Origin of the sequence: Corynebacterium sp. H127, assembly GCF_037482665.1 — a bacterium.
GTDB lineage: Bacteria > Actinomycetota > Actinomycetes > Mycobacteriales > Mycobacteriaceae > Corynebacterium.
Map to the genome: position 1 here is coordinate 1 of NZ_JBBHKY010000009.1, position 57671 is coordinate 57671.

Sequence of the window (57671 nt, forward strand, 5' to 3'; positions counted from 1 at the left end):
AAAGTGATGACCGACAATCCGACGAGGAAAAACCCGCCACCACAAAAAGTTGAGTATTAAATGCTTACACAGACCCCTCCGGGCCTGCCGGCACCAACACACAACCAAAAAATCAAAAGATACAAAAAGTATCAAAATAAGTACTTGGCACACTATTGAGTTCTCAAACAACACACGCACACTGAACATCACTCCCAATGGAGCTTCGTATCAGCGACTGAAGATCAACGTTAACAAGAAGTTAATCTATTTGTCAATCTTGGTTTTCTTTGCCACCGGCCGAGCCCCTGGGGCTGCGGTCTCGCTGACTTGCAATAAGTTACGCAATTCTAACCAGCAAGACAAATCAGCACGTCAGAGGCACAATTTCGACCGGGACAATTGAACAATTTAGGAAAGCCGGGCGCCCGCAAAGTTCTTTTTGCCCTTGCGCAGCACGAGCCAGCTGCCATGCAGCAGATCCTCGGCACGAGGTTCCCACTCTTCAGCCTCAATGCGCTCGTTGTTCACGTAGGCGCCGCCCTCCTTGATCGTGCGGCGTGCTGCCCCCTTCGAATCAGCGAGGCCAGCCCCCACCAAGAGATCGATGATGGTGCGGGGCTCCCCTGCGGGCACGTCAAACACCGTGGTTTCAGACAGTGCGCCCGCCAGGGTCTTCTCATCCAGATCAGCGAGCGAAGCACGCCCGAATAGTGCCTGTGCCGCGAGCTCAACTGCGACGGTGGCGTCGTGCCCATGTACGAGGTCCGTCATTTCTTGGGCAAGCCGTCGCTGAGCCTCGCGCTTGAACGGCCGCTCCGCGACTTCAACTTCAAGAGCTGCGATTTCTTCCTGAGTGAGGAAGGTAAACCAACGCAGGTAGTCAATGACTACGGAGTCGCCGGCATTGAGGAAGTACTGGTACCAGGAATAGGCAGAGGTCTTTTCTGGGTCGAGCCAGAGCTTGCCACCGCCAGTGGACTTGCCGAACTTCTGGCCGGAGGCATCCGTAACCAGTGGAACCGTGAGCGCGTGCGTCTTCTCGCCGTCGATACGGCGGTTGAGGTCCACACCGGAGACAATGTTGCCCCACTGATCGCCGCCACCGATCTGCAGAATGCAATCATGCGAGCGACGCAACTGGACGAAGTCATTGGCCTGCAGCAGCATGTAGGAAAACTCGGTGTAGGAGATGCCGTCACTCTCCAGTCGGCGCTTGACAGTATCGCGATCCAGCATCGTATTAAGAGAGAAGTTCTTACCAACGTCACGCAGGAAGTCGATGACGGACATGTTCATTGTCCAGTCGGCGTTATTCACCATGATGGCGTGGTTATCGCCGTCGAAACGCACGAAGGCACGCAGCTGGTCTTTGATGGATTCCAGGTTGTGTTCGATCGCATCCTGGGTGAGCATGGAGCGCTCCCCGACGTCACGCGGGTCGCCGATGAAACCGGTGGCACCACCGGCGAGCGTGATGGGACGGTGTCCGAATTCCTGGAAACGGCGGAGCATGATCATCGGCACGAGGTGGCCGGCATGTAGCGAATCGCCCGTTGGGTCGAAGCCACAGTACAGCGTGATTGGGTTTTCGCAGGCTTCGCGGAGGGCGTCAATGTCGGTGGACTGGTTAATCAGGCCACGCCATTGCAGTTCGTCAATAATGTTCACAACTAGATCCTTTAATTTGCTGGTGGCCAGGCGACGGCTTCGTCGGCAAGCATGACTGGAATCCCATCATCGATGCGATAGGCAATGCCCATGCGCTCGTTGACGAGTTTCTGCTCGTCGTCGAGATAGACCAGAGGCCCCTTATCTTGCGGACATACCAGCACTTCCAGCAGTTTTGGATCAATACTCATGGTTGGAATTGTACCTTCACAGCCCCTTAGGGAGTTGTTGAACCCCCGTCCAAGTAGAGCTGAACCCCGGTGAACTTCTCTTCGAGCAGTGCGCGCTGATCCCCCAGCCCCTTGAACTTCTGCTCCACAATGGCAGTCAGAATCTTCGCGGCCTCAGTATTGAGCAGGTCGAGCGAGGAATCTAGCTCCGCTACGGCTTCTTTGCGGGCAATGTCTGGTACCTCAGCGAAAGCGGCCTCCAGTGTCGGTAAGTGCGAATAGGCGATTTCAGAGACGGTTTGCAGGAGGATTGGCTGCGCAGAAAGCTCATCCAGGTGTTTTTCCAACTCCCGGATTGTCCATTTCAATTCGCCGAGCTGGCGCAGCGAGGAACCATGCGCGCCAAGGATTCGGAAACGTTGCTCAGAGCTTTGCACTGCTTCCGCGAAGGTTTCCCCCGGGGAAATCGCGGGCGCTGCTGGCCCGCCCGGAGTTAGCACCACACCGAGTCCCCACGCGGCGATGGCGATCACCGGCCAGAAGGTACCTAGGCCAATGAGGATATGCGTCAGCACGGCTGCGATCGCAAAGACCATCCCCACCACATTTTTGCGGGAGGCAAACCAGCTATTGGTACCCACGGATCTCCTTAAACGCGCTGCCCAGATCACCCTTGGTGGCATCGAAAGTCTTTCCCTCGGTCAGATCAGCGAGCGATTCCATTTCGGCGTTATTGGATTCGCCGTAGAGGATGATGAACACCGGGATTCGGCGCCGCTCCGGGCTGAGCGAGGCATGGAACTTCTTAAAGTCCTCGAAGGTCGCGCCGGTATTTGTGGCACCGTCGGACATCAACACGATCGATGGGATCGACCCTTCCGAGTTGGGAAACTGCTGGTAGGCACTTTGCAGAGCGTCGTAGACTGCGGTTTGACCGCCGGGAACCAATCCCGCTATAGCGTCCCGCAGCGGCTGATTTTGCCGCTGGTTGTTCGTGGAATAGGTGCCGCTAATCGGCCGCGAGACCTCGCTGTCGAAGGCGATAATGGAGACTTCCTCACGATTGCGCAGTCCTACCGGGCCGGTAGCGGTGTGGGCTCGGCCGTCGACAAGCTCGGTGAGGATCGTGTGCAGGCTCTGCATTCGATCCCCCTGCATAGAGCCGGATTGGTCCAGCACAAACACCGTCTTTGCCGGGCGCCGGAGGTCATTGGCGAAGGCGAAGACGAGCTCATCTGCGACGTCCTGCCGCGCAGGGAATGGCAGTTCGATGACGGGGTTGCGCTGATGCTCCGCCAGCGGGCGGGCGTTGGGATCTGCTGGACGTCTCCCAGTATCATCCACGATCTGCTGGCTGTGCTGCTGGAGCCATTCGCCCAGCTTGGTCACCTGCGCGGTGGCTTGATCGTTGCTCGGCTCGGCCAGCGCCGCGAGCGGATAGTCGGCGGTGACGACGCCATCTGCGGGTACGACGACCTCAATGTCCATGCGACTCTTCATGTCCAGCAGCACGGATTCATAGTTGACAATGGCGTCGGTACGCTGCGGATCGGCGCTAAACGCCTCCTCCAGCCAGCCGGAAGAACCAGAGGTGAGGTTCTGTCCCGCGAAGAAGTCGCGTAGTGGACCGTTGACCTTCTCCATGTCGCTCATCTGCAGGGCCGCTCCGGTATCCGCGTGTGCCGTCGCCACTGATACCAGCGCCGAAAAGCCCGAATTACTGCGTGCGGGATCAGTCATTCCGTAGCTAAATTTCTTATCTTTCACGGCCTGGCTCACTTCCAGCCAGGTCGGCTGTTTATCGTTCCACCCCAGCTCGCGTGCCTTGTCTGCGCGCACCCCGAAGGCGATGGGCGAGGTGGCAATGCTTGTCGACGCCTGTAGCTTGTCCCCTGCCCCATAAAGGTCTACGTACTTGTTCGTGGCAAACCAGGTGGCATCGTACTGCCGATCAAAGTCGCCATTCTTCAGCGCTAGCGAATTGGCGATGGTGCCGTCGGGATAGCTGAGTTCGATGTCGAACCCCAGTTCCTCGCTTGCCTGCGCAATGATCGGTTCCATGTCCTTGAGCTCGGTTGCGGTGACAATCTTCAGGCTGTCCCCCGAGCTCAATGGGTTTTCGATCCCGCAGGCCACCAAACCCACGGCAGCGATCAGCGCGACTATTACTCTTTTCATTGCTCCGGTGCTCCTTCAGGTGGCGCGGTGCTGTTGTACTGGGCGGCAACACCCTCGATGAGCTGCTCCAGGCGTTCAAAATCTGGCGGGTTGACCGTCGGCAAGAACTCCGGTGGCGGTGTCACACCAGCCTGCTGCAGTTCCTGGTTGAAAATTCCCGGAGTGTTTGGGCGAAAGCCGTGGCGTGCAGCGAGCTTCTGCAACTCGGGGTCGTGCTGCAGGGCGTCGCCAAGCGCACTGCCCTCGTCCGTATAGCTCAGTACGGTGTGCTGCGAGGACATGGTGGGGTCCAGGTAGGCCAGCATGTCGGTCGGATTCGGTGCCTCCAGCTGTTGGCCGATGAACTGCGCTTCATAGATCATGACCATTGGGCGGGCTCCCATCCCCTGGGAAAGGTACTCGGCGAAGGGGCCCGCAGAGCTGCCACCGGTATAGCCCTGGTGGGTAAACAGCGGGCTGACCTCCTGCACTACTTTCTCAACCTCAGCGTCGGTGGCTGGGACGTTTCCGCCGTTGGCCACCCATGCGGCGATCGATAGATACATAGCGGCCGAGTTGGAGCTTCGGATATCCGTGGACGAGATCTGCACCGCTAGCGGAGATGGAAAGTCTGGAGCGATGTCACGCCAACGCTTCCCGCTCTTGGCGAGCTCCAAATACTTCTCCACATTGATGTACCAAACGCCATCCTTTTGCTGCGCAACTTGCTCCCGCTCCAGCGCGCTCAGGATGGGCTCGAAGGTGGCAATGGCCATCGGCGAGTGAAAAGGTGTGTAGGTGCCTTGCGGTTGTGTCTCCCGAGCGATCTTCTCGGCCGCGGTTGCCGACGAAGGGAACGCAGCATCGAAGTTCTTCAAGTCAGCCCGGGTGGCAATTTTGCGGGAACCGCTTGGGGTGGCTTCTACTTTTAGGCCGAGTTCATCGAGGCGGTTGATCACCGCTGGATCCGAAAAATACGGCAGCTTCTCTGAGCCCATGACCACTTTGACTGTCTTCGCCCCTCCGGCCAGTGGTGCGTCCCCACCGCCGCGCCCCAGGATCACAGCTGCCACGATTACCCCAATGAGCACTACTGCGATAAGCACTGCTCCGACGCCTAGGCCGGACCTTTTTGAGCCTCCAGAACTAGTCTCCATAATCCGATCTTATTGCTGATTAGTTCATACCGCAGCGTAAGTGGATAAACAATTAGCTACTGTGTTCGTTTACTAACAATATTACGACTGTTACTCAACCGCTATTAGCTCTTGCGTTCTAACATGATGGTGCTATAATAGGACTTAAGAACTACGGGGGTGGGGATATGATCGCGGAACTGATAGCAACGCTGAAACACGCACGTGCCAGCGTTAGTTTCGAGGACATCGGCCAATTGCAAGCGCTCAAAGAAGAAATCGCCCGCCTGGAGACCGAACTCGCCCACGGCAAGCAGCACTACGAACTCACTGATGCCGGCCTCTCCCGCCGTGCCGCGAAACTGCTCGAACGACGCGCAAGCTACTACTGGGCCGACTCCGTCCCAGTTGAAACACAGGATCTGATTCTCAACGCCCTGGAAAAGCACTCTGGTAGCAGCAAGCGCCGCCAGGAAATCTACGACCTTGCCGCCGCCACGGCGCATCGCTCCTCCCCAGAGGCGACCTTCGCCTACACCAAACGACTAGTGCGTGAGGAAAATGAGCGCCTGACCGGAGACGTCACGGCAGCCCATCGCGCGCGTCGCTTCACTATACGACGCCCAGATGCCCGCGGGGGCTGCAGCTTCTATGGCTACGCTCCCGCCGCGACCGCAGCGCTGATGGCCTCGCTACTCGACCAAGCTTTCCGCGCCGATTCCCCAAAGCAGGAGGATCCCCGCACGATCACTCAACGCAACTTCGACGCCTTTGAACACATGGTGCGCTGGGCCTCGAGTAATCGGCGGGCAGCAACCGGGCACTGTTCCCTCGTTGTCTCTGTTACTGATGGCGATGGCTTTGATTGGCGAGGAAAATTCGCCACCAACGTCGGCATCGATCTCAACTTGTTCGACATTGATTATCTCGGATCCGATCGCGTCACCGATTACATCGTGGTCCACGATCATAAGGGGGCAGTCAAGCACCTCGTGACCGGGCAACGCTGCGCCAACTGGTCGCAGCGCATATCGCTGATGGCCCGGGACCTGGTGTGCCAGCATCCCGGGTGTGATGTCCCGGCTAGTCGCTGCGACGCCCACCATGTGCGGGCCTGGTCGCGGGGCGGTTGGACCGACATCGCTAATCTCGGCCTACTATGTCGCCGCCATCATCGCCGCAATGACGACAGCGGGATTCGGCGTCATCTTCAGCTTCGGGAGGGAATCCCCTGGTGGGTTGATGATGCCGGTTACGCCAGACGCAACCGCAGCCCGGCTGCTCACCGCGCAGGCAGCAACCGGGTAATGACTAACCGCGAACCGGGTGCTCCGCCCACTTCTTAAACTCAGCGGCCGTATCCGTAACGCGAGTGCGCTGCTCTGCCACACGCACCCCAGCGGTACCACCGCGGGTCGCGCGAGAAGCCACTGCGCCTTCGACGGTGAGAACCGAACGCACGGCGGGAGTTAGCCGTGCGTCAACAGCAGCAAGCTCCTCATCCGTTAATTCATCCAGGCCCACTCCCCTGGCCTCGGCCAAGCGCACGCACGCGCCCGAGGCCTCATGAGCTTCCCGGAACGGCACACCTTCCCGCACCATCCATTCCGCGAGATCCGTGGCAAGTGTGAATCCAGCAGGCGCCAATTCCAGCGTCCGATCCTCATGGAACGTCAGCGTGGCTACCAACCCTGTGAGAGCAGGCAGCAGCAGGTTCAGCTGGGCGAAGGAGTCCACAATAGGCTCCTTGTCTTCCTGCAGGTCGCGGTTATACGCCAGCGGCTGCGCTTTCAACGTAGCCAATAAACCAGTCAAATTGCCGATCAATCGACCCGTCTTGCCGCGGGTCAATTCGGCCACATCCGGATTCTTCTTCTGCGGCATAATCGAGGATCCAGTGGACCACGCATCAGACAGCGTGACGTATCCGTATTCCGGGGTACACCAGTAGATGATCTCCTCAGCCAACCGGGACATATCCACCGCGATCTGCGCCAGCACAAAAGCCGTCTCCGAGGCGAAGTCTCGGGAGGAAGTACCGTCGATCGAGTTATCGCAGGAGGAATCAAAGCCCAGCTCGGCGGCAATTGCCTCCGGGTCCAAAGACAGTGAAGAACCTGCGAGTGCGCCGGAGCCATAAGGCGACACGGCGAGTCGCTTATCCAAATCTTGGATACGAGCAACATCGCGCAACAGCGGCTGCGCATGCGCCAACAACTGATGTGCAAGCAGCACTGGCTGCGCCGCCTGGGAGTGCGTCTTGCCCGGCATGATCGCGCTAGGGTGCGCGGCTGCCTGGGTAACGAGCGCTTCCACCAACTCCACCACCTGCACCGCCACAGAACGCACTGCGTCGCGCACCCACATGCGGAACAGGGTTGCTACTTGGTCGTTACGGGAGCGCCCTGCACGCAAGCGGCCACCGACCTCGGGACCAACGATGTCAATCAGACCGCGCTCCATGGCGCCGTGCACATCTTCGTCGGTTGGCAATGGCTTGAACGAACCCGAAGCCACGGCGGCACCAAGCTCATCTAAGCCGGACAGCATTGTGTCCAGGTCAGCGTCGGAAAGCAGGCCGGCCTTGTGCAACACGCGGGCGTGTGCCTTAGAAGCCAGCACATCATAAGGAGCCAGTACCCAGTCGAAATGAGTGGACACTGAAAGGGCGAACATCGCCTCCGCAGGGCCGCCGGCGAAGCGGCCGCCCCAGAGAGCACCTTCGTTAGTTCCGGACATTTAGGCCTCGCGGTCGCGCTTGTTGGCGATCTCCGTGGACAGCCCGTGCAGCTGCACGAAGCCCTTCGCCGCGGTCTGGTCGAAGGTGTCACCGGTGTCGTAGGTAGCCAGGTTGAAGTCGTACAGGGAGTGGTTGGAACGGCGGCCATTGATGATGATGGCACCGGCGTGCAGCACGATGCGGATATCGCCAGTGACATGCTCCTGGGTGCTATCGATGAACGCCTCCAGGGAGCGCTTGAGTGGGCCGAACCACAGGCCGTCATAGACTTCCTCGGACCAGCGGGAATCAATCAGGCGCTTGTAGCGGCCGAGCTCGCGCTCGACGGTGACGTCTTCCAGAGCTTCGTGCGCCTTGATTAGCACCATCGCGCCCGGTGCCTCGTAGATCTCGCGGGACTTAATGCCCACGAGGCGGTCCTCCACCATATCCAGGCGACCAACGCCCTGTGCACCGCCACGACGGTTGAGCTCTTCGATGGCCTCGAGGACGCTCACTGGACGGCCGTCGATAGCCACTGGCTTGCCACCCTCGAAGGAGATGATCAGCTCGTCTGGGGCGTTACCGAGGGCTGGGTCCTCGGTGTAGGCGTAGAGATCCTTGGTTGGTGGGTTCCACAGGTCCTCCAGGAAGCCGGTCTCGATGGCGCGACCCCACACGTTCTGGTCGATGGAGAACGGGGACTTCTTGGACTGCTCGATAGGCAGGTTGATTTCCTCGGCAAAGGCAATGGCCTTGTCGCGGGTCCAGGCGTAGTCGCGGGCTGGGGCGATGATCTCCAGGGAAGGATCCAGTGCACGGAAGCCGACCTCAAAGCGAACTTGGTCATTACCCTTACCGGTGCAACCGTGGGAGACGTGCGTGCCGCCATGCTCCTGGGCTGCCTTGATCAGATGCTTGACGATGAGCGGGCGGGAAATCGCGGAGACCAGCGGGTACTGCTTCATGTACATGCCGTTAGCCTTGATGGTTGGCAGGCAGTACTCGTTAGCAAACTCATCCTTCGCGTCAATAACGATGGATTCCACGGCGCCACAGTCCAGGGCACGCTGGCGGACGGACTCTATGTCCTCGCCGCCCTGGCCGAGGTCGAGGGAAACGGCGATGACTTCGCCGCCGGTCATTTTAGCCAGGTAAGGGATGGCAACGGAGGTGTCGAGGCCGCCGGAATACGCGAGAACAACGCGATTAGACATGAAATGTTTCTCCTAGGTTGATTGAAAAGCTAATAAAAAGATTATGACCGGCGGCTAAATAGCTCGCCAAGTTCCTTGCCTGACATTGGCTCTCGTGCCAGCACGAAAACGGTATCATCGCCTGCAATAGTGCCCACTACCTCGTTCATGCCCACCCGATCGATGAAGCTAGCAAGGTACTGGGCGGCACCCGGTGGTGTGCGCAGCACCGCAATGTTTCCGGTGTGGTCTACGGACACCAGCAGATCGTCGAGCATGCGACGCAGTTTTTCCTGCGGGCCGCGCGGCTGCTCGATCCGCTGGCCGTCGACAAGCCCCACGGCGTAGAACGCACGCCCGCCATCGGGGCGCACCTTCTTCGCCCCCAACTCGTCGAGATCGCGCGACAGGGTTGCCTGGGTGATGTCAATGCCCTCATCGAGGAGCAGTTCAGAAAGCTGCACCTGGCTGGAGACGCGGTAGCGTTCGAGTATCTCCAGAATGCGGGCCTGGCGCGCAGTGCGAGTTACGGGACTAGTCATTTTGATGCTCCATCAGCCATACCAACAGGGCCTTTTGCGCGTGGAGCCGATTCTCGGCCTCATCAAACACACGCGACTGCGGTCCATCAATGACGTCCGCAGTGACCTCGTTGCCACGATACGCCGGCAAGCAGTGCAGGAACACTGCCCCCGCTGCCGCACGCGCCATGACGTCACTATTGACCTGATACGGCAGGAAAGGTGTCCGCCGATCGAGGCCGTCATTTTCCATCCCCATAGACACCCACGTGTCAGTGATCACGACATCGGCGCCATCGACCACGTCCGGAGAATCACTCACGGTCACCTTCGCTCCGGTTTCCGCAGCACGAGCCTCCGCGCGCTCGCAAAAGCGTGGCTGCGGTTGGAACTCTTTCGGCGCGCAAATAGCGATGTCCATGCCCGCCGTCGCAAAGCCGATCAGGTAAGAGTTCGCCATGTTGTTATCCCCGTCGCCCAGGTACACGGCCTTCTTCCCCCGCAAACCCGCTGGCCCTTCCTCCGGGCACAGGTTCTCAACACAGGTCTGCAGGTCCGCCAGGATCTGGCAGGGGTGCAGGTCATCAGATAGCGCGTTCACGATCGGCACTGTGGCCGTCTCCGCCATCTGCTCCAGATTGCTGTGCGCGTAGGTGCGCCACACGATGGCTTCGACGAACCGCGACAGCACCGCTCCGGTGTCCTGGAAAGTTTCTCCCTTCCCCATCTGCGACTTCCCGGAATCAACAACAATCGCGTGCCCGCCGAGCTGCGCGATACCGGCGTCAAAGGAAAAGCGCGTACGGGTAGAGGTCTTATCAAAAAGCACCGCCACAGATAGTGGCCCCTCAAACGGGCGCCGAGACAGTGGCGCCGCTTTCAGCTCCGCCGCGAGCTGCAGCACCTCGGCTTGTTCCGCCGGGGTGAGGTCATCATCGGCGAGAAAATGACGAACCATTTAGGACTCCTTCTGGATGTCAGCAAGCAGCTCAGCAAGGCGCTGCGCCGCGGTGTTCAGCTCGGCTGCGGTGATCACGAGGGGTGGCGTCAGACGCAACACGCTTGCCGACGGCGCGTTCAAAATCAGCCCATACTCGGGGCCCTTCGCCACGGCTTGTTTCGCCCACTCCCCCTTGAGTACCACGCCCAGCATCAGACCACGGCCTCGGACATAGTCTACCTGCTCGATCCTGCTCAGCTGCGCAGCGAAGGCGGTGCCTTTTCGATCCACCTCCGCAACAAAGTTGTCGTCGATGATGTCCAGCACCGCATTGCCGGCCGCGCAGGCAACCGGGTTGCCACCAAAAGTGGTGCCGTGGGTGCCAGGGGTAAACAGTTTCGCCGCCGCGCCGTGCGCCAAGCACGCCCCGATCGGTAGGCCACCGCCGAGTCCCTTCGCCATGGTCACTACATCTGGGATGACCCCATCATGTTGGTGCGCAAAGAAGTCACAGGTACGACCGATCCCGGTCTGTACCTCATCGACCACGAACAAAATCCCATGCTCATCACACAGTTGACGCACCTGGTACAGGAAACCTTCTGGAGCCGGGATCACACCGGTTTCCCCCTGAATTGGTTCCATGATGATGGCTGCCACGTCGCTTGGGTTCATCTCGACTAGTCTGCGCAGATAATCGATGTCCCCGAAGGGGTAGAACTCTACGCCAGCAGGCAGTGGCTCGAAGGCCTTGCGCTTATCTGGTTGACCAGTCATCGCGAGCGAGCCCATCGTGCGGCCGTGGAAGCCGTGCTCGGCCGCGAGGATACGACGCTTTCCGGTGAGACGTGCCAGCTTGAAGGCCGCTTCATTAGCCTCCGCACCCGAGTTGCAGAAGAACACGCGCGTTTGGGCAGCCAGCTCGGTGTCCTCGGCGGCAAAACGTTGGATGAGCTTAGCCCCCAGTTCCAGGACGGGATCGGTCTGGAAGAGATTCGAGGTGTGCGCAAAGTTGGCCACCTGCTCCGAGACTGCCTTGACCACTGCGGGGTGGCCGTAGCCGAGGGAGTTCACCGCAATTCCGGCTAGCAAATCCAGGTGCGTGCGCCCTTCAGAATCGCTCAGGGTGGAACCCGCAGCGCTCACGATCTTCAGCGCCGGGGTGCCGTAGTTGTCCATCAGCGTGCTTGACCATTGCGTCATTTACTTGTCCTTCCTGAACACGGTGCCATCCGGGTAGTTTTCGCGGTCGTAGCCATCCGGCAGCACCATCGTTCCGATGCCACCCATAGTCAGCAGCTCAAGCAGGACCGAGTGCGCAATGCGCCCGTCAATGACGTGCGATGCCGCCACGCCCTTATCGACGGCGGCCAAACACGACTCCATCTTAGGGATCATGCCGGAATCCAACCCCGGCAAAATCTCCCGCAGCTTGGAGGACTTGATCGCACTGACCAGTGAATCCTTGTTCGGCCAGTTGGTGTACAGGCCTTCCACATTGGTCAGGATCACGAGGCGTTCCGCCCCGAGGGCGCCGGCGAGAGCTCCTGCTGCGGTATCGGCATTGATGTTGTACACCTCGCCGTCATCACCTGGTGCCACAGTGGAGACCACGGGGATCCTGCCGGCGTCGATGATGTCCATGATCGTGTTGGCGTTGACTTCGGTGATGTTGCCGACGAGTCCGATGTCGGTGGCAACGCCGTTGACGTCGACAAGCCGCTTTTCGGCGCGGAACAGCCCGCCGTCCTCACCGGACGTGCCGACTGCGTAGGGGCCATGCGAGTTGATCAGGTTGACCAGATCCCGGCCTACCTGGCCAAAGAGCACCATGCGGACCACTTCCATGACCTCCGGAGTGGTCACACGGAAACCGCCCTTGAATTCGCCGTCCAGGTCGAGCCTTCGCAACATCGCGGAGATCTGGGGGCCACCGCCGTGCACCACCACCGGTTTTACCCCAACGGTGCGCAGGAATACCATGTCAGCTGCAAACGCAGCCTTGAGGTTGTCATCCACCATGGCGTTGCCGCCGTATTTCACCACCACGATCTTGTCGCGGTAGTGCTGCAGCCAGGGCAATGCCTCGGCGAGGACGTGCGCCCGCTCAGCAGGGTTGAGATCGGTAGTCATGACTAGCTCCTAGCTGGAGTATGCCGAGTTGATCTCGACATACTCATGGGAAAGGTCAGTGGTGCGCACGGTGGCGGTTCCCGGTCCTGCGGTGCCGAGATCAACGCGGACGTCGATGTCGGAGCCCGAGAGATCTACCTCGCGCGCACTTGGGGTACCGGTGGTCCGCTCGCAGACGGCGTGACCGTTGAAGAACACGGAGATGTTCTCCGGGTCCATGTCTGCATCCGCCATGCCGACGGCCGCCAACACGCGCCCCCAGTTCGGATCGGAGCCAAACATCGCGCATTTGAAGAGGTTGTCCCGGCCAAGAGTGCGTGCGGCCGCAAGAGCTTGCTCGTTCGTGCTGGTGCCCTGGACAGTGATCTTGACCCGCTTGGTCACGCCCTCGGCATCACCTTGCAGCTGGTCGGCGAGGTCGGAGCATGCCTGCAATACGGCCGCTTCAAACTCCGCAACAGTCGGGGTCACACCGGACGCGCCGTTTGCCATCAGAATGACGGTGTCATTGGTTGAGGTAGAACCATCGATATCCAAAGTGTTGAATGTGAGGTTGCAGGCCTTCACGAGGGCTTCCTGGGCCACCTGTTGCGATACAGCCGCGTCGGTGGTCAGGCAGACCAGCATTGTGGCCAGGGATGGCGCCATCATGCCAACGCCTTTACCCATGCCACCGAGCTGCCAGCCCTCCCCCGCGACCAACACTTCTTTCTGCACCGTGTCAGTGGTCATGATGGCCCGCGCGGCCGCAGCACCATGATCACCGAGGTTATCCGCAAGCGTTGCGACGCCAGCGAGCACCTTCACCATGGGCATGGGCTCTCCGATGATGCCGGTAGAACAGGCCGCGACATCGCCTGGCGCAACGCCAAGTGCCGCAGCTACCGCAGCGATACTCTCCTGGGCATCTTTCTCACCTTGGATACCATTGCAGGCATTGGCGTTTCCAGAGTTGTACAGGATGGCGCGCAATTGGCCGTCGGCAAGCGCCTGCTTCGACAGCTTTACCGGCGCAGCGAAGACCCGGTTGCGGGTGAAAACGCCGGCCGCCGTGAATTCCGGGCCCTCGTTCACAACGAGCGCCATATCGGGGTTTCCAGATGGTTTGATTCCGGCGGTCGTGGCGGCGGCCAAGAATCCCTGTGGCGTGGTGATTGACATTAGTCCTCCTTTAAGGAGCCAGGCCGCTAAGAGGCAGACCAGCGGTTTCGTGGTATCCGACAGCCAGATTCATGCACTGCACGGCGGCACCGGCGGTGCCCTTGGTCAGGTTGTCGATAGCGCTGGTTACCAGCAGCACGCCAGCATCCTTGTTCGCCTCGACTTGGATGTGGACTGAGTTAGAACCAACCACGTTCTTCGTCTGTGGCTGCTCACCTTCCGGTAGCACGTGGATGAACGGCTCGTCTTGGTAGAACTGCGAGTAGATCGCGTGCGGATCTTCCTCGCTGAGCAGCGGCGCGGTGATGGTGGTGAGGATTCCACGTGGCATCGGTGCGAGCACCGGCGTGAAGCTCACACTCACCTGTTTGTCCGTCACCTCGGCCAAATTCTGCGTGATCTCGGGGGTGTGCCGGTGCTTACCAGCAGTGTTATAGGCCTTGACATTGCCCATGGTTTCCGCGCCGAGCATGGCAACGCTGGCCTTCTTGCCCGCACCGGACACGCCGGTGATAGACACCACGTTCAGGGTGGGCTCCACCAGCTGCTTTGCGACGGCAGGAAGCGCCGCGAGCGTAGCCCCCGTGGGGAAACACCCGGGGACCGCTACCCGCTTCGCGCCGCGGATTTGTTCCCGGTGTCCCGGCATCTCCGGAATACCATATGCCCAGGTGCCTGCATGCTCGGTGCCGTAGAACTTTTCCCAATCCGCAGCGTTGTGCAGCCGGAAGTCGGCGGCGCAGTCAATCACAATGACCTCTGGGCCAAGCTGCCGGGCGATCTCCGCAGAGAATCCATGCGGCAAGCCCAGGAACACCACGTCGTGGCCTGCAAGGGTATCTTTGTTGGTATCAACCAGACGTCGTTGACGCAGTTGTGGCAGGTGTGGCATCAAGTCGCCGAGTAGCTGGCCAGCATTGGAGCTGCCAGTCAGGGCGCCGATGGTCAGTTCCCCAGAAGCATACGCCGGATGATTGAGTAGCAGGCGGAGAATCTCCCCGCCTGCGTATCCCGAAGCACCAGCGATGGCCACATTAATAGTCATGCCGACCAGGCTAGCATACTATGCATAGTTTTGGAAAGTATGCAGTGAGTGTTGTGCCCCCCTATGCGTGATGGACGCGCTCACGATGCCAGTAGGCCATACCTAGCGCGATGATCGAACCACCAATGAGATTGCCGATGGTCACCGGCACCAGGTTATGAATCAGGTAGCTAGAAATGGTCAGACCGCTGATATCGGTGCCCGCCATCGCTTCCATTACCGCCGGATCCGCCTGCCCCTTGAGCAACAGGGCCAGCGGGATCATGAACATGTTAGCCACAGAGTGCTCAAAGCCGGTCGCCACGAAGGCACCGATCGGCAGGGTCAGGGCCAAGACTTTATCGGAGACGGTCTTACCAGCGTAGGCAAGCCATACCGCCAAACACACGAAGATATTACACATGATGCCAAGGCAGACAGACTCACTAAAAGAGTGACTGGTCTTGGATAGCGCGGTGTTGATCACCACTGCGCCCCAGCCACCGTGTCCTTGATGCGCAGTGCCACCGAAGAAGATGAACAGCACGATGAGGAAGGCCCCCAGCATGTTGCCCAGGTACACCACCACCCAGTGCAGCACCATTTCCACCGGGCTGATCAGTTTGTCCTTCAGCAGGATCGGGGTCATCGAGGTGGAGGTGAACAGGTCAGCACCGGTGATCACCACTAGGCCGAGGCCTACGGAGAACACAATGCCGCCAACGACCTTTGCTAGCCCGTAGGGCATGCCCGCCGAACCGTTCTGGGAGGTGACATAGAAAACAAAGCCGAGCGCGATCATCGCGCCAGCAAACATCGCCGACGTCACCTTTGTAGCCAGCGGGGCTTTCGCCTTGTGTAGCAAGGCATCCTTGGCTACATCAACGATCTCGGCGGGGGTATTACTAATTGTGGTTGACATTTATGCTCGCAGTCTTGCGTTGAACTTGGCCTCAGCGGCCTTTACAGCGGCCATTCTGGCCTCGGAACATTCATCGTCCGTCAGCGTGCGATCCGTGGCGCGGAACACCAGGGAGAACGCCAAGGACTTTTTGTCCGCACCGAGTTGCTCGGAGCGGTAGACGTCGAAAAGCTCGACCTTTTCCAGCAGGTCACCGGCAGCCGCTTCGACTACGGCGCGTACGGCCTCAGCCGGGGTATCTTCAGTGACCACCAGGGCAACGTCCTGCAACAGCGCAGGGAACGCGGACAGCGTTGGTGCCGGGAAAGATGGCTCGAACGGCAGCGCGGAGATATTCAGCTCCATGGCGCAGGTGCGGGCCGGCAGCCCGGCACGCTCGAGAACCTGCGGGTGCAGCTCGCCGGCGTAGCCCACGACTTCACCATTCACCGACAGCTCGGCGCACCGGCCCGGGTGCCACGGCAGCATCTCTGCATTGGCGACCTCGAGCTGCACGTCGGCGGCACGCGCCACCATGCGGGCGGATTCGATGGCATCGGCGTAGGTGTAGGCGCGCCCCTCACCCCATGGCCCCTCCGGGACAATCGCGCCCGCACCGACCGTCGCCACGTGCAGCGGTTGGTACGGCAGGGACTCAATCAGCTCAGCGATGGTTTCCTCCGCAGGCCGCTCGCTAACCGACGGCATCGGTGATACACCGGTGCCCCGAGCGAAGCTCACCTGCTCCACGCCGTAGAGCGTCATATCGCTCTGGCCGCGGGCGACGTTGCGTTTAACAGCATCCAGCATCGAAGGCAGCAAGGTGGTACCGAGGATCGCATGATCTGATTCCAGCGGATTCTGCACTTTCACCACGCTGCGACGCGGATCATCCGCGTTGAGTCCCCACACCTCGAAGGTGTCATTGGCGATGAATGGGCTCGGTAGGATTTCCAGGTATCCGCTGTATGCGAGGGCGTGGGTGATCGCACGACGGCGGCGCTGCGCCGGGGTCAATCCCTGGCCAGCTGGTGCAGTCGGAACGAGGGAAGGAATAGCCTCCAGGCCTTCGAGCCGCAGCACCTCTTCAACGAGGGATTCCTTGAAGGTCAGGTCCGGGCGCCATGTCGGTGGAGTCACCTGCAAAACTTCCTCGCCGCTCACTTCGCAGCCGACCTCGGATAGGCGGCGTACCACGGTGTCACGGTTGTATTCGACGCCCGCGATCTTGCTTGGGAAGTCAGCCGGCAGCTCCACAGCGGTGGCTGCGGGGACGTCGCCAAGCATGGTGCGACCAGCGGCGACTTGGCCGCCACCGTACTGGACCAGCAAGGATGCAGCGATATCAAGAGCTACTTCACACAGTGTTGGATCGACACCGCGCTCGAAGCGGCGTGATGCTTCAGAGGAAAGCTTGTGCCGGCGGCACGTGCGGGCCACGGTGATGGGATCCCAAATGGCAGCTTCGAAGTACACCTCAGTGGTGCCCTCGCCGATCTCGGAGGTGGAGCCGCCCATGACGCCTGCCAGGGACTGGATGCCCTTTTCATCGCAGATCACCACATCTTCGGGATCCAGGTCGCGGTCCACATGATCCAGGGTGCTGAGCTTCTCCCCTGCCTGAGCGTTGCGGATGCGCAAGGATCCCTCGATGCGGGCAGCATCAAAAGCATGCATCGGCTGGCCGAGCAGGATCATCACATAGTTGGTGATGTCGGTTGGGAGGTTGACCAAACGCTGGCCGGAGAGCATCAGCTCGCGCTCCATCCAGAATGGGGTCTTAGCATTTGGGTCGATGCCAGTGACCTTGCGCAAACCGAAGCGAACCGTCTTGGTCGCCGGGTCAATCTCCACCGGCAGCGCCGCGCCGGCGACGGCAGGCACGTTCACGTTAATGCCGGCTACGGAGGGATCCAACGCTGGGTCGGTGTATGCCAGGTCAAATGCGGAAGCAATCTCGCGGGTGAGGCCGCGGGCGGACAGCGCGTAGCCACGATCCGGGGTGACGTTGACATCAAAGACAGTGTCGTTCAGGCCGAGGACAGCGCGGGCGTCATCGCCTGGCTTGCCTGCGGAGGCAGGTAGCGTGATGATGCCCTTGGTCTGCTTGCTGGCCAAGCCCAGCTCTGCAGCGGAGCAGATCATGCCCTCGGAGACATGGTCATAGGTTTCACGGGCGGCAATCTTGAAGCCTCCGGGCAGCTCTGCACCTGGCAGGGAGACAACCACGGTGTCGCCTACTGCGAAATTGCGAGCGCCACAGACGATGCCCTGCGGTTCCGGGTTACCCACGTTGACCTTGCAGAAGCGGATCGGCTTCTTAAAACCAGTCAGTTCTTCAATATTCTCTACTACGCCGAGCACCAGGGGTCCGGTGGTCTCTTCGATCGGCGCGTAACCCTCGGTCTCGAAGCCGACGCGGACATAACCGGCATCTAGCTCTTCTGCAGTGACAGACCAGCCCTCGTTTCGAGCGCCAAGCAGTGAAGTAACCCAGTTTTGGGATAGCAGCATTTCAAAATCTCCTTTAAGCTTGCACGCCGAATGGCAGGGTGAAACGGACATCGCCTTCGACCATGTCACGCATATCCGACAGGCCGTTGCGGAACTGCAGGGTGCGCTCAAGGCCCATGCCGAAGGCAAAGCCGGTGTACACCTCAGGGTCAATGCCCGCCGCACGCAGTACGTTCGGGTTGACCATGCCGCATCCGCCCCATTCGATCCAGCCTGCGCCACCCTTCTTATTCGGGAACCACACGTCTACCTCAGCCGATGGCTCCGTGAACGGGAAGAAGTTGGTACGCATCCGGGTGCGGGTTTCCGGGCCGAATAGGGTCTTGGCCAGGTGGTCCAGGGTGCCGCGCAGGTGCGCCATAGTAAGGCCCTTATCGACGGCCAATCCTTCAATCTGATGGAACACCGGAGTATGGGTGGCATCCAACTCGTCAGTGCGGAACACCCGTCCCGGGCAGGCAATGTATACCGGCACGTCCCGGGACAACAAGGTGCGCACCTGAACTGGAGAGGTATGCGTACGCAGCACCTGCTTGGAACCTTCCACAGATACATGGAAGGTGTCTTGCAGGGTGCGTGCCGGGTGGTCCGGCAGGAAGTTCAGGGCATCGAAGTTGAAGTATTCCGCCTCCACCTCGGGGCCTTCGGCGATCTCCCAGCCCATGCCGATGAAGATGTCGGCGATGTTCTCGGAGAGCTGCGTGATCGGGTGCATAGCACCTTGACGGCGGGTAGTAGGAACCGTCACGTCGACGCGCTCTTCCACCAATACCTCGGCGTTTCGCTTCTCCTCAAGCACAACCTTGACCTCGGCGAAGGCTTTCTCAGCGCGGCCACGAGCCATGTTCACAAAGCGGCCGGCATCCTTGCGCTGATCCTTAGGGATCGTTCCCAATGCGCGACGCGCCAGGGAAATCGGGGCATCATCTGCCAGGTGAGCCTTGCGAGCCTCCGCCAGCTCATCGAGGTTCTGCGCCTGATTAAACGCAGCGACAGCCGCATCCGCTAAGGCATTGAGGTTAGCTTCGGTCAACTCGATGTCGCTCACCAGTACTTATCCTTTTGGTTCGAAGGGAGACGTTCTAACCCATGTACTATACCGCGCGGGTTAGCAGTCTACTTTCCTGGCCGTGCTCAAACAGCAGAAGACTACTGAGCGATCCGCCGCACCGCTTCAGCTAGTATCTCGTCCTTCTTAGCGAAGGCGAAGCGGACTTTGGTCCGCCACTGTTCCGGATGGTCTGTGAATACCTGCAGTGGGATTGCAGCCACGCCGCTGCGAGCTGGCAGATTCATACAAAAATCGAGGCCATCTTGTCCTACGTCAGCAACGAGGTAGTAGGTACCTGCGGTGTCATGGACGTGGAAACCCGCACGCTTCAGGCCGTCGGCAAGCAAGGCTCGCTTCAGGTTTAGCCCGGCAACCATGTCAGCAACCCACGGCATCTCCTCGCGCAGCGCGTAGGCTACTGCGGGCTGGAAGGGCGTGGCACCGACATAAGTCATGAACTGCTTGGCCTTGACCACGCCTTCCAACAGGTCTGGAGGCGCAATCGCCCAGCCGGTCTTCCATCCGGTGCAGTTGAACGTCTTTGCGGCGGAGGAGACAGTGATGGTGCGCTCCCACATGCCCGGCAATTCCGCGATGCGGGTGTGCGCATGACCGGCGAAAACAAGGTGTTCGTAGACTTCATCAGACAACACGAGCAGGTCGTGTTGCACAGCCAACTCGGCGAGTCCACGCACATTGAGGACAGCGCCGGTCGGGTTATGCGGAGAATTCACGATGATCATCGCCGTCTTAGTGGTGATGGCGGCTTCGATCGCGGCGACATCGACACCCCAGGTGTTGCCCTGTGCGACCAGCGGAACGGCCACGCGCGTCGCTCCGGCCAGCGCGATCGCGGCCGCATACGCGTCATAGTAGGGCTCGAGGACGATGACCTCGGCACCCGGCTCAACCAAGCCAAGCACGCTCGCAGTGATAGCCTCCGTTGCGCCGACGGTGATCAGCACATCATCGGATGACACACCCCTGACCGCGGCCACGGACTCGCGCAATTCCGGCATTCCCATGCCAGGTGCGTACTGGTTGTTGCCGGCCTGGATCTGCTCCGTCGCAATCTCGAGCATCCGCGCCGGCCCGTCCGAATCTGGGAACCCTTGCCCCAGGTTAATCGCGCCGTGTTTGACTGCCTCCGCAGTCATGGTGGCAAAGATCGTCTCGGCGAAAGGCTGCAAGCGCGCAACTGTCATGAATTTTGTGCCTTGGCAGACTCGTACATGCAGATCGATGCCGCGGTGGCTAGGTTCAGCGATTCCGCGCGACCACGGATCGGGATGCGAATGCGGGCATCGGCTTTAGCCATCAGTTCTTTGCTGAGCCCGTGCGCCTCATTGCCAAACAGCCAAGCGGTAGGCTTCTTCAGTAGCTCGCCGGCCTCATCGAGGCTGACCTCGCCGTCGGCGGCAGTGGCCAGAATCTGCAAGTTGCGAGCCTTCAGGGTGTCAAAGACAGCCTGAAAATTCGTTTCTCGGATCACGGGAATATGGAACACCGAGCCCGCCGAGGCGCGCACGGCCTTCGGCGACTGCGGGTCCACGGTCTCCCCCGCGAACAACACGGCGTCCGCACCGACGGCATCAGCGACGCGGATCAAGGTGCCGGCATTACCTGGCTCCGAGGTCTCCACCGGCACGGCCACCAAGTTCGGCTTGCCCCGCATGACATCCTTCAGCGGCCACAGCACTGGCTCACATACGGCATAGATACCCGTGGAAGTGACCGTGTCCGCCAAGGACTTTGCGGCCCGGTCCGTGATGGGGTGTACATAGGCATTCATATGTCCTGCCGCGGTGAGCAATTCGGAAAAACGCTCAGCTGCTTTCTCCGTGACGAAGACGTCCCGGGCAGCGCCGGTGGTGATGGCGGCTTCAACGGCGTTCTCCCCCTCGGCCAAGAACACACCCGCTTTGCGACGCCCCGCAGTCTTCAACAGTTTGGACGCGTTTACCACACGTGGCGTTCGCTCGGTAAATGCCTGTTCAAAGTCGAGGTTCATGCCGTTAAATCTAGCAGGCTTCAGCGGGCAGTAGTGTCACCCAGCCCGCACGTTGTTGACCTGTCTCCGTTATGATCGCTAACTTCGAAACTGCTCAACAATCAGCCTCGCCGTCTTGGGCGCACTCGTGATCTACGCCGGAATGTTCACCCACGGTTTTGTCAGCGAACAGCTCGAACTAGAGAAAATCACCATGCCCGCCGGCGAGGCGATATCGTCACTGCCAAACCAGGAGTCCCGGGACGGCCGATGTCCACCGGCCCGCAGGCTAAGACCAACGGTGCCGCCGAAGCTGAGGTGCAGCAGCTCAGCGATACCCGCGACACCCTTGTCCAAGGCAACACCCTCCGTGGCATCCTCCTCAGCGCCTATGGCTGGTGGCTGGTCGGATTCACCGTCCTGCGGGAGAAGAAGTAACGTTATAGCGTTCCGCTGCCTCGTTGGCTAAGACAATGATGGGCACCTCCGCGATCACGGCACCAGCCAATACAAGTAACAAAAATGATTGCTCCGGATGCCCCACAAATATATAGACACAGGCCAAGAGGAGCCCGATACCAATCATCGTGTGGAATGGGGCTACCTTCCGGTGCGCAGCTTGCCACGCTCCCAGGGACGCATTGGTCGTCGGGGTATTCACGCCCGGCATCGCGCGATAGCTGAGGCCGAGAAACTTCCCCTTAGGAGAAATTAGTCCCATAAAGAGGTAGAGGAAGCCCAGGAGCACGAATAGCAAAGCGAGAAACCACACGGCTTTCAAGATAACAAAAAGCCCGCCTGAGTTGTTTAACTCAGTCGGGCTTTTCGAATCAAGCTTTACGCAGCTGCTGGGGCGTTAACGTCCTCAGGCAGTGCAGCCTTAGCGGCATCGCAGATTGCGGAGAATGCAGCGAAGTCGTTCACTGCGAGCTCAGCGAGCATCTTGCGGTCAACCTCGATCTCAGCAAGGCGCAGGCCCTGGATGAGACGGTTGTAGGTGATGTCGTTCATACGGGCTGCAGCGTTGATGCGGGTGATCCACAGGCGACGGAACTCGGACTTGCGCTTACGGCGATCGCGGTAAGCGTAGGTCATGGAGTGGAGCCACTGCTCCTTGGCCTTACGGTAGAGACGGGAGCGCTGACCACGGTAGCCCTTGGCGGACTTCAGGATCTCGCGGCGCTTCTTCTTGGCGTTCATTGACCGCTTGACACGTGCCATTGAAATACTTCCTTAACTGTCTAAAAAGTTTATGGGGTGAAAAGTGGTTATTAGGCCAGGCCCAAGAGGCGCTTCATGCGCTTCTCGTCAGACTTTGCAACATCCGTGGAGCCCTTGAGGCGACGGGTGCGGGTGGATGGCTTACCTTCGAGCAGGTGCCGGCGGTTAGCCTTCTCGCGACGCAGCTTGCCAGAACCGGACAGCTTGATGCGCTTAGCGGCACCCTTGTGGGTCTTGTTCTTCATTTTTATAAGTCCTTATGAAAGAGTCGGTTACTTCTTGCCTTTACGCAACGGCCCAATGACCATGGTCATGTTGCGACCGTCTTGCTTCGCCCGTGCTTCGATGGTGCCGAATTCGGCCACATCGCCGGCAAGGCGCTCCAGGAGGCGGTATCCAAGCTCCGGGCGAGATTGCTCACGACCGCGGAACATGATGGTCACTTTGACCTTGGATCCCTTCTCCAGGAATCGGATCACATTATTCTTCTTCGTCTCGTAATCGTGATCGTCGATCTTGGGACGAAGCTTCTGCTCCTTGACCACGGTCTGCTGCTGGTTCTTGCGAGCTTCGCGGGCCTTCTGGTCCTGCTCATACTTGAACTTGCCGAAGTCCATGATCTTCACTACTGGTGGCTTCGCGTTAGGTGCAACCTCGACGAGGTCGAGATCTGCATCGTAAGCAAGCTTGCGCGCGTCCTCAATGCGGACGACGCCGACCTGTTCTCCGTTTGGACCTACAAGACGTACCTCGGGAACCCGGATACGTTCATTGATGCGAACTTCAGCGCTGATGTGTACTCCTCAAGTAGCAGTAAATAATGTGGTACCGCATGGCTTGAAGTGTCGATTCCCCCGAGCTGTCACGACAAAAACCCGTACGACGTTATTCGTCGCACGGGAGATCCGTGAGCAAAGCTCTTCTTTGACCATTATCCAACCCTAGCGGGCGGCTTCTGGTGGGAGGGACCTCCACTTGCGGCCTGTGGTTTCATCAGATAATTCAACCACTAGGCGGTAGCTTGGCAAGAATAACATGTGCGCAGTACAGATTCAAAATCATTAGACTGCAAGTTATGAAAATAAGTCGCGCCGAACAGGAGACCCTAGAAAGGGTCGCACAGCGGTTAAATACTGCGGAGTCCCTGCTCAAGGAAGTGCGGGAATCCTTGTTCGAGTTGTACGAACAGTCAGAGCGCTCCGAGGCACCAGTACAGCAGCCTGCGGCCCCAGTCGCGGCCCCGGTCGTCGAGAAGCGCCCAACACCGCCACCAAAGCCACGCCTTTCGCGGGAGAAGCAGATCATTCGCGCGGTGGCAGTCGGCGGTGTACTGATCACCTTGGCGGGCGTCAGTCTCCTCATCGCATTGGCTATCCAATCTGGCTGGCTCGGCCCACTCGGCCGCGTCATCGGCGCCTGGGTTGTTGCCGCATTACTGCTCGGCGGCGCTTTCCTTGTCAAAGCCCGCGGTCTAGCTAAGGAGGGATTCCTCGCGCTGACCACCGCCTCACTGCTCACCAGCATCCTGACGGTGATGGCAACGGTCAGTGTGCTGCACTGGTGGCCCCCGATCTTCGGTGCGGTGGCCTTACTGACCCTCCTGGCGCTGTTCTCGGGGCTTGCTCGCTGGTGGGACGACGAGCTGATGCTGAACATCACCATCGTCTCCAGCTTCGTGTTGTTCTACCTCTACATCATGTCGGGCGACTTCTTCGCCTTCCCGGTAATCGCAACGGGTCTGTTCATGGCAGTGACGTCGATGCAGAAGCGCTGGTTCACCTCCCGCAGCATCGCTTCAGTCATCGGGCCACTGGCGATGCTCGCCGCGCTTATCGACGACCCCAGCATCGTCGTCAACAGCTTCCCCATCTCCTTGACGGTCGTCATCGGCGTTGCCGTCTTCTTGGCGGTCGCGCTCCTGGATGAATGGCAACACAAATCCGATCAGCATCTTGGGTTCTACGCCCCTATGGCAATGCTCGCCATCGGTGCGCTGGGGGCTAACTCCTTTAGTGAACTGACCATCATGTTCGCGGTAATCATCGGCTTCGTGGCGCTGTCGCTCCAGTTCCACGGCGAGCTTGCCGCTTGGCCGCTGGCAGTTATCCCCTTGATGTACGTGCAGTGGTGGTCTCAGGCTCCCGCGCTGGGCTCCGGCTCCTGGTTCGAGCGCCCTTATCTTGTCGCACTGTTCTTCGTGGCCTTCGGCGGTTTCGCCTGGTGGCTGTCCCGCAATAACCGCTTCACCGGGCTGCCGTGGGCAACGATGATCATCGCCGCGATCCTCCTCAGCGGTGAGCTCGCTAAGGCTGTCCTGCTCAAGAAGCCACTGTGGCTGACGGACAACATCGCGCTCCTGCAGGTCCTGACGATCCTGGGGTTCATGGTGGTGCTGTACCTAGTTCGAAATGCCTTCCGTGGCTTCGAACTGTCGGCGCAGATATTGATCGGTCTGGCTGCATTGCACCTGAGTGCCATGGTCTTGGTCACCGCCACCACGTATTTGTTTGGGTTGGGTGGTGAAACCGGCATGTGGCTGGGCTACCTCGTCGGCCATGCTTTGGTCTCCATCTCCTGGATGCTGGTCGCTGCCTACATCCTGGTGATCTCGAAGGCCTTCACTGCGTCGACGTCGCTGACGATCGGGCTAGTGCTGGCGGTTGCAGCCGTCGTCAAGCTGGTGTTCTTTGACCTGGGGACGCTGGAAGGCATGCCGCGAGTCCTCGCCTTCCTGATCTCCGGTGGCGCTTTGCTGCTGATCGCATCGCTGCGCTCGAAGAAGGCAAACCAGCTCTAAAGCAGCTGCTTGAGGAAGCCACCGGTGTAAGAACCTGCGGTGGCGGCAACCTCCTCCGGGGTGCCTTCCGCGACCACGAGGCCTCCGCCGGAACCACCTTCTGGTCCCATGTCGATCACCCAGTCAGCCGCCTTGATCACATCAAGGTTGTGCTCAATGACGATCACCGAGTTCCCTTTGTCCACCAGCCCCTGGATGACCTGCATCAGCTTGCGAATGTCCTCGAAGTGTAGACCAGTTGTTGGTTCGTCCAAAATGTAGATGGTGCGTCCCTTGGATCGCTTCTGCAGTTCGGAGGCGAGCTTCACGCGCTGCGCCTCACCGCCAGAAAGCGTCGTCGCTGCCTGGCCGAGGCGAACATAGCCAAGACCCACTTCCACCAGTGTGTTCAGGTAGCGGTGGATGGTGGTGATCGGCTCGAAGAAGGTGGCTGCTTCCGAGATCGGCATGTCCAACACCTCTGCGATGTTCTTCCCCTTGTAATGCACTTCTAGGGTCTCGCGGTTATACCGCGCCCCCTCGCACACCTCGCAGGGGACATAGACGTCCGGGAGGAAGTTCATCTCAATTTTCAAGGTGCCATCGCCGTGGCAGGATTCGCAGCGGCCGCCCTTGGTGTTGAAAGAGAAGCGACCAGGTTTGTAGCCACGCACTTTCGCCTCGGAGGTTTCTGCGAACAGCGTGCGGATCTTGTCGAATACACCCGTGTAGGTTGCCGGGTTGGAGCGCGGGGTGCGACCAATAGGGCTCTGATCCACCTGGACGAGTTTGTCCAGCTGCTCCATGCCTTCGACTCGCTTGGCGCGTCCGGGCACCTGGCGGGCACCATTGAGTTCATTGGCCAAGGTCTTAGCCAAAATCCGGTTGATCAGCGTGGATTTTCCGGAGCCAGACACTCCCGTGATACAGGTCAATACGCCGAGCGGGATCTCCACATCGATGTCATTGAGGTTATTCTCACGTGCTCCGATTATCTTCAAGGTGCGGTCGAGATCGATCTGCCGGCGTTGCTCAGGCACTCCCAGCACGCGACGACCAGAGAGATAGGCGCCCGTCAGCGACTCCTCCGCCTTGAGGATGCCCGCAGGCTCCCCCTGGTAGACCACTTCACCACCGTATTCGCCGGCGCGTGGCCCGATATCTACTAGCCAGTCGGCGGCATTGATGGTGTCTTCGTCATGCTCGACCACGATCAGCGTGTTGCCGATATCCCGCAAGCGCTGCAGAGTGGCGATTAGTCGCTGGTTATCGCGCTGGTGTAAGCCAATCGACGGCTCATCCAGCACGTACAGCACGCCGGCTAGGCCGGAACCGATTTGGGTAGCCAAGCGGATGCGCTGCGCCTCGCCACCGGACAGCGTTCCTGCCGACCGGGACAGCGTCAGATATTCCAGGCCAACGTCAAGTAGGAACTGCAGCCGAGCGTTGATTTCCTTCAGCACCGCGCCGGCAATCATCGTGTCGCGCTTGCTCAGTTCCAGAGTGTCCAGGAATTTCGCGGCCTCGCCAATAGAAAGCTCTGTCAGTCCCGCGATGGACTTCTCCCCCATCGCTGAAGCAATGCGCACCGACAGAATCTCCGGTTTCAGCCGGGCGCCACCGCAAGCATCGCAGGGCACCTCCCGCATGTAACTCTGGTAGCGATCCTTCGACCACGCGCTTTCCGTCTCATCGGACTTGCGGTGCAGGAATGGGATCACGCCTTCGAAAGGCGCCGACCAATTCCGTACCCGCCCATAGCGATTCTTATAGCGCACTGACACAACTTCCGAGGAGCCGTGCAGTACCTTCTTCTGCTGTGCCTTGGTTAAAGAAGAATAAGGAGTGCTCGGATCCACGCCAATAGACTCGGCGAAGCCAGAAATCAGCTTGTCAAAGTACTTGTTGTTGGGACTGGAGGTCCAGGGTTGAATCGCAGCGTTGAGGGGCGCGTCTGGATCAGGAATGATCAGGTCAACGTCCACTTCCTGCCGAGTTCCTAGCCCATCGCAGGTAGGGCACGCACCATAAGGCGAGTTGAAGGAAAAGGCCCGCGGCTCCAGTTCATCCACGGTGAGGGTATGTCCGTTGGGGCAGGACATCTTTTCCGAGAACCGGCGGATCTCGCCAGAATCGATGAATTCCATGGCCACGACACCATCAGCCAGTTTCAGCGCGGTTTCCACCGAATCGGTCAGGCGCTGCTTTTGAGAGGACTTCACCTGTAGGCGGTCCACCACCACGTCGATGTCGTGTTTGATCTGCTTTTCCAATTTCGGCGGGCTGGAGAGTTGATGCACCTCGCCGTCGACACGCACGCGGGAATAGCCTTGCGCCGCTAAGTCGGCGAACAGGTCCACAAACTCACCCTTGCGGGTACGCACCACTGGCGCGAGGACCTGGAATTTCAGCCCCTGTTCCATCTCGAGCACTTGGTCCACGATCTGCTGGGGTGTCTGCCGCTCAATGCGGGCGTCGCACTCCGGGCAATGCGCAGTGCCAGCGCGAGCAAATAGCAGGCGGAGGTAGTCATAGACTTCGGTGATGGTGCCAACGGTGGAACGCGGGTTGCGATTGGTGGATTTCTGATCGATCGAGACCGCGGGTGAGAGCCCATCGATGAAATCGACATCGGGCTTGTCCATCTGCCCCAGGAACATCCGCGCATAAGAGGAGAGGGACTCGACATAACGTCGCTGCCCCTCCGCGAAAATCGTGTCGAAGGCAAGCGAGGACTTGCCCGAGCCCGAAAGCCCCGTGAAAACGATCATCTTGTCGCGCGGGAGATCAAGGTCAACACCTTTCAGGTTGTGTTCCCGTGCCCCGCGAACAATAAGGCGATCTGCCACCGTGGATACCCTTCATCCGTTGACCAGTACTCAAACAACAGTACCCTTTTGGTATGAACCTCATTTTGGACACCGTCTCTGTTTCCGACATGGACAATAACTGTTACCTGCTCGTCGCCGGCAATGAGGCGCTGCTAATCGACGCCGCGGACAACGCCCCCGCCCTGCTCGCACTCGCCGAAAAGCACAAAGCTCGCATCACACACGTCGTGACCACCCATCGTCACTCCGATCACGTGCGCGCGCTGCCCGAAGTCCTCGCGGCCACCGACGCTACTCATATCGCGTCTTTCTTGGACTCCCCGGCGCTGCCTGCCCCAGCGGACATCGAGCTGAACCACGGCGACACCTTCGAGTTTGCCGGTCACACCTTTAGCGCCATCATTTTGCGGGGGCACACCCCCGGTGGCCTCGCCTTCGCAGCCACCATCGATGGGCAAACGCATCTTTTCGTGGGCGATAGCCTCTTCCCTGGTGGGCTCGGCAAGACCAACAACGAGAACGAGTTTTGTCGCCTTTTCAAAGATGTAACCGAACGGTTATTTGAAGTTTTCCCAGATACCGCGATTGTGCACCCTGGCCACGGAAAACCCACCACCCTCGGTGCCGAGCGTCCGAGCCTTTTGCAGTGGCAGGAGCGGGGCTGGTAACGCCCTGCAAGTAGCACAGCTGACAAGCCAGGTTGAAAATCTCGCTATGCTGGAACCTACAGCTTTAGCCTAGAAAGAAGGAGTTACTTAATGATTCGCAAGATCGCTCGCCCAATGCTCGCCTCTGCTTTCGTCGCCTCCGGCGCAGATATGGTGATGAATACCGAGCAGCACCGCGAGGGCACCAAGGAGATGCTCGCGAAGCTCCGCGCCGTCATTCCGAACGAGTACGCACAGTACATTCCGAAGGATCCTGACACCGTCACCAAGGCTCTCGGTGGCACCCAGGCAGCCTCGGCTTCCCTGCTGGCGCTGGGCAAGGCACCGCGCCTGACCTCCGCAGCACTTGCCGCAATTACCATTCCTTCGATGCTGTCTCGCTACGCCTTCTGGGAGACCCAGGACGCCAAGGAAAAGCAGGAGCGCCGTAATGGCCTGATCACCAACACTGCCCTTCTGGGCGGCCTGATGATCGCCTCTGCAGATACCCAGGGCAAGCCGGGTCTGGCTTGGCGCGCGGAGCACGCTTCCAAGACCGCCAATAAGAAGATCCAGGCGGCGCTGCCAACCAAGTCCGAGCAGGAGAAGCTGGCAGATAAGTTCTCCGGCTATGTCGACGATGCCACCAAGTACGTCGATGACAACAAGGATGACTGGCTGGAGCGTGCGCAGCAGAACTCCAAGGCCGCTAAGTCCAAGTTCGTGAAGGTTGCCTCCGCGGCGCAGGATAAGGCGCAGCAGCTGCAGGAGCGGGCCGCTGAAGAGGCTGGTCGCGCGCAGAAGAAGGCCGCAAAGAACGCTAAGGTTTATCAGAAGAAGGCCGACAAGGCCACCAGCAAGGCGCAGAAGAAGCTGAAGAAGTACGACATCTAATTGTCAGTTTCCTCGCTAGCCGTCGCGCCTCCCGGGTGCGGCGGCTTTTGAGATCTAAGAAAGAACAATGGATAAAATCGCCGCCGAACAGGCTTATGTAGACGAGCTGTTTCGACGCATCGATGACGACGTCACGCAGTCAAACGCCAAGCTCAAAGCAGTCATGCTCCGGGTGGACAAGGATGTGGAAGACGCCGAAGCCCTCGTAGAACGTGAGACGGAATACCATGCGCTGAACGCGAAACTGGATAAGCTCACTCTCGCTCAGCTCGGATTGGTTTTTGGCCGCATCGACATCGCGACGGCAGATCCGGAGAACCCGGTCCCCGGCCGCCCCGATTTGGAACGCCGCTACATCGGCCGCATGGGAATCGACGCCCGGGAAGACAACTACCGAACCTTGTTGTTGGACTGGCGCGCTCCCATGGCACGCCCGTTCTACTTGGCTACCACTGCGCAACCTGAGGGCGTCGAAACGCGGCGGCACATTCGCACCAAAGGCCGCACCGTGGTTGCCGTGGATGATGAGCACCTCACCGAAGCGGCAGAATCTGCCGGCGTGGCCAGCGAGTCAGCACTGGTGAAGGCGCTGAACGCGGCCCGGGGCAGCCACATGAACTCCATCGTGGAGACGATCCAGCGCGAACAAGATGACATTATCCGCGACCCCACGCGAGGCGTCATGGTGGTCGAGGGCGGACCAGGCACCGGCAAGACCGCCGTGGCCCTCCACCGGGTGGCCTACCTGCTGTACACCTGGCGGGAGCAGCTCGCTAAGACCGGCGTATTGATCATCGGGCCTAATCCCGTGTTCCTCGAGTACATTTCGCATGTGCTGCCTGAACTGGGCGAGACCGGCGTGGTGCTCGCGACGGTCGGTGACCTCTACCCCGGTGTTTGCGGTACCGCACCGGAATCGGACATCGCCCGCGAGGTCAAAGGCAGCCTGGAGATGATTCATATCCTCGGCGAAGCGGTGAAAAGCTACCAACGAGTTCTTCCAGATGCGCAGCTGCGCGTGGGCAGCCTCAGGATCACCTGCACCGCCGCGATGATGAAGAAGGCGCGCACCCGGGCCCGCCGCTCCCGACGCCCGCACAACGACGCCCGCCCGATCTTCACAGATGCCCTGCTCGAGCAACTGGCACACGCCCTCGCGCAACAGATTGGTGCGGACCCGCTGGGTGGCCAGAATCTGCTTTCCGCGGGTGATGTTGCCGAGCTGCATGATGAACTAGCTACCGAGCCGGCCGTCAGCGAATTGTTAGACCAGCTGTGGCCCTGCATTGAGCCCACCACGGTGTTGCGTGACCTGCTGGGCAGCCGAGAGGCCATCGCCGACGCCGCGCGGGAATACGACGAAGAAACCCAGGACGCGCTCTACCGCGACAGCGCCGAATGGGCCGCCTCCGATGCGGCGCTCCTGGATGAGCTAGCCCAGCTAATCGGTGTCAGCGATGCTGAAACCGCCGACGAAGACTGGGCGGCGAAGATCGAGGAGGCACAGGAGGCCCTCGACATCCTAGAGGGCTCCGCGGTGCAGGACATCGACGATGGTTTTGATGCTGAGGTCCTGCTCGCTCACGATGTCATCGATGCGGAAGCACTCGCCGCGCGTCAGCAAACCCGCGACTTTCGCTCCACCGCGCAACGCGCGCGGGAGGATCTGAGCTGGGCGTACGGCCATGTCATCGTTGATGAGGCCCAGGAGCTCTCCCCCATGGAATGGCGCATGGTGATGCGGCGCTGCCCCGCGCGGTGGATGACGCTCGTAGGTGATACCGCCCAGACGGGCTCGCCGGCCGGGGTAGACTCCTGGTCCGAAACCCTAGAGCCTTTCGTGGGATCGCGTTTCGTGCGTCGCCAGTTGACTGTGAATTACCGCACTCCTGCTCCGATTAGCGAATATGCGGCGGAAATCATGGGTGTGTGTGCGGGGACGTCGATACGCGATGGCGCAGCTGTTCGATTCGGCAAAGTCGCCGACCTCGCCGATTACCTGCCTGACGACGGCCGTTCCTATGTCATCATCGGCCCCGGGCACACGCCGGTCGGGGACGTGAAAGGCCTGGAATTCGACCACGTAATTGTGGTGAAACCAGGCCAGATTCTCGCGGGCACGCAGGGGCCGCAAAACCTTTATGTTGCGGTAACGCGCGCCACGCAGACGCTCACGATTGTGGATTAACCGGCGACGGTGTGCACAATCATGACGTCGCAGTTGGACTGACGTGCTACGTCTGCAGGAACAGAGCCGAGCAGACGACCGGTGAGGGAGTTGATCCCGCGGTTGCCAACAACCAGCAGGTCAGCGTCATTTTCGGTCACGATTGCCATGAGCGCCTCAACTGGGGTGCCTGGCTTCACAGCCGTCTGGATGTTTTGTGCGCCGATTGCACTGGCGGCCTCGGATGCCTTCTGCAGATTCTCGTGTGCAGGATCATCACCCAGAACGGTGACGGAGTCCTGACGCAGGGTCTTGTTGGCGTCTTCCTTGGATGCGTAGTACGCACAGCCGATGATCAAGGTTGCGTCAAAAGCTGCTGCGATCGCTGCGGCACGTTCCACGGCCAACAGGGATGATTTGGAACCATCAGTTCCGACGACAATCTTGGAGTACTGGCTCATGCTTAAACCTCTTTTGGGTAGTGGTTGTATTTAGAACAAGTTTACATAAGGTGGCGCTAGATTCCCGCTTCGCTCAATCCGCGCAGCTCCTTTTTCAGATCAAGTATCTCATCACGCAGCCTGCCAGCCAATTCGAACTTCAGCTCGCGGGCCGCTTCCCCCATTTGCGCACTGAGGTCCTGGATCAACTTGCTGATCTCTGCCTGCGCCATCGTCGAGGTGTCCCGCTTTTCGACGACCACAGCCGCGTCCCCCTTATCGGTGTCTTCCACCATTTCGAGAATGTCCGCGATCTTCTTGCGCAGCGGCTGCGGGTCAACCCCGTGCTCGGTGTTGTAGGCGATCTGCTTCTCGCGGCGACGTTCCGTCTCCTCGATCGCGTATTGCATGGAGTCCGTGATCCGGTCGGCATACATGTGGACCTCGCCGGATACGTTGCGGGCAGCACGGCCGATCGTCTGGATGAGCGAGGTGGTAGAGCGCAGGAATCCTTCCTTATCGGCGTCGAGAATGGCCACCAAGCTTACTTCTGGCAGGTCTAGTCCCTCGCGCAGGAGGTTGATGCCCACCAGCACGTCGTAGTCGCCCAACCGCAGCTGGCGCAGCAGCTCCACGCGCTGCAGCGTATCAATGTCCGAGTGCAGGTAGCGCACCCGCACGCCGTTTTCCAGCAAGTACTCCGTGAGGTCCTCGGACATCTTCTTAGTGAGCGTGGTGACCAAGACGCGCTCATCTTTCTCGGTACGCAACCGGATCTCGTGGATGAGGTCGTCGATCTGCCCCTTGGTGGGTTTGACCACAATCTTCGGATCGACCAGGCCGGTCGGGCGAATCACCTGTTCTACGAACTCGCCACCCGTGGCTGCCATTTCATATTTTCCTGGGGTGGCCGACATGTACACGCATTGTCCCTTGCGTTCATCGAATTCTTCCCAGGTCAGCGGGCGGTTGTCGAGGGCGCTCGGCAGGCGGAAACCGAATTCCACTAGGTTCCGCTTTCGGGAGGCATCGCCTTCGAACATCGCACCGATCTGGGGCACTGTGACGTGGGATTCGTCAATGATCGTGAGAAAGTCATCCGGGAAGTAGTCGATCAAGGTTGCCGGGGCGGAGCCTGCGGGGCGGCCGTCGATATGCCGGGAATAGTTCTCGATGCCACTGGTGAAGCCAACCTGCTCGATCATCTCGATGTCGTACTCGGTACGCATGCGTAGGCGCTGCGCCTCCAGCAATTTGCCCCGATTCTCAAAGTCCGCCAGGCGATCGGCGAGCTCCTCCTTGATCGCCGCGATGGCCTTCTCCATCCGCTCCGGGCCGGCAACATAGTGCGTCGCGGGGAAGATCCGCAGCTCACTGACCTCGCGAATCACATCCCCGGTGAGCGGATGGATGTAGTAAAGCGTATCGATCTCATCGCCGAAGAACTCCACGCGCACCGCAAGCTCCTCATACGCCGGAATGATGTCCACGGTATCGCCCTTAACCCGGAAGGTACCGCGTGTGAAGGCAACATCATTACGCGCGTACTGGATGTCCACGAGCAGGCGCAGGAACTTGTCGCGCTCGACTTCCTCACCCGTCTGCAGCATCACAGAGCGGTCCAAGTAGGACTGTGGGGTGCCAAGGCCATAAATGCACGACACCGAACTCACCACCACCACATCACGGCGGCTGAGCAGGCTGGACGTCGCGGAGTGTCGCAGGCGCTCCACATCCTCGTTGATCGACGAGTCCTTCTCAATGTACGTATCGCTCGAAGCGATATACGCTTCCGGCTGGTAGTAGTCGTAGTAGCTCACAAAGTACTCGACAGCATTGTTCGGCAACAGCTGCCGCAGCTCATTCGCCAACTGCGCAGCCAAAGTCTTATTCGGCGCCATCACCAGTGTCGGACGCTGCACCTTCTCAATCAGCCACGCTGCCGTCGCCGACTTGCCAGTACCCGTGGCGCCCATGAGCACCACATCCCGCTCACCCCGCTGCAAACGCTCGCGGAGTTCCGCAATTGCCGACGGCTGATCCCCGCTCGGCTCAAAATCCGAAATAACCTCAAATTGACCGTCACTGCGCTCAATATCCTCGGGTCGGTGCTCAGAAACAGGGATCAGGGGGTGCTCAGCTGGAAAAGCCATGTCACAAGAATACCGCCAATGTGGAAAACTCGACCTATCCACATTCCCAGCGCCCTAACACGTTAACCGAGCCCCGAATACAGATAGCGTGTCAGCCATGTTCTCCGAATTCGCCGCCGCTCATGCACACGGGATGGCCATCCTCGCCGACTGCGCCCGGCTCGTGCGGCTGCACGGAATATCCGAACTGGCTGCCCAATCCGGGCTGCCGGAAAGCACAATCCGCGCCCAAGCAGCAGCACATAAGCAGCTGGGCGCACACGCAGCACTCGCAACCGGCATCCCGGTGGACAATCTGATCCTGGTTTCGCGATGGTCTAAGAAAGTGCTTCCCGACGAGATCCCCATCTTGCTTCAGGCAGTACACGGCGCCAGCTACGCGGAAGCCGAAGACCATCTGCGAGCCGCCGTGAGAGAACTGACCAAAGGATCGCGGCAGCGGCCCCCGCGTGGGACGGTGGCCGTCGCAAAGCGGGCGGACTTCTGGAACCGGCGCCGTATCACCTTCTACCTCAGCGACGCAGAATACGCGCAGCTGCGCGCGGACTCGCAAGCCTTCGTCGATGAGGCTCGGAAGAAGGACGAAACCCTCACCCACGGGCAGGCACTGCACCAGTGGCTCACCCGCAAACTCACTACGCCCGGTCAGCAATCAGAGCACTCCTACAAACCCGTGCTGCTGATGCCCGTGGACTCTTCGCTAGCGTGGGACCGCGGGCACCTCGTCACCGCAGACGGGGCGCGCGTCAACCCGCTCGAGTTACTGAAAGCACAGCTAGAAGACACCGGCTGGGCACTACAAACAGCGCTAGACGACGACGGTGTTGCGCACGCCATCACAGTGGCGCGCATCCAAAACACCCGTAACTCCACCGGAGAGCACCGCATGATCGCGGCGCTAGAAACTCTCGTGTGCGCGTGGCCCGGATGCCATCGAGTGGCTGCAGAATGCCAAGCCCACCACATTCAAGCGTTCAGAGAGGGCGGCGAAACTTCGTGGGACAACGTCACGCCACTTTGCGCCGTACACAATGGCATGAACGATGATGTTCCCGAACGGGTAGCCAACGGGCGAATAGTGCGTGGAAACGGCGGCTACCCTGGGCGCCAACGAAGACCCGGAGATCCCGTCCGCTACTCAGCAAATGACCTCCTGACCTCCGGGTGGCGCGGACTCACTTATGACTACTACGCCGCAACTCGCTAGCCAAATGCTGCTGCATTGGCTCATTTACGGCTGCCATATGGAACTCGGTGTACAGTGAGTCGCCGCTGAGGTGGTAGATACGCTGCGTCTGGTCTACTCGCTTCGCGGTGCTCGAGTTGGTTACTGTGCTGCGCCGAAAGTCGAGCACGATGTCTTGCTTATCGCGCTTAATAACGCCCTCTAATAGCTCGGTCTGCCCTGTCGGCTGGGCGATGGTGAATTCAACCCGTCCGGGCTCGCCGCGCCGCAGAAAACCTGATTCGCTATGCATCGGGCCGTTCGGGCCCACAGTCTTCTGGGTGTACACGAGAAATGGTTTCCCCGGTATTTGCTTAAACGTAAGCGTTTCCTCGTAATCAAAGGTGGCGATTGTTGGGTAGTCGCCGCGGCCTCGCCCCTGCCAGGTTCCAGCTAGCGTGGCGATATCGGGGCGCAGGAACTCTAGCAAGCTGCTAACGCGCGCCTCCAGCTGCGCTACGGTGCCGTTATTATCGATCAGCACATCCGCCGCCGCGTTTCTTTCCGCGTCACTGATCTGGGCAGCGATGCGGCGCCGGGCGTCGTCGGCAGTGAGACCGCGTTGGACTAGTCGCTGCACGCGTTCTTCAGCATCAACGGTCACCACCACAGTGACATCCATGCCTTCGTTGAGCCCGAGGTCCACCAGTAATGGCATGTCATACACCACATCGCCGGGGGCTGCTTTGATGCGCCTGTCGGTTTCTTGCCTAATGCGCGGGTGCATGATGCTGTTGAGGAGCTCGGTTTGTTCGGGTGATGCGAAGGCCACTTCTGCGAGCCGTTGGCGGTTAAGTCTTTCGCCGTCGAGGATTTCGGTGCCGAAGGCGTCGACAAGCTCATGCAGGGCGGGCTGCCCTGGTTCGACCACTTCGCGCGCGATCTGGTCGGCGTCTACAATATGGAAGCCGTTTTCGCGGAGCAGGCCCGCGACGGTGGATTTGCCGCTGCCGATTCCACCGGTCAGTCCAATAAGCATGTCTTTGATGGTACAGACAAAAAGCCCGCCCCACAGGTGGGACGGGCTCAGTGTGACTAGCTACTAGTTGCCAGCGAGCTTCTCGCGCAGAGCAGCGAGCTGCTCGTCGGAGGCGAGGGAACCAGCGGACTCTTCAGCTGGGGCTGCTGCCTCGGAAGCAGGTGCCTCAGAGGAGTAGTTAGCTGGGGTCTCAGTTGCCTCTGCGGCTGCAGCGGCACGGTTCTTCTCGATCTGCACGGTGTGCAGCTGGTGGCGACGCTCGGACTCAGCGTAACGAGCTTCCCAAGCAGCGCGCTGCTCTTCGAAGCCTTCGAGCCATTCGTTGGTCTCTGGGTCGAAGCCCTCAGGGAAGATGTAGTTACCCTGCTCGTCGTAGGAGTCGGCCATGCCGTACTTGGATGGGTCGAACTCTTCGGTGTAGTCCTCGTCTGCCTGCTTGAGGGAGAGGGAGATACGGCGACGCTCGAGGTCGATGTCGATGACCTTGACCATTGCTTCATCACCAACGGTGACAACCTGGTCTGGAACCTCGACGTGGCGCTCAGCCAGCTCGGAGATGTGGACGAGGCCCTCGATGCCCTCTTCAACGCGTACGAAAGCGCCGAATGGAACAAGCTTGGTGACCTTGCCTGGCACGATCTGGCCCACAGCGTGGGTGCGTGCGAAGACGCGCCATGGGTCTTCCTGGGTTGCCTTCAGGGACAGGGAGACGCGCTCGCGCTCGAGAACAACGTCGATGACCTCAACGGTGACTTCGTCGCCAACGGAGACGACCTCAGATGGGTGATCGATGTGCTTCCAGGACAGCTCGGAAACGTGAACCAGGCCGTCGACACCGCCGAGATCGACGAATGCGCCGAAGTTGACGATGGAGGACACGACGCCCTTGCGGACCTGGCCCTTCTGCAGCTGTGCGAGGAACTCGGAGCGGACCTCGGACTGGGTCTGCTCGAGCCATGCGCGACGGGACAGGACCACGTTGTTGCGGTGCTTGTCCAGCTCGATGATCTTAGCTTCGATCTGCTGACCGATGTAAGGGTCGAGGTCACGGACGCGACGCATTTCGACGAGAGATGCAGGCAGGAAGCCACGCAGACCGATGTCCAGGATCAGGCCGCCCTTGACAACCTCGATAACGGTACCGGTAACTGGCTCGTCCTTCTCCTTGAGCTCCTCGATGGCACCCCATGCACGCTCGTACTGTGCGCGCTTCTTGGACAGGATCAGACGACCTTCCTTGTCCTCCTTGGTGAGGACCAGTGCGTCGATCTCGTCGCCGACCTTGACAACATCGTCTGGGTCAACGTCGTGCTTGATGGAGAGCTCGCGGGACGGAATGACACCTTCGGTCTTGTATCCGATGTCGAGCAGGACCTCGTCGTGATCAACCTTGACTACGGTGCCTTCGACGATGTCACCATCGTTGAAGTACTTGATGGTTGCGTCGATCGCGGCGAGGAAATCCTCAGCGGTGCCGATGTCGTTGATGGCTACCTGAGGAACGTTGTGGTTGGGCATGTTTTAATAGCTCCGAAAGCTTATAGGAAATCGAAAATGGACAGGGTCTTTACGCGCCTATGCTGCAAGAACGAGACCCTAATGCTTTCCTATAGAGCACTGGGTACACGCTTATGCTGACACGCCCCACGTACTTTAGCCCCTTTTACCTGCATAATCAAATAGAATCTTTTGCATGCCCGCAACTTTCTCCGCCGCCAATCGCAGCTGGTGGGATCACGATGCTCAGAATTACCACCAGTCACATTCTGAGTATCTTTCCTCCTTCTACTGGTGCCCCGAAATGTTGCACGAAAAGGACGCGCAATTGCTTGGCGACGTCACCGGAAAACACATCCTGGAAATCGGCTGTGGCTCCGCACCGTGCACCCAGTGGCTGCAAGACAAAGCGGAGCTCGCTGTCGGTTTCGACCTCTCAATGGGCATGCTGCGTCACGGCAGCGGAAACTTAGTCCAGGCAGACGCGCTCGCGATGCCATTCGCGGACAACTCCTTCGATGCGGTGTTCTCCGCCTTCGGCGCGATCCCCTTCGTGGAATCTTCGCAAGCAGTTCTCCACGAGGCGGCCCGCGTCCTACAGCCTGGCGGTCGATTCGTCATGTCCATCAATCACCCGATGCGGTGGATCTTTGCGGACGACCCGGAGAGTTTTGCGGTGCACTACAGCTATTTCGACCGCTCCGGATATACCGAGGAGGAAGACGGCCGACTCACCTATGCCGAGCAGCACCGCACGCTCGGCGACCGCATCCGTGAGCTCTTAGCCGCTGGTTTTGTGCTGGAGGATCTTCTCGAGCCGGAGTGGCCGCCGGACCTGAAACAGAACTGGGGGCAATGGTCACCCACACGCGGGCGGGTCTTCCCCGGGACCGCGATTTTCCTCGCGCACCTGGGCAGTTAGTCTCGCAGCATTCCGATCTGCACTGGAGCTCCATTGCCGGGGGCGATCCGCAGGCAGCCGCGGAATCCGAAACGCTGGTAGTACGGCACCAAGGCTTCTTCGCATTGCACGTAAGTCACTGGTGCGAATAGGCCCCGCTGCAACAAGGCAGCGCCCACCCCAGCGCCTTGCGCTTCTGGCAAGACCGCTAGCGCTGCCAGATACTCGTGGGGCATTTTCGGGTGCGCGGCGCGTGCCGCAGAGTCCATCGCGGGGCCACGCTCGCCGAACTGTTTCAGCTCTGCTCCGCGTAAGGAGCGGATGATCGTCGGAAAGCTGCGCAGGCCCCGCCAACGCGGCACATCCAGCTTGGATGAAGGAAGCCAGGCGGCGCCGCCCACGATCGAGCCGTCGACAATTGCGACGGTGAGCCGGCCGTGCTTGAGCACGTGGCCGAACATCGGACGGAAGAAGGCCGGCAGTATGCGCTCCCGGGCTGTGGCGTTGGGGATGATCCACTCCCATTGTGGGGTGCCATGAAATGCCCGCCCAAATACCTCAGCGAGTTGCTCTAAATCCTGCCAAGTAGCGGCGCGAAGTTCCATGCCTTAAATACTAGTGCGCTGCGAGGTCCCAATTCTCGCCAAAACCAGCAGAAACTTCCAAGGGAACTGACAAAGTTATGGCAGCGTTCATCTCGCGTTCCAGAATCTCGGTTACCTCTTTGAGTTCGCCGGTTGCGACCTCAACCACCAGTTCGTCGTGGACCTGGAGCAACATCCGCGATTTCATTCCAGTCAGTGCGGCAGCAACGCGAATCATGGCGACCTTGATGATGTCCGCGGCCGTGCCCTGAATCGGCGCATTTAACGCTGCCCGCTCCGCGTTTTCACGCGCCACGCGGTTATCAGACATCAGCTCCGGCAGGTAGCGACGCCGCCCGAACAGCGTCGACGTGTAGCCATCCTTGCGGGCCTGCTCGACCACCGTTGACAGGTAGCGTTGCACGCCACCGAAACGCTCGAAGTAGGCCTCCATGATCTTCTTCGCTTCGCCCGGCGAGATGTCCAACTGGCCGGCCAGGCCAAAAGCGGAGAGGCCATAGACCAGGCCGTAGGACATGGCCTTCACGCGACGACGCAGCTCCGGAGTCACTTCGGAGACGGGCACATCAAAGACCTTGGAGCCGACGAAGTTGTGCAGGTCCTCCCCTGCCTCATAGGCGGAGATGAGCCCGGGATCCTCGGACAGGTGCGCCATGACGCGCATTTCAATTTGCGAATAGTCGGCGGTGAGCAGCGTCTCGTAGCCCGCCCCGACTTCAAAGGCCGCCCGAATGCGACGCCCCGCTGGGGTGCGCACCGGAATGTTTTGTAGGTTCGGTTCGGTAGAAGAAAGCCGGCCAGTGGAGGCCACCATCTGGTTAAAGGTGGTGTGAATGCGCCCATCCGAAGCCACTGACTTGATCAAACCGTCCAGGGTGGTCTTCATCTTCTGGTATTCGCGGTGCGCCAGCAGGTGATCGAGGAATGGGTGCGGATGATTCACCGCGAGCGCCTCGATCTCCTTGGCGGCGGTGGAATAGCCGGTCTTCGTCTTCTTGGTCTTCGGCATTCCTAACGTTTCAAAGAGCACCACCTGCAGCTGCTTCGGCGAAGACAGATTCAGCGTCGGATCTCCAGCGAGTTCGCGCGCGGCAGTCTCCTCGTCGGCCACCATCTCCACGAAGGTGTCCCGCTGTTCTTCCAGTGCCGCGATGGAAACTGCAATGCCTGCGGCCTCCATGCGCGCCAAGATGGCAGCTAAGGGCAACTCCAGGGACTGGTAGAGCTCGTAGGACTCGATTTCCTGCAACTCCACAGTCAGCGCTTCCGCTAGCTCCCAGATCGCCGCAGCATGGTCCACCAGTTCGGTGTTGTCGGAGAGCAGCGATAGCTGCTCGGATTCCGCCGTCAGCTGCTTCTTCAGGTGGCGCTGGTACACATCTTCCAGCGCGTAGGTCCGCTGGCCTGGGCGCAAGAGGTAGGCGGCAAGCGCAGTGTCATGCGCAATGCCGTCCAACTCATAACCGCGCCCGGCAAACATGTGCCAGGCGGCCTTCGCGTCGTGCAGGAACTTCGGTTCTGGGGAGGCCAGCCACTCAGCGAAGGCCTTGTCATCGGCCTCGTCGAGCTCCGCGAAGTCAACGAGTAAGGCGTGGCGGTCGGCGTCGACAAGCGCCACCTGGTGCGCATCCCCGGCCGCCGGCTTTGCGACGCCCCGCACCGCCACCGCTAGCGGCCCGCGCGGGAGCCACTGATGCAGCGGCTGCGTATCGACGACTAGCTCCGCCACCTCCACCGCCGGCGCGGCCGAGTGCTCCGCATTCACCACAGCCAGGACGCGCTCGCGCAGATTCGTGCCAAACTGCAGGTCATCGAATCTCTCCGCGATGGCGCTGACATCCGCCTTCCCCAGCTCCAACTGATCTGGGCTCAGCGGCAGCTCCATATCGCGAATCATCTCGGTAAGCTCGCGATTCATCTTCACTTGATCGAGGCGTTCGCGCAGGTTATTGCCCACCTTGCCCTTGATCTCCGCTGCATGCTCAATCAGGTTATCGATGGTCTGGTACTGCTGGATCCACTTCGTCGCGGTCTTCTCCCCCACGCCCGGAACGCTCGGCAGGTTATCGGAGGGGTCGCCACGCAGCGCCGCGAATTCCGGGTACTGCTCTGGCGTCAGGCCATATTTCTCCTCCACGGCCGCAGGTGTGAAGCGATGCAGTGTGGAAACACCGCGCATCGGATAGAGCACCGTGGTGGTGTCATTGACCAGCTGGAAGGAATCTCGGTCACCGGTGACAATGAATGTGTCAAAGCCGAGGGGCTGCGCCGCCGTCGCCAACGTGGCAATGATGTCATCCGCTTCAAAGTTCTCCTGCTTCAACGTCTGGATACCCAGGGCGTGCAGAATCTCTTCAATCAGCTCCACCTGGCCGCGGAATTCCTCCGGGGCTGCTTCGCGCTGCGCCTTATACTCCGGGAGCTTCTCCGTGCGGAAGGTCTTGCGTCCAACATCGAAGGCAACGGCTACGTGGCTCGGCTGCTCCTCGCTGAGCAGATTGGCGAGCATCGAAAGAAAGCCATACACCGCGTTCGTATGCTGCCCCCCGGTGGTGGAGAAATTCTCGGCAGGCAGGGCGTAGAACGCGCGGAAAGCCATCGAGTGGCCGTCGATTAGCATCAGTTTTTGCTCAGTCACGCTGCCCAAGTCTAGGCGATTTCTTTTGTGGGCCGACTATCGGCTAATATTTCTTGCCAGGCCCCTGTATCCCAATTGGCAGAGGAAACGGATTCAAAACCCGTGCAGTGTGAGTTCGAGTCTCACCAGGGGCACCGTTAGACCCCCTACAGCTTGCAAACATGCAGGTCGTAGGGGGTGTTTTATGTTGCAAGTAGACCCCAGCGCAACGGGCTTGGGGGTTTAAATACCCTTCCTATGGGGTTCAAGGTGTTGGATAAGTGTTGGATTTGTGCCGTCTAATGCATGTCGCGTCGCAACGGGCCCCACCCGGCTCTAGCACTTAGAGTCCGTGGTCCCCTACCGAAACAAACAAGCACTGCCGAACACGTTTCCTGAATCCCCAAAAGCCAGGCAAGGAATGTAACTTCCTCGCCTGGCTTTACTTATGCCCCGCTTGCTATGCGAGCAGGAATACGAAGGCGCACATGAAGGCCAGCAGGCCAAGTGAGAATCCAAAGACGGCGCGCATGATGGTGGCTTCGCCGTTTTCCATCTTCACCGCAGCCGCGGCAATGGCGACGGTCTGTGGGGAGATCATCTTACTGGTCACAGCGCCACCGGAGTTGGCGGATACCAGGAGCGTTGGGTCAACGCCAATTTGGTGCGCCGTGGTGGCTTGCATCTTGGCAAACAGTGCATTGGAGCTGGTTGCCGAGCCAGTGACCGCGGTGCCAACCCAGCCGAGCATTGGCGAAAGGGCTGGGAAGATGGAGCCGGTAGCAGCGAGTGTGGCGCCGATGGCGGCGGTCTGGCCGGAAAAGTTCATCACGTATGCCAGTCCCATCACGGTGGCGATGGTGAGGAAGCTGAATTTCATGCGGTTCAGGCCCGCAAAGAGTTCGCCGATGCCGGTGCCGAAGGTGAAGTTCTTGTCGGCGCTGGCGTAGATCAGGACCGTCGCCAAGCCGCAGAGCAGCAGCAGCGTGCCAGGACCGGACAGCCAGTTGAAGTTGAACATGGTGCCGTTGGAGGCAATCTTGCCGTGCAGGCCTGGCCATGGCACCTTGACGTCGGTGGCGGCCAGGGCGGCCGGGATGTCAATGCCGAGCTTCCACAGCTTGGCGACGGCAAAGACCACCACAACCAGCAGATATGGGAACAGTGCCAGGGTGATCTGCTTGCCGGAGAGCTTTTCGCTCTTGGCCAGGGATGCTTGATCTTCCGGCGTGGTTGGTGCCCACACCTTGAGGAAGCCGATGCCAATGCCGAGGGATACCAGGCAAGCCACCACGTTGGTCAGCTCGTAGGTGAGGTAGTTGGAGCAGACAAACTGGCCGGCGGCGTAGGTCAGGCCAAGAACGATGGCCATTGGCCAGATCTGGCGCAGGCCGCGCATTCCGTCCATGATCAGGCACAGCAGCAGTGGAACGAAGAGCGCGAGGCTGGCCATCAGTATGCCGGTTTGCGCCGCAACGTCTTTCACCGGCAGTTCGGCAAGCAGACCGGCGGTGGTGACCGGAATTGCCATTGCGCCGAAGGCAACAGGGGCGGTATTTGCTACCAGGGTGGCCAGGGCTGCCTTCAGTGGCTTCATGCCAATAGCGAGCAGCATTGCTGCCACGATGGCCACAGGAGCGCCGAAACCTGCGAGTGCTTCTAGCAAGCCACCGAAGGAGAATGCGATGAGTAGCGCTTGGACGCGCATGTCGCCGCGGCCCAGTGCGGAGAAGATTTGACGAAGGTCGTCGAAACGCCCAGATTTCACGGTGAGGTCATAGATCCACACCGCCATCCAGATGATGAACACAATCGGGAACAAACCGAAAGCTATACCTTCGCTCATGGACAGCAGCGTCAGGTCCACCGGCATGCGGAAGCCAAGAATCGCTATCACAATAGCTAGCAGCAGCGACAACAGCGCTGCTGTGTGCGCCTTGAGCTTAAAGGCCATGAGAAAGATGAAGAACGCTGCGAGCGGGCTAATGCCGGCGAGCGCACTAAGCACCTGGCTACCGCCGATAGCGTCAGTAGCAGGTGCAAAAGATTGGGCGAGGTACATAGAACCCTTTCTGAATCGAATAAGAAAACACAGTTACAGGCTCTTTACACACATTCCCACACACGAAGGTGTCAAAGTGCCAGGATATCTTCCACAACCGTACATTTTCTCACCCCCATTCGTAAGTTTCTAGCAAAAGTGCGTACTTTGTCACATTCACCTGCATTTGACCACATCTCTTCCACCTGCGAAATCATGAATAAAGAAACATTAGTGTTTCCGAATTCATTGCTAAGATGCTGGTCACAGTGGGTAAATCGATACAGATAAAGTCACTGAAATCGGGTACGCTAAGGGGCAGACCCATAATGCAAAAACAAAAATCAGACTCGCTTCAATGTCCGATTAAGCGTTATTGCAATTCCCTCTAGCGATACGAAATGGAGAACACATGCGAGTAGCGCTATTTTCCACGTGCATCGGAGACGTCATGTTTCCGGACGCGATCAAGGCCTCCGCGGTGATCCTGTCCCGTCTGGGATACGAGCTTGTATTCCCACCCGAGCAGTCCTGCTGCGGCCAGATGCACGTCAACACCGGCTACCAGCGGGAAGCAATCCCGCAAATCAAGAACTACGTTGATGCTTTTGCAGATCCATCCATCGACTATGTCGTTTGTCCTTCGGGTTCCTGCACCGGCGCAGTTCGCGAGCAGCATGAACACGTAGCCAAGCGCTACGGCTCCCCTGCCCTAGCTGATGGTGCGAAAAAAGCTGCCGCCAAGACCTACGATCTGTCGGAGTTCTTGATTGACATTGCGGGCGTCGATAAGCTTGGCGCCTTTTTCCCACACCGCGTGACCTACCACGCTTCCTGCCACTCCCTCCGCTTCATCGAGGTCGGCGAGCGGCCACTGCAGCTCCTACGCAACGTCGAGGGCATTGACCTCGTCGAGCTGCCAAACTCTGAAGAATGCTGTGGCTTCGGCGGCACCTTCTCGGTGAAGAACCCTGAGGTCTCGGCAGCGATGGTCAGCGATAAGGTCCGCCATGTGCGTGAGACCCAGGCTGAATACGTCACCGCTGGCGACGCATCCTGCCTCATGAACATCGGCGGCGCACTCTCACGCCAGCACTCCGGCGTCCGGGTGCTGCACCTGGCTGAGATCCTCGCATCCACCAAAGAACACCCTTGGACCCCAACGTCCGCTGTCTACGGCAAGGAGGCAATGCTGTGAAAATCGGTCTTGGAACCCCAACCATGCCGCCTCGCGCTTCGAGCCAGAGTCTGTTGTCGGGCACCCGGAGTTTCCCACAAGAAGCCCACGAGTCCCTCTACAATGCCACTCAGCGCCGCAACCTCAACAAGGCAACCACCACGATTCGTGGCAAGCGCCAAAATGTGGTTGATGAACTCGATGACTGGCAGGATTTGCGCGAAGCCGGCTCAAACATCAAGCGCGATGTGATGGCTCGTATGCCGGAACTGCTCGAGCAGTTTGAGGCAGCCGTCACCGCACGCGGCGGTCACGTGCACTGGGCACGTGATGCCAAGGAAGCCGGCGAAATTGTTACCCGCCTGGTTCAGGACACCGGTGAGACCAAGGTCGTCAAGATCAAGTCCATGGCCACCCAGGAAATTGACCTGAACAATCAGCTCCGCAAGGCTGGCATCGAGGCTCGCGAAACTGACCTCGCCGAGCTGATCGTCCAGCTGGGTCACGATAAGCCTTCTCATATCCTGGTTCCCGCGATTCACCGCAACCGCGCCGAAATTCGAGACATCTTCCTCCGCGAGATGCCGGATACGGACGAGTCGCTTTCCTCGAATCCAGCTGACCTCGCCGAGGCATCACGCATGTTCCTGCGCAAGCAGTTCATGGAGGCTAAGGTAGCCATCTCCGGCGCCAACTTCGGCATCGCCGAGTCCGGCACCATCACCATCATGGAATCTGAAGGCAACGGCCGCATGTGCCTGACGCTGCCAGAAACCCTGATCTCGGTGATGGGTATTGAGAAGCTCCTCCCGACCTACAAGGATCTCGAGGTCTTCCTGCAGCTCCTGCCACGCTCCTCCACCGGCGAACGCCAGGCCCCATACGTATCCACCTGGTCTGGTGTCACGGAAGGCGACGGTCCACAGAACTTCCACGTCGTGCTCGTCGATAATGGCAGGACCGCCGTGCTTGCCGACGAAATCGGCCGCGAAGCCCTGAAGTGTATCCGCTGCTCTGCATGCCTGAATGTCTGCCCGGTATACGAGCGCGCTGGCGGCCACGCCTATGGCTCTACTTACCCTGGTCCAATCGGCGCAATCTTGTCGCCACAGCTGACTGGCTTCACCAGCCACCACGACCCAAACGCCTCCCTGCCTTATGCCTCCACCCTGTGTGGTCGCTGCAACGAGGTCTGCCCGGTGAAGATCCCTATCACCGACGCTCTCCTGGAGCTGCGCCACAAGAAGATCGAGACGGATAAGCCAAAGATCGAGGGCGCGATGTTTGCTGGCGTCGGCCTAGCCTTCGGCAACCAGCACATGTGGAGCCTGATCACCCGGATGATCTTCCTTGGCCGCATCATGGGCGGCTTCGACGGCAAGATCACTCACTTGCCAAGCTTCCTGGCGGGCTGGACCGACCACCGCGACACTGCGGTGCCACCAAAGAAGTCCTTCCGCACCTGGTTTAACAGTGATGAAGGCCAACAGCTGCTCTCCGACGCTCGTGGCGAAGGTATTCAGAAAGGAAGTCAGCAATGACGGATCGCAACCAAGAGGCGAAGCGTGAGATTCTGGAACGCATCCACAATGCGCACGCTTTGACTAACACTCCCGCTGGACCGCACCCCGTGCCACGGAACTACCACACGGAGTTCTCCCACACCCCGGAGCAGTTGAGCGAGATCCTCGAAGACCGCTTAGTGGACTACAAGGCCATCGTGAAGCACGCGGAGGAAGCAAACCTCCCGAGCACCATCGCTAGCGTGCTGGCAGAGCTGGGTGCGGCGCACATCGCCTACGCCCCCGGCCTGGATACTGCCCTGTTTGCAGAATTCGATGGCGTTGCGGAACCTGATAGCCCGGAGCGCGATCCGCGCACCCTGGATGAGGTCGACGCTGTGGTCACAGATTCCCACGTCTCCTCGGCACAAACCGGAACCATCTGTCTGCAGGCTGGCCCGCTCTGCGGTCGACGTGCGCTGACACTGGTACCAGACATGCACGTGTGTATCGTGCGCAGCCAGTCCGTGGTGTACTCCGTACCGGAGATGGTGGCCCGGCTGGACCCAGCCGTACCGAACACGATGATCTCCGGACCATCGGCAACCTCCGACATCGAGCTGAACCGCGTCGAGGGTGTCCACGGCCCACGCACGCTGCTTGTGATCATGGTTTCCTAGCTGTCATTTGCAGCTTGCTATGACGCCAGAAACTGCATACATTACTTGTATATGAAAATTATTCAGGGGTGCAGCATCACCCAGGTGCTGCACCCCTGAATAAGTCAATGTCCAAGGATGAAACGTATGCATCTTCTCAAGCGTTCCCGCGCCGTCACCGGCGCGTGCGCTGCCATCGCGCTGGCCGCCACGCTCAGCGCCTGCACTACCAATGAAGAGACCGGGAATCCGGTGGGCTGGGAGGAAATCAAACCAGCTGCAGTGCCAGAGGTTCAGGCTCTCGTGCCGGCGGATATTCAAAAGCGCGGCACAATCAGCATGGGCACGAACCCACCGTTTGCCCCCATGGAATTCAAGGATTCCAACGGCACCATCATAGGCATCGACGTTGACCTGGCCCGCGCTGCGGCTGCGACCATGGGGCTCGAGCTAGTGGTGCAAGAACAAGACTTCAGCTTGATCTTGCCGTCGATTAGCGCCGGCACCGTCGACTTCGGCGCCGCCGGATTTACTGACAATGAAGAGCGCCGCAAGAACTACGACTTCGTCAACTACCTCAGCGCGGGCCTACAGTGGGCCCAGCAGACCGGGGAGAACGTCGATCCAGACAACGCCTGCGGGCTGACCGTAGCCGTGCAAAAAGGCACCGTTTCTGAGTCCGATGACGTAGCCGTCCGCTCCGAAGAGTGCGTGAAGCAGGGCAAGCCGGCGATCACGATGCTGTCCTACGAATCTTCTGACCAAGCTTTCACCGCGCTGGTGCTCGGCCGCGCTGACGCCGTCTCCGCAGACTCGCCGGTCACTGCCTATGCTGTCACGCGTGCCGACGGCAAAATCGAGAAAGCTGGCCGCATTTACGAGGCGGCTGATTACGGCTGGCCGGTGCCGAAGGACTCAGAGCTCGGCCCCGCGTTGAAGGCAGCCCTGCAGCACCTCATTGACACCGGCGACTATGCCAAGACACTGCAGCCCTGGGGCGTCACCGAGGGTCTGAAACCACAAGCAACGATTAACGGCGAGGAATAAACCATGACTACTCCCAATGAGATTAAGGCGAAACCGCTTCGCCATCCTGGCCGTGTGGTGGCCGCCGCGATCCTGCTGCTGCTGGCCGCGGTATTCGTGATCAGCTCTGCACGCAATGAAGCCTACGGCTGGGACACCTACTTCAAGTACTTATTTGACACCCGCATCGCCACGGCTGCGCTGCACACCATAGCGATCACGGTGCTAGCAATGCTGATTGGTGTGGTGCTGGGTGCCCTGCTCGCCGTGCTGCGCATGTCCCCAAACCCAGTGATGCGCGGCGTTTCTTGGTCCTATCTCTGGATCTTCCGTGGCACGCCGGTCTACGTGCAGCTCGTGTTCTGGGGCTTGATCAGCGCTATCTACCAATCCATCAACCTCGGATTCACAGAGATCAGCCTGGAATCTGCGTTCAAGAATGCTTTCCTCCTCTCCGTGTTGGGCCTGGGGCTCAACGAGGCCGCCTATATGGCGGAAATCGTGCGCGCCGGCATTCAGGCGGTCCCGGAAGGACAGGTTGAGGCCTCAAAGTCACTCGGTATGAGCTGGTGGCAGACGATGCGTCGCACGGTGCTTCCGCAGGCGATGCGCATCATCGTTCCCCCTACCGGTAACGAATTCATTTCCTTGCTGAAGACCACCTCCCTGGTCATCGCGATTCCTTACGCCGGCGAGCTGTACGGCCGGGCGATGGATATCTCCAACGCACTCTTCGAACCAGTTCCGATGCTGCTGGTCGCCGCCACCTGGTACCTGGCTATCACCTCGGTGCTGATGTTCCTGCAAAGCTACGTGGAAAAGCACTATGAGAAGGGCGCGACGCGTCAGCTCACCACCCGTCAACTTGCCGCGCTTGCCGACGCCGAAGGCCGGCTTCCTGGCAACGTCGAAATCACCGAGGAGCACAAATGAGCGATCTGATGATCGACGCCCAGAGCATCCACAAGAACTACGGGCAGCTAAAAGTCCTCAAGGGCATTAACCTCCAGGTGCCTCGCGGCACGGTGACCTGCTTGATCGGCCCATCCGGCTCGGGCAAGTCCACGATCCTGCGCTGTGTGAATCACCTGGAGAAGATCTCCGCCGGGCGGTTATACGTCGACGGCGAACTCATCGGCTACCGCGAGAAGGATGGGGTGCTGCATGAGATTTCGGAGAAGGATGCCGCCCGGCAGCGCGCAGACATTGGCATGGTGTTCCAGCAGTTCAACCTGTTCCCGCACCGCACCGTGTTGGAGAACATCATCGAGGCGCCGGTGCTAGTGAAGAAGGTACCGGAGGCGGAGGCCCGTGCCCGCGCGATGGAGTTGCTGCGCCAAGTTGGACTCGAGCACAAGGCAGATGGCTACCCAGTCCAGCTCTCCGGTGGCCAGCAGCAGCGTGTTGCTATTGCCCGCGCAGTAGCGATGGATCCGAAGCTGATGCTCTTCGATGAGCCCACCTCCGCTCTCGACCCCGAATTGGTCGGCGAAGTCTTGCGCGTGATGCGGGAGCTGGCTGCCGGTGGCATGACAATGCTGGTGGTCACGCACGAGATGGGATTCGCACGAGAGGTCGCCGACCAGGTTGTGTTCATGGACAAGGGCGTGGTCGTAGAATCCGGTACTCCTTCCGAGGTCCTTGACAACCCGAAACATGAGCGCACCAAGGCATTTCTGTCGAATCTGCTCTAGTTGCCAGAGCTCTTGACACTGCCGATAGATCGCATCTGCCAGTGCGGTCATAGATCTTCGAGTCGGAAGCGGCCTGCCCTGCGGGCCCCGGGAGATTTGTTGCGCGTGCGAGCACCATCACTGGCAACGAGCACGGCGCGCCCCAGTTCCATCTCAAAATGTGTTTCTACCCAACTATCGTCGTTCCGGCGGTGGTGACGTCGGCACACTAGCACCAGGTTTCCGATCTCGGTGCCGCCACCGCGCGCCCACGGCAACACATGATGCGCGTCGCACCGGCTTGCCGGCTCACCACAGCCTGGGAATTGACACACGAGATCCCGGGCAACTAGCCCCATACGCTGGTAGAAGCTAGCAGTCCGCTCCCCTGTCACCAGGGATTTCACTGCGCCGTGGTGATCGTGAACCACGATGTAATCTGTCAGCCGATCACCTGCTAGCTGCGTAATGTCAACCAGACTCAAATCGATCCCGACGTTCGAGGCGAACCGAGCCCGCCAATCAAACTCATCGGATTCGGAAACGGAGACCACCAGGGAACAGTGGCCGGTAGCTCCCACCCGATTTGAGGAGGCCCACCGCAGAACCTGATCAAAAGCATCCATGCTGCGCTGCGACACTGTCCGGCACTCATTTGCTTCCTCTTTCGACTCGGCGTGAAAGGCCCGGTCCACCATCGCTTTCAGCAATGCCGCTGTGGCAGCCGGAGCGTAGCCATAAAAGGAGCAGCCGCCGTGTTCATCCTGCGAGCGCATACTGAAGCGACGCTGCCGAAAGGCCTCCGCTGGATCCTCCGCCAATGACTGATTCTCCTCACGGACGAGGCGCTTGGCATACTCGTGGGTTTGTTGGACGGAAGAATCGGGGGCTGCTTGCGCAGCTAGATCATAAATCTCACCCCTGCGCTTCGAGGCCCCAGACAATCGCTGCAGGGCGGAGAGGATCACGTCCTGGTGTTCCACGGGGACGCTGGGGTACCACACGTTCGCTGCCCGGCGGGCAATACGAGAAGAAGCAGGCCGAGATGCCCCAGCCTGCTCCAATTCGTAGCGTTCCCGTCCGTGCGCCATTTCGGTTTCAAGGCGGGCAACAATCTCTTTAAGATCCATTAGTTCGCTAAAAGAATCGAAACTAGCGCCGTCGACAAGCGCACGGCCAAGCAATTCTTTAGCTGCTGCGATCATTCCCCACCCCCGTAGTTTCAACCTCCATTATAGCAAAACGAAAATAGAACACAAGGGCGAATCTACAGTGCCATTGCCCCGCGGACCAGCGCAGAAAAACCTCCGGCCGACGCCAAGCCGAGCGCAAGTTTGTGTGCTCGGGAACGAGAAATAACGCGCGACAGCCGCGTCCCTAGGAAAATTCCGATGAACATCCCGAGCACCCCGACTGGCCACACCCACACCGAGGTATCGCTAATATTTCCCGCTCCCATCAGCGTCTTCACGATGAAAGAGGTGCCGCCAGAGATGACAAAGAGCGGCTGTAGGGTTGCCGAAAACGAACGATGGTCCCACTTCGCGGCCTGCGCATAGACTGTGATCACTGGCCCCGCCACTGCTGCCAGCGTATTGGTGAAACCACTGATCACGCCGGTCACCAAGAGGGGCGCGGTGCCGCGTGGCGTGGGCATTCGGCCTTTGAGGACGGTCACTAAGAACAGTGCTAACAAAATCAGCACGCCGAAAATGATCAGCAGGAGTGCATTCGATACCGACTTGATCAGCAACGCGCCCGCGACCGAACCGACCACCATGACGCATCCGATTGCGCCGCAACGCCGCCAATTAATGAATTGACGCACGGAAATCGCGGTCAAAAAAGCGTTGATCATGGCCAGCACGTTAACCACCATCACACCCTCAACCGGCCCCATGACGAAGGCAAGAATCGGCGCCGCGATGAGGCCAAGGCCCATGCCCGCTACGCGTTGCAGACTCGATCCGAGGGCAACAATAAACAGAATCAATACGAGTGTGGCCACTCACATAAGAGTACGCGCCTAGCGCTAGCGGGGATAAAGATCAGCGCTTGATTTTTTCTTGCAGCGCTGCCATCACATCACGCGGGACCAGTCCGGTGAGATCACCGCCGAACCGTGCCACCTCCCGGCACAGAGTGGAAGAGATGTAGCCGAACTCGGGGTCCGTCATCAGGAAATTGGTTTCCACGCCGGAAAGCCGTTTATTCATCTGCGCCATCGGCAGTTCATACTCATAATCCAGGGAGGATCGCAGTCCCTTCACCAGCACGGGAATGTCATGGGCGGTGGTGTAATCCACCAACAACCCGGACCAGGAATCCACGGAGACATTAGGCAGGTGCGCTACCTCGGCCCGGATTAGCGCTACGCGCTCTGCGGCGCTGAAAGTACCTTGCTTGTTTGGGTTGTAGGTAACCAAGACCACCACCTCCTCGTACAGGCTGGCAGCCCGCTCGAAAATGTTGAGGTGGCCGAGGGTCACCGGGTCGAAAGAACCGGGGCAGGCTACTCGCATGGGATCTCCTTGTGGAATACGGCCATGTCCATCCGCGCGATCCCGTAGGTGCGCTTCTTAAGCTTCTGAGTGGTCGGCACAAAGCAGGTCGGCCACGCTGTTTCGGGCGAGTCTACCTGCCTCTCGACGACCACGGCCGCGCCGTCGACAAGCGTGGGCACCAGCGCATGCAGCATTTCGACGACAGCTTCGTCGGCAAGATCATAGGGAGGATCCGCAAGCACCATGTCAAAATGCTCACGGGGCGCCCCTGCTAGATAGGTGGAGGCTTTAGCCTCGACAATCGTGACGCCAGGATGCCGCACTACCCCAGCGTTGTGCCGCATAATCTCGCAGGCGGCAGCGGACGCATCCACGAGGACCACTGACTCCGCACCTCGCGAGGCTGCTTCCAACCCGAGGGCACCTGAACCAGCAAACAGATCAAGCACATGTGCGCCCTCGAAACCAAAGCGGACTTGGAGTGAGGAGAACAGTCCTTCTCGTGCCCGATCAGAGGTAGGGCGAGTACCCGCTGGCGGTACCTTAATCTTGCGACCGCGGGCTTCTCCCGAGATGATCCTGGTCATTTGGACCCCAATTCCAGCAGCACATCGCCGCCGGTCACATCAGCGAAGTCCTCGAAGGCAAGCTCGCTGACCACACCAGGTCCCGGCGCGAGCACGGGTGCCTCCAGTTTGACGGTCTCCACGATGGCGAGGGTGTCTCCTACAGCCACGGTTGCGCCTGGTGCGGCAACGTAACGCACAATTCCGGCGAAGGGGGCACAAATTTTCATGCCCTCTAGCTTAACTCTTCTCCAAGAAGTCTTGGCCTTCAATCCCCGCTACGAGTCGTTCGGCGAGTCCCCGGTTACGGGCAACCAAGTCAGTTGCGTCGCTGCTTGCGCGCGCGATGATGTCGCCGTCGTGGATCAAACTGAGCATCTTCACCCGGCGTTTTGTGCCAGACTGTGCGGTTCCGAGTACATCGCCTTCCTGGCGTGTGCGCAGATCCAGCTCTGCAAGTTCGAAGCCGTCCGTGGTGGCAGCGACGGCAGTCAGGCGCTCCACTGCGGGGGTGCCGGGTTCCATCGTGGTGTGCAGCAGGCACAGGGATTTGAAGGAGCCACGGCCCACGCGACCACGTAGCTGGTGGAGTTGGGACACCCCAAAGCTGTGCGCTTCGCGGACATACATCACGGTGGCGTTGGGTACGTTAATACCCACTTCGATGACACTGGTGGCCACCAGGATGTCGATGCCGCCTGCGGCGAAGTCCGCCATGGTGGCGTCCTTTTCCTCGCCGCTCATTCGCCCATGGAGCATCGCCACGCCAAGCTCCGGGAAGACGCTGGTGCGCAGCAGCTCGAAGGTCTCTAGGACGCCGCCTTCGCCGTCGATACGCGGGCAAACGACGAAGGCCTGCCGGCCTGCGCTTACCTCTTCGCGGATCCGTTCCCAGGCGCGGGCGACCCACTCAGGTTTGAATTCCGGCACCACGGTGGTCTGAATTTCCTGCCTCCCGCGCGGCAGTTCCCGCAGCATGGAGACGTTCAGGTCCGCGAACGCCGTCATCGCGACCGTGCGTGGGATCGGGGTTGCCGTCATCACCAGCAAGTGTGGGGTGGCGTCAGCGCGTCCCTTAGCGCGGAGGTTGTCTCGCTGCTCCACGCCGAAACGGTGCTGCTCATCCACTACAACGAGCCCCAGGTCAAAGAATTCCACGGTGTCCTGTATCAGCGCGTGGGTACCAACCACGATGTCGGCCTGTCCGCTGACGATGTCCAATAGCGCCTGTCGTTTGGCACGCACGCTCATCGAACCGGTGAGCACCACCACGCTGGTGGGCAACCCGGCGTCGGCAAGCAGCGTGGTCAGCCCGCGGGCATGTTGAATGGCCAGGACTTCCGTGGGGGCGAGCATGGCGCACTGGCGGCCGGAGTCGATGGCCTGCAGCATCGCGATGAGCGCTACCACGGTTTTTCCGGATCCGACTTCGCCCTGGAGCAGCCTTTGCATCGGGTGGGCCGATTCCAGGTCCTTGCTCACCTCTTCGAGCACGGCTTTCTGGCCCCCGGTGAGCGGGAAGGGCAGCCGCCCCATGAAGTCGGCGCGCAAGCCCTGCTCCGCACACGGACATACCGGCGCTGTCTGGGCAGCGGTATCTGCCCGGCGCAGCGCTAGGACCAGTGCCAGGGACAGTGCTTCGTTGTATTTGATGCGGTCAATGAAAGGTTTCGGTCCGCGCTCGTCTGGGAAGTGCGCCCCGCGCAGGGCAGCATCGAAATTACTCAGGAACTCCGGTACTTGGTCCAGGGGCTCCGCTATCACAGGCGTGTGATCCAGCACGTATTTGATTGCGCCCATCATGCCCCATGCGGTGTATCCCTTGCGCGCCGGATAGATCGGGATGTAGTCCAGCTCCGTGAGGAGTTCTTCTAACTCCTCCACCGAGGCGAAAGCCGAGAGATCACGCAGCTTGCCGACGCCCTTCTTAGGCTTCTCCCCCGGCGCCGGCAACACGATGAAAGCGGGATGCGAAACCTCTACATTGCCGCGGTAATACTTCACCTTCCCCGACACCATGACGTTCACGCCAGGCTGCAGTTGCTTTTCGGCCAGCCAGGAGTTGAAGAACGTAGCCTCTACTTCCCCCATCCCGTAGTAGATCCGAACTTTGGTGAGCTTCTTGCCACTGCGAGTGCGGATCGTGCCGCCGCTGATCACAGTGCCGATCAACGTAACTTGATCGCCTTCCGCGGCATTCTCGATGGAAACGGCACTGCCGTGATGCGAGTAGGCACGTGGGAAATGCGTGAGCAGCTCGCCGCAGGTGGTGTATCCGAACGCTTTGGTGATCTTGTTGGCTTCCTGCGCCGGCAATACCGCCGTCAGTTCCCGCTCGTCCGCCCAGCCCAGCACAAGCTACTCCACGCCGATTTCCACGAGGTTGTCTATGCCTTCGGCCGGGTACAACATGATCTCGACGTCGCCACGCGTGCCCAGCGCAGCACGCAGCTTATCGACGTCCAATGCCTGCGCCGCAGCATCCGTGACCAACAGGGTCACCAGTTCCCCACCGCCCTGCAGCAGACGCAGCACCGTCATATCAACGGCGTCCTGGATGGATTCGGCAACCAACACCGTCTCAGAGGTGGTGCTGACCAAAATATCTCCCCGGGAACAGGGGCCCGCCTGGGTGAGCAGGGCGCGATCGGCCTGCTGCAACACAGCGGTGCGCATGGCGCCGGCTGCCTCCGCCATCGCGTAGGTATCTGCTGCCAGCGGTTGACCCGGATCGTGCACCGCCAATGCCGCAATGCCGGAAACCAGCCGGGCCGTTGGCAGTATGTTCATGGCCGCATCGATCGCGTGGCTAGCCAGCTCCGCGTTCACCAGTTCCCCGTACTCGAGCATGCCGTTGGGGAGCAAAATGACCTCGTCGACGGCCGCTGCGCGGACGGTGGCGACGATCTGGGAAACAATGTCCTTTTCCCCACGCGAAATCACGGTAGCCCCGGATTCCTGGTACAGCGCAGCGATCGGCCCCGGTGGCGCAATCGCAAGCACCAGCCGGCTGATCTTTGGCACTGTAGTTACCTCAGGCAGGATTTCGATGCGCAGGTCACTGACCCTACCTGCCGCAAATGCCTGTTCGATGACGGTGCCGGCGGCCCGACTGTGGATGTGCACCTGCCCGCTGGTCTCCGAGTCTCGCGCCAACAGCAAACTATTGCCCAGTGGGCTCAGGATGTCCGACAACACATCGAGCTGCGCCCCCTCGATGTAAAACATCACTTCCAGCTCTGCCGGCTGACTATGAGAGTGATGAGGGAAAACAGCACTGGATTGCGCCCAGTCCGTCCCGGCGACCTCATCGGCGAGGGATTCCAGCAAAATCACGAAACCCTGACCGCCAGCGTCTACCACTCCCGCTTCTCGCAGCGCCTCTAGCTGAGAGGGGGTCTTCTTCAGCGCAACCCGCGCGGCATCGACGGCAATGCGTACCACGATCTCCAGCTCACTATCTGGTGTATCGTTCACTGCTGCGACAGTAGCCCGCAATACCGTGACCACGGTGCCGTCGACTGGATCGATGATCGCACGGAGAACCATTTCAAGTGCCACATTAAGGGCTTCCCGGATGGCTGCACCATCAAGTTCGCCACCCACGGTTGCCGTCGCAACGCCGCGCAGCACCTGGCTCAGTACCACCCCGGAATTGCCGCGTGCCCCACGTACCGCCCCGGCCGCCAATGCAGCCGACACAGTGGCAACGTCCTCTTGCTCTGACTCGCTGAGGCTCAGCGCCTCGGACAATGCAGATTCCATGGTGTGGGACATGTTGGAGCCGGTGTCCGCGTCAGGAACTGGGAAGACATTGAGCGCGTTGATCTCCGCACAGCGATCGGTCAACAACGAAACCGCGCGGCTTGCCCAGTTGATCAGGCCGCGCCCACCGAGCTTCGTTGCAGTAGACATAGTTGTTTAGCTTACAGCTCCCGATAATGAAGGTCTGCACTCATCCTAAACCTAAGACAAAATAGCAGCTAAAACTTATGGGTTACCGTGTGTCAGCTGTGTCCATGAGCCAACCGCATCCCTAGAGCTCCCAGTTCACCGGCTCCGCACCTAAAGCACGCAACTGTTCATTCGCACGCGTAAAAGGCCGCGAGCCAAAGAATCCCCGGCGCGCCGACAGCGGCGAAGGGTGCACGGATTCAATGACGGGGCAATCCCCAAGGAACGCTTTTGCCGTTTGCGCATCCCGCCCCCACAGGATGGCCACGAGTGGCTGATTGCGAGCGGCCAAGGCGCGCACCACATGCTCAGTGATTGCTTCCCACCCGAGGCCGCGGTGCGATCCGGCTTGC

The 57671-nt window shown here is 59.8% G+C and carries 52 protein-coding genes, 1 tRNA gene and 1 pseudogene (1 of these 54 running past the window's edge); 15 read left to right on the forward strand and 39 right to left on the reverse strand.

The window, feature by feature from the left end:
- Window positions 1-390: 390 nt before the first annotated feature.
- The 5 genes from tyrS to WG936_RS09770 are packed head-to-tail and all read right to left on the reverse strand — an operon-like array spanning window position 391 to window position 5083.
- On the reverse strand, window positions 391-1650 hold the full coding sequence (gene tyrS / locus WG936_RS09750) for a tyrosine--tRNA ligase (protein ID WP_339564584.1): 1260 nt from the start codon (window positions 1648-1650) through the stop codon (window positions 391-393).
- 11 nt (window positions 1651-1661) lie between these two features.
- Window positions 1662-1841, reverse strand: a complete 180-nt coding sequence (locus tag WG936_RS09755) for a Trm112 family protein (protein ID WP_339564583.1) — start codon at window positions 1839-1841, stop codon at window positions 1662-1664.
- Between the two features lie 26 nt (window positions 1842-1867).
- Entirely contained in the window at window positions 1868-2461 is a 594-nt protein-coding gene (locus WG936_RS09760) for a hypothetical protein (protein ID WP_339572800.1), read from the reverse strand.
- Window positions 2448-3998, reverse strand: a complete 1551-nt coding sequence (locus WG936_RS09765) for a vWA domain-containing protein (protein WP_339572801.1) — start codon at window positions 3996-3998, stop codon at window positions 2448-2450. Before WG936_RS09765 ends, WG936_RS09760 begins: the two co-directional genes overlap by 14 nt.
- Window positions 3995-5083 (reverse strand): hypothetical protein, encoded by a 1089-nt coding sequence (locus WG936_RS09770; RefSeq protein WP_339572802.1) that lies wholly within the window; start codon window positions 5081-5083, stop codon window positions 3995-3997. The genes WG936_RS09765 and WG936_RS09770 overlap by 4 nt, the downstream gene beginning before the upstream one ends.
- Window positions 5084-5301: 218 nt before the next feature.
- Here WG936_RS09770 and WG936_RS09775 point away from each other — a divergent pair, with 218 nt between their 5' ends.
- Window positions 5302-6459, forward strand: coding sequence for an HNH endonuclease signature motif containing protein (locus WG936_RS09775; RefSeq protein WP_339572803.1), 1158 nt, complete (start codon window positions 5302-5304; stop codon window positions 6457-6459).
- On the opposite strand, the gene argH is transcribed toward WG936_RS09775, so the two are convergent.
- The 13 genes from argH to WG936_RS09840 form a co-directional block, all read right to left on the reverse strand.
- Window positions 6425-7852: an argininosuccinate lyase gene (gene argH / locus WG936_RS09780; RefSeq protein WP_339572804.1), complete on the reverse strand. Its 1428-nt coding sequence runs from the start codon at window positions 7850-7852 to the stop codon at window positions 6425-6427. The genes WG936_RS09775 and argH overlap by 35 nt on opposite strands.
- The gene (locus tag WG936_RS09785; protein WP_339572805.1) at window positions 7853-9049 is read right to left on the reverse strand and encodes an argininosuccinate synthase; all 1197 of its coding nucleotides are present in this window, start codon (window positions 9047-9049) and stop codon (window positions 7853-7855) included.
- Between the two features lie 41 nt (window positions 9050-9090).
- A complete protein-coding gene (locus WG936_RS09790; protein ID WP_339564576.1) occupies window positions 9091-9570 on the reverse strand; it encodes an arginine repressor in 480 nt (159 codons plus the stop codon).
- Entirely contained in the window at window positions 9563-10507 is a 945-nt protein-coding gene (argF, locus tag WG936_RS09795; protein WP_339572806.1) for an ornithine carbamoyltransferase, read from the reverse strand. Before argF ends, WG936_RS09790 begins: the two co-directional genes overlap by 8 nt.
- Window positions 10508-11692, reverse strand: a complete 1185-nt coding sequence (locus WG936_RS09800; protein WP_339572807.1) for an acetylornithine transaminase — start codon at window positions 11690-11692, stop codon at window positions 10508-10510. It lies immediately after the preceding gene.
- Complete coding sequence (gene argB, locus WG936_RS09805; RefSeq protein ID WP_339564573.1) at window positions 11693-12622, reverse strand: acetylglutamate kinase; 930 nt, start codon at window positions 12620-12622, stop codon at window positions 11693-11695.
- Window positions 12623-12631: 9 nt separating this feature from the next.
- Complete coding sequence (argJ, locus tag WG936_RS09810) at window positions 12632-13783, reverse strand: bifunctional glutamate N-acetyltransferase/amino-acid acetyltransferase ArgJ (protein ID WP_339572808.1); 1152 nt, start codon at window positions 13781-13783, stop codon at window positions 12632-12634.
- A 10-nt stretch (window positions 13784-13793) separates the two neighbouring features.
- A complete protein-coding gene (gene argC / locus WG936_RS09815; protein WP_339564571.1) occupies window positions 13794-14828 on the reverse strand; it encodes an N-acetyl-gamma-glutamyl-phosphate reductase in 1035 nt (344 codons plus the stop codon).
- A 61-nt stretch (window positions 14829-14889) separates the two neighbouring features.
- Window positions 14890-15729 carry a formate/nitrite family transporter gene (locus WG936_RS09820; RefSeq protein ID WP_339572809.1) on the reverse strand — a complete coding sequence of 280 codons (840 nt, stop codon included), beginning with the start codon at window positions 15727-15729 and terminating at the stop codon, window positions 14890-14892.
- Entirely contained in the window at window positions 15730-18222 is a 2493-nt protein-coding gene (gene pheT / locus WG936_RS09825; RefSeq protein WP_339572810.1) for a phenylalanine--tRNA ligase subunit beta, read from the reverse strand.
- Between the two features lie 13 nt (window positions 18223-18235).
- Complete coding sequence (gene pheS / locus WG936_RS09830; RefSeq protein WP_339564568.1) at window positions 18236-19270, reverse strand: phenylalanine--tRNA ligase subunit alpha; 1035 nt, start codon at window positions 19268-19270, stop codon at window positions 18236-18238.
- Between the two features lie 101 nt (window positions 19271-19371).
- Complete coding sequence (locus WG936_RS09835) at window positions 19372-20478, reverse strand: pyridoxal phosphate-dependent aminotransferase (RefSeq protein WP_339572811.1); 1107 nt, start codon at window positions 20476-20478, stop codon at window positions 19372-19374.
- On the reverse strand, window positions 20475-21284 hold the full coding sequence (locus WG936_RS09840) for a TrmH family RNA methyltransferase (protein WP_339572812.1): 810 nt from the start codon (window positions 21282-21284) through the stop codon (window positions 20475-20477). The genes WG936_RS09835 and WG936_RS09840 overlap by 4 nt, the downstream gene beginning before the upstream one ends.
- Window positions 21285-21533: 249 nt before the next feature.
- Here WG936_RS09840 and WG936_RS09845 point away from each other — a divergent pair, with 249 nt between their 5' ends.
- Window positions 21534-21701, forward strand: coding sequence for a hypothetical protein (locus WG936_RS09845; protein ID WP_339564565.1), 168 nt, complete (start codon window positions 21534-21536; stop codon window positions 21699-21701).
- Here the strand turns inward: WG936_RS09845 and WG936_RS09850 are convergent.
- The 4 genes from WG936_RS09850 to infC all read right to left on the reverse strand — a co-directional run bounded on the left by WG936_RS09850 (window position 21676) and on the right by infC (window position 23260).
- Window positions 21676-22035, reverse strand: coding sequence for a hypothetical protein (locus WG936_RS09850; protein WP_339572813.1), 360 nt, complete (start codon window positions 22033-22035; stop codon window positions 21676-21678). The genes WG936_RS09845 and WG936_RS09850 overlap by 26 nt on opposite strands.
- Window positions 22036-22100: 65 nt before the next feature.
- The gene (gene rplT / locus WG936_RS09855) at window positions 22101-22484 is read right to left on the reverse strand and encodes a 50S ribosomal protein L20 (protein ID WP_339564563.1); all 384 of its coding nucleotides are present in this window, start codon (window positions 22482-22484) and stop codon (window positions 22101-22103) included.
- Window positions 22485-22534: 50 nt separating this feature from the next.
- The gene (gene rpmI / locus WG936_RS09860) at window positions 22535-22729 is read right to left on the reverse strand and encodes a 50S ribosomal protein L35 (RefSeq protein WP_339564562.1); all 195 of its coding nucleotides are present in this window, start codon (window positions 22727-22729) and stop codon (window positions 22535-22537) included.
- A 27-nt stretch (window positions 22730-22756) separates the two neighbouring features.
- Window positions 22757-23260, reverse strand: coding sequence for a translation initiation factor IF-3 (gene infC / locus WG936_RS09865; protein WP_339564592.1), 504 nt, complete (start codon window positions 23258-23260; stop codon window positions 22757-22759).
- 299 nt (window positions 23261-23559) lie between these two features.
- On the opposite strand from infC, the gene WG936_RS09870 reads away from it, so the two are divergent.
- The gene (locus tag WG936_RS09870) at window positions 23560-25281 is read left to right on the forward strand and encodes a DUF2339 domain-containing protein (RefSeq protein ID WP_339572814.1); all 1722 of its coding nucleotides are present in this window, start codon (window positions 23560-23562) and stop codon (window positions 25279-25281) included.
- Here WG936_RS09870 and uvrA read toward each other — a convergent pair.
- Complete coding sequence (gene uvrA, locus WG936_RS09875; RefSeq protein ID WP_339572815.1) at window positions 25278-28109, reverse strand: excinuclease ABC subunit UvrA; 2832 nt, start codon at window positions 28107-28109, stop codon at window positions 25278-25280. The two genes, WG936_RS09870 and uvrA, sit on opposite strands and share 4 nt — an antisense overlap.
- 53 nt (window positions 28110-28162) lie before the next feature.
- Here uvrA and WG936_RS09880 point away from each other — a divergent pair, with 53 nt between their 5' ends.
- The 3 genes from WG936_RS09880 to WG936_RS09890 all read left to right on the forward strand — a co-directional run bounded on the left by WG936_RS09880 (window position 28163) and on the right by WG936_RS09890 (window position 31820).
- The gene (locus WG936_RS09880; protein ID WP_339564559.1) at window positions 28163-28759 is read left to right on the forward strand and encodes an MBL fold metallo-hydrolase; all 597 of its coding nucleotides are present in this window, start codon (window positions 28163-28165) and stop codon (window positions 28757-28759) included.
- 90 nt (window positions 28760-28849) lie between these two features.
- Window positions 28850-29632, forward strand: coding sequence for a DoxX family protein (locus tag WG936_RS09885; RefSeq protein WP_339564558.1), 783 nt, complete (start codon window positions 28850-28852; stop codon window positions 29630-29632).
- Window positions 29633-29699: 67 nt separating this feature from the next.
- Window positions 29700-31820, forward strand: coding sequence for a HelD family protein (locus WG936_RS09890; RefSeq protein WP_339572816.1), 2121 nt, complete (start codon window positions 29700-29702; stop codon window positions 31818-31820).
- Here WG936_RS09890 and WG936_RS09895 read toward each other — a convergent pair.
- Window positions 31817-32260: a universal stress protein gene (locus tag WG936_RS09895; protein WP_339564556.1), complete on the reverse strand. Its 444-nt coding sequence runs from the start codon at window positions 32258-32260 to the stop codon at window positions 31817-31819. The two genes, WG936_RS09890 and WG936_RS09895, sit on opposite strands and share 4 nt — an antisense overlap.
- Window positions 32261-32316: 56 nt before the next feature.
- Window positions 32317-34392, reverse strand: coding sequence for an excinuclease ABC subunit UvrB (gene uvrB / locus WG936_RS09900; RefSeq protein ID WP_339564555.1), 2076 nt, complete (start codon window positions 34390-34392; stop codon window positions 32317-32319).
- A 97-nt stretch (window positions 34393-34489) separates the two neighbouring features.
- Here uvrB and WG936_RS09905 point away from each other — a divergent pair, with 97 nt between their 5' ends.
- Window positions 34490-35599: an HNH endonuclease signature motif containing protein gene (locus WG936_RS09905; RefSeq protein ID WP_339572817.1), complete on the forward strand. Its 1110-nt coding sequence runs from the start codon at window positions 34490-34492 to the stop codon at window positions 35597-35599.
- On the opposite strand, the gene WG936_RS09910 is transcribed toward WG936_RS09905, so the two are convergent.
- From WG936_RS09910 to rpsA, 3 genes and pseudogenes are all read right to left on the reverse strand, one after another.
- Window positions 35568-36047: an FABP family protein gene (locus WG936_RS09910; protein WP_339564591.1), complete on the reverse strand. Its 480-nt coding sequence runs from the start codon at window positions 36045-36047 to the stop codon at window positions 35568-35570. The genes WG936_RS09905 and WG936_RS09910 overlap by 32 nt on opposite strands.
- Window positions 36042-36596 (reverse strand): annotated as a pseudogene (gene coaE / locus WG936_RS09915) (dephospho-CoA kinase); the annotation flags it as partial. The pseudogene coaE and the gene WG936_RS09910, both read right to left, overlap by 6 nt.
- A gap of 63 nt (window positions 36597-36659) precedes the next feature.
- Window positions 36660-38114 (reverse strand): 30S ribosomal protein S1, encoded by a 1455-nt coding sequence (rpsA, locus tag WG936_RS09920; RefSeq protein WP_339564553.1) that lies wholly within the window; start codon window positions 38112-38114, stop codon window positions 36660-36662.
- Between the two features lie 175 nt (window positions 38115-38289).
- Between rpsA and WG936_RS09925 the strand changes: the two genes are divergently transcribed.
- A complete protein-coding gene (locus WG936_RS09925; protein ID WP_339572818.1) occupies window positions 38290-39015 on the forward strand; it encodes a class I SAM-dependent methyltransferase in 726 nt (241 codons plus the stop codon).
- Here the strand turns inward: WG936_RS09925 and WG936_RS09930 are convergent.
- Window positions 39012-39599, reverse strand: a complete 588-nt coding sequence (locus WG936_RS09930; protein ID WP_339572819.1) for a GNAT family N-acetyltransferase — start codon at window positions 39597-39599, stop codon at window positions 39012-39014. The two genes, WG936_RS09925 and WG936_RS09930, sit on opposite strands and share 4 nt — an antisense overlap.
- A 10-nt stretch (window positions 39600-39609) precedes the next feature.
- Window positions 39610-42219 (reverse strand): DNA polymerase I, encoded by a 2610-nt coding sequence (gene polA, locus WG936_RS09935; RefSeq protein WP_339572844.1) that lies wholly within the window; start codon window positions 42217-42219, stop codon window positions 39610-39612.
- 78 nt (window positions 42220-42297) lie between these two features.
- On the opposite strand from polA, the gene WG936_RS09940 reads away from it, so the two are divergent.
- Window positions 42298-42371 (forward strand) — tRNA-Leu (locus tag WG936_RS09940).
- Between the two features lie 305 nt (window positions 42372-42676).
- Here the strand turns inward: WG936_RS09940 and WG936_RS09945 are convergent.
- Complete coding sequence (locus WG936_RS09945) at window positions 42677-44278, reverse strand: L-lactate permease (protein WP_339564550.1); 1602 nt, start codon at window positions 44276-44278, stop codon at window positions 42677-42679.
- Between the two features lie 391 nt (window positions 44279-44669).
- On the opposite strand from WG936_RS09945, the gene WG936_RS09950 reads away from it, so the two are divergent.
- The 6 genes from WG936_RS09950 (at window position 44670) to WG936_RS09975 (ending at window position 50315) form a co-directional block, all read left to right on the forward strand.
- On the forward strand, window positions 44670-45455 hold the full coding sequence (locus tag WG936_RS09950; protein WP_339564549.1) for a (Fe-S)-binding protein: 786 nt from the start codon (window positions 44670-44672) through the stop codon (window positions 45453-45455).
- A complete protein-coding gene (locus WG936_RS09955) occupies window positions 45452-46975 on the forward strand; it encodes a lactate utilization protein B (RefSeq protein WP_339564548.1) in 1524 nt (507 codons plus the stop codon). Before WG936_RS09950 ends, WG936_RS09955 begins: the two co-directional genes overlap by 4 nt.
- Window positions 46972-47616: a LutC/YkgG family protein gene (locus WG936_RS09960; protein WP_339564547.1), complete on the forward strand. Its 645-nt coding sequence runs from the start codon at window positions 46972-46974 to the stop codon at window positions 47614-47616. Before WG936_RS09955 ends, WG936_RS09960 begins: the two co-directional genes overlap by 4 nt.
- Window positions 47617-47733: 117 nt before the next feature.
- Window positions 47734-48642 (forward strand): ABC transporter substrate-binding protein, encoded by a 909-nt coding sequence (locus tag WG936_RS09965; RefSeq protein WP_445227956.1) that lies wholly within the window; start codon window positions 47734-47736, stop codon window positions 48640-48642.
- A gap of 3 nt (window positions 48643-48645) precedes the next feature.
- On the forward strand, window positions 48646-49554 hold the full coding sequence (locus WG936_RS09970) for an amino acid ABC transporter permease (RefSeq protein ID WP_339564545.1): 909 nt from the start codon (window positions 48646-48648) through the stop codon (window positions 49552-49554).
- Window positions 49551-50315, forward strand: coding sequence for an amino acid ABC transporter ATP-binding protein (locus WG936_RS09975; RefSeq protein WP_339564544.1), 765 nt, complete (start codon window positions 49551-49553; stop codon window positions 50313-50315). Before WG936_RS09970 ends, WG936_RS09975 begins: the two co-directional genes overlap by 4 nt.
- A 47-nt stretch (window positions 50316-50362) precedes the next feature.
- Here WG936_RS09975 and WG936_RS09980 read toward each other — a convergent pair whose 3' ends face one another.
- The 8 genes from WG936_RS09980 to WG936_RS10015 all read right to left on the reverse strand — a co-directional run.
- The gene (locus tag WG936_RS09980; RefSeq protein ID WP_339572821.1) at window positions 50363-51499 is read right to left on the reverse strand and encodes an HNH endonuclease signature motif containing protein; all 1137 of its coding nucleotides are present in this window, start codon (window positions 51497-51499) and stop codon (window positions 50363-50365) included.
- A gap of 62 nt (window positions 51500-51561) precedes the next feature.
- Entirely contained in the window at window positions 51562-52302 is a 741-nt protein-coding gene (locus WG936_RS09985; protein ID WP_339572822.1) for a sulfite exporter TauE/SafE family protein, read from the reverse strand.
- A 40-nt stretch (window positions 52303-52342) separates the two neighbouring features.
- Window positions 52343-52816, reverse strand: coding sequence for a pantetheine-phosphate adenylyltransferase (gene coaD / locus WG936_RS09990; RefSeq protein WP_339564537.1), 474 nt, complete (start codon window positions 52814-52816; stop codon window positions 52343-52345).
- Window positions 52807-53385 (reverse strand): RsmD family RNA methyltransferase, encoded by a 579-nt coding sequence (locus tag WG936_RS09995; protein WP_339564536.1) that lies wholly within the window; start codon window positions 53383-53385, stop codon window positions 52807-52809. The genes coaD and WG936_RS09995 overlap by 10 nt, the downstream gene beginning before the upstream one ends.
- Window positions 53382-53594 carry an acetyl-CoA carboxylase biotin carboxyl carrier protein subunit gene (locus WG936_RS10000; RefSeq protein ID WP_339564535.1) on the reverse strand — a complete coding sequence of 71 codons (213 nt, stop codon included), beginning with the start codon at window positions 53592-53594 and terminating at the stop codon, window positions 53382-53384. The genes WG936_RS09995 and WG936_RS10000 overlap by 4 nt, the downstream gene beginning before the upstream one ends.
- 10 nt (window positions 53595-53604) lie before the next feature.
- Window positions 53605-55719, reverse strand: a complete 2115-nt coding sequence (locus WG936_RS10005) for an ATP-dependent DNA helicase RecG (RefSeq protein ID WP_339572823.1) — start codon at window positions 55717-55719, stop codon at window positions 53605-53607.
- Window positions 55720-55722: 3 nt separating this feature from the next.
- Window positions 55723-57279 (reverse strand): DAK2 domain-containing protein, encoded by a 1557-nt coding sequence (locus WG936_RS10010; RefSeq protein ID WP_339564533.1) that lies wholly within the window; start codon window positions 57277-57279, stop codon window positions 55723-55725.
- A gap of 121 nt (window positions 57280-57400) precedes the next feature.
- Window positions 57401-57671 carry the 3' end of a uracil-DNA glycosylase gene (locus tag WG936_RS10015; protein WP_339564532.1) on the reverse strand. 359 nt of this gene lie beyond the right edge of the window, so 271 of the gene's 630 nt are visible here — the last part of the coding sequence; its start codon lies off the right edge, out of view; the stop codon is at window positions 57401-57403.

Bases quoted from the DNA above. Each gene is read 5' to 3' on its own strand.
- WG936_RS09755 (WP_339564583.1), bottom strand. From the start codon at position 1,841: ATGAGTATTGATCCAAAACTGCTGGAAGTGCTGGTATGTCCGCAAGAT.
- argF (WP_339572806.1), bottom strand. From the start codon at position 10,507: ATGGTTCGTCATTTTCTCGCCGATGATGACCTCACCCCGGCGGAACAA.
- argC (WP_339564571.1), bottom strand. From the start codon at position 14,828: ATGACTATTAATGTGGCCATCGCTGGTGCTTCGGGATACGCAGGCGGG.
- WG936_RS09820 (WP_339572809.1), bottom strand. From the start codon at position 15,729: ATGTCAACCACAATTAGTAATACCCCCGCCGAGATCGTTGATGTAGCC.
- WG936_RS09845 (WP_339564565.1), top strand. From the start codon at position 21,534: ATGTCCACCGGCCCGCAGGCTAAGACCAACGGTGCCGCCGAAGCTGAG.
- argH (WP_339572804.1), bottom strand. From the start codon at position 7,852: ATGTCCGGAACTAACGAAGGTGCTCTCTGGGGCGGCCGCTTCGCCGGC.
- polA (WP_339572844.1), bottom strand. From the start codon at position 42,219: ATGCTAATCGACGGCCACTCGATGGCTTTCCGCGCGTTCTACGCCCTG.
- WG936_RS09790 (WP_339564576.1), bottom strand. From the start codon at position 9,570: ATGACTAGTCCCGTAACTCGCACTGCGCGCCAGGCCCGCATTCTGGAG.
- WG936_RS09870 (WP_339572814.1), top strand. From the start codon at position 23,560: ATGAAAATAAGTCGCGCCGAACAGGAGACCCTAGAAAGGGTCGCACAG.
- WG936_RS09980 (WP_339572821.1), bottom strand. From the start codon at position 51,499: ATGATCGCAGCAGCTAAAGAATTGCTTGGCCGTGCGCTTGTCGACGGC.
- WG936_RS09995 (WP_339564536.1), bottom strand. From the start codon at position 53,385: ATGACCAGGATCATCTCGGGAGAAGCCCGCGGTCGCAAGATTAAGGTA.
- coaD (WP_339564537.1), bottom strand. From the start codon at position 52,816: ATGCGAGTAGCCTGCCCCGGTTCTTTCGACCCGGTGACCCTCGGCCAC.
- WG936_RS09965 (WP_445227956.1), top strand. From the start codon at position 47,734: ATGAAACGTATGCATCTTCTCAAGCGTTCCCGCGCCGTCACCGGCGCG.
- WG936_RS09775 (WP_339572803.1), top strand. From the start codon at position 5,302: ATGATCGCGGAACTGATAGCAACGCTGAAACACGCACGTGCCAGCGTT.
- pheT (WP_339572810.1), bottom strand. From the start codon at position 18,222: ATGCTGCTATCCCAAAACTGGGTTACTTCACTGCTTGGCGCTCGAAAC.
- WG936_RS09950 (WP_339564549.1), top strand. From the start codon at position 44,670: ATGCGAGTAGCGCTATTTTCCACGTGCATCGGAGACGTCATGTTTCCG.
- WG936_RS10000 (WP_339564535.1), bottom strand. From the start codon at position 53,594: ATGAAAATTTGTGCCCCCTTCGCCGGAATTGTGCGTTACGTTGCCGCA.
- WG936_RS09960 (WP_339564547.1), top strand. From the start codon at position 46,972: ATGACGGATCGCAACCAAGAGGCGAAGCGTGAGATTCTGGAACGCATC.
- WG936_RS09800 (WP_339572807.1), bottom strand. From the start codon at position 11,692: ATGACGCAATGGTCAAGCACGCTGATGGACAACTACGGCACCCCGGCG.
- rplT (WP_339564563.1), bottom strand. From the start codon at position 22,484: ATGGCACGTGTCAAGCGGTCAATGAACGCCAAGAAGAAGCGCCGCGAG.
- argB (WP_339564573.1), bottom strand. From the start codon at position 12,622: ATGACTACCGATCTCAACCCTGCTGAGCGGGCGCACGTCCTCGCCGAG.
- WG936_RS09880 (WP_339564559.1), top strand. From the start codon at position 28,163: ATGAACCTCATTTTGGACACCGTCTCTGTTTCCGACATGGACAATAAC.
- WG936_RS09925 (WP_339572818.1), top strand. From the start codon at position 38,290: ATGCCCGCAACTTTCTCCGCCGCCAATCGCAGCTGGTGGGATCACGAT.
- WG936_RS09885 (WP_339564558.1), top strand. From the start codon at position 28,850: ATGATTCGCAAGATCGCTCGCCCAATGCTCGCCTCTGCTTTCGTCGCC.
- WG936_RS09930 (WP_339572819.1), bottom strand. From the start codon at position 39,599: ATGGAACTTCGCGCCGCTACTTGGCAGGATTTAGAGCAACTCGCTGAG.
- WG936_RS09765 (WP_339572801.1), bottom strand. From the start codon at position 3,998: ATGAAAAGAGTAATAGTCGCGCTGATCGCTGCCGTGGGTTTGGTGGCC.
- WG936_RS09785 (WP_339572805.1), bottom strand. From the start codon at position 9,049: ATGTCTAATCGCGTTGTTCTCGCGTATTCCGGCGGCCTCGACACCTCC.
- WG936_RS10010 (WP_339564533.1), bottom strand. From the start codon at position 57,279: ATGTCTACTGCAACGAAGCTCGGTGGGCGCGGCCTGATCAACTGGGCA.
- WG936_RS09905 (WP_339572817.1), top strand. From the start codon at position 34,490: ATGTTCTCCGAATTCGCCGCCGCTCATGCACACGGGATGGCCATCCTC.
- WG936_RS09835 (WP_339572811.1), bottom strand. From the start codon at position 20,478: ATGACAGTTGCGCGCTTGCAGCCTTTCGCCGAGACGATCTTTGCCACC.
- rpmI (WP_339564562.1), bottom strand. From the start codon at position 22,729: ATGAAGAACAAGACCCACAAGGGTGCCGCTAAGCGCATCAAGCTGTCC.
- uvrB (WP_339564555.1), bottom strand. From the start codon at position 34,392: ATGGCTTTTCCAGCTGAGCACCCCCTGATCCCTGTTTCTGAGCACCGA.
- WG936_RS09840 (WP_339572812.1), bottom strand. From the start codon at position 21,284: ATGAACCTCGACTTTGAACAGGCATTTACCGAGCGAACGCCACGTGTG.
- WG936_RS09945 (WP_339564550.1), bottom strand. From the start codon at position 44,278: ATGTACCTCGCCCAATCTTTTGCACCTGCTACTGACGCTATCGGCGGT.
- WG936_RS09970 (WP_339564545.1), top strand. From the start codon at position 48,646: ATGACTACTCCCAATGAGATTAAGGCGAAACCGCTTCGCCATCCTGGC.
- WG936_RS09890 (WP_339572816.1), top strand. From the start codon at position 29,700: ATGGATAAAATCGCCGCCGAACAGGCTTATGTAGACGAGCTGTTTCGA.
- argJ (WP_339572808.1), bottom strand. From the start codon at position 13,783: ATGTCAATCACCACGCCACAGGGATTCTTGGCCGCCGCCACGACCGCC.
- WG936_RS09895 (WP_339564556.1), bottom strand. From the start codon at position 32,260: ATGAGCCAGTACTCCAAGATTGTCGTCGGAACTGATGGTTCCAAATCA.
- WG936_RS09975 (WP_339564544.1), top strand. From the start codon at position 49,551: ATGAGCGATCTGATGATCGACGCCCAGAGCATCCACAAGAACTACGGG.
- rpsA (WP_339564553.1), bottom strand. From the start codon at position 38,114: ATGCCCAACCACAACGTTCCTCAGGTAGCCATCAACGACATCGGCACC.